The following is a 55,363-nucleotide window of genomic DNA, read 5'->3' as shown; positions in this document are numbered from 1 at the left end:
TGCTGCGCTGGAGTTTCGGCCTGCATCCGGTCTGGTGGCTGGCCTGGGTGGCGCCGGCGCCGCTGCTGGTGGCCGCGCTGCGCAGCTCCAAGCGCATGGCCCTGGGCTGGTCTTTGCTGGCTGGCCTGATCGGCGCCAGCGCCGACCTGCACTACCACACCCTGGTGATGCCGCTGGCGCCGGCGCTGTTCGTGACCCTGCTGCTGGCGCTGTTGTGGGTGCTGGTGGTGTCGCAGGCGCGGCGCGTGATGCTGGCGTCGACGTCGCCGTCGCCGTGGACGGTGCTGGCTTATCCGCTGATGTGGTGTGCGGCGGACACCCTGCTGGCCCACTTTCACCCGGACGGCAACTTCGACAGCATCGCCTATTCCCAGGCCGGCTTCCCGCCCGCGCTGCAGCTCGCCTCGCTGCTGGGCGTGTCCGGGCTGGTGTTCGTGCTGTCGCTGCTGCCGGCCGCGCTGGCGTGGGCGGCCGTGCACGGCTGGCGGGCGGCGCGCTGGCCGCTGGCCGCTTCGCTGCTGCTGGCTGCCGGCTGCCTGGGCTTCGGCTTTGCCCGCATCCCGGCGGCTGTGCCGGCGCAGGGAGAGCTGGTCGGCATGGCGGTGATCGACGATTTCATCGGCCCGCGCGTACCGGCCGCCCAGGTCGAGCGCATCTGGACGCACTACGAGCACCATGTCGACACCCTGGCGGGGCAGGGCGCGCGGCTGGTGCTGCTGCCCGAGAAGATCGCGGTGCTGCGGCCGGCGCAAGCGGAGCCGCTGCGATCGAGGATGGCGGCGCTGGCTGCCCGCGCCAAGGTCTGGCTGGCCCTGGGTGTCGGCATCGACGACGGCCACAGGACCAACCGCCTGTGGCTGTTCGCACCCGACGGCAGGCTCGCCGCCGACTACGTCAAGCACCACCTGGCGCCGCCCGAGCGCGACTTCGCCGCCGGCTCCGCCTTCGCGGTGCAGGCGATGGCGGGACACCGCTATGGCCTGGCGATCTGCAAGGACGTGCATTTCGCGGCGATGGGACGCGACTATGCGGAACTGGGCGCCCAGGCCCTGCTGGTGCCGGCCTGGGACTTCGGCGAGGACGGCGACTATGCGGCGCGCCTGTCCGCCGTACGCGGCGTGGAAACCGGCATGCCGATGCTGCGCGCGGCACGCGAAGGCCTGCTGACGATCAGCGATGCCTACGGCCGCGTGACGGCGTCGACGTCTTCGGCGGCGCTGCCCGGCGCGACCCTGCTGGGCCGGGTGCCGGCGGCGCTGCCGGGAACGACGCCCTACACGCGCAGCGGCGACCTGTTCGGCTGGCTGTGCACGACGGCGGCACTGCTGCTGGCCTGCTTCGGCGGCCGCCGCTGGACTGGCCTCGTCTACGCGAAATCGGCGTCGAGCACGATCCGGTAACTGGCCTTGCCGGCCCGCAGGTGGTCCATCGCCTCGTTCACCCGGCTCATCGGAAAGTGCTCGACCTTGGGCGCGACGTGGTGGTGGGTGGCGAAGCGCAGCATGGTGTCGATCTGGGCGCGGCTGCCGGTCGGCGAGGCCGAGATCGCCCGCTGCCCCATCACCAGGCTCATTACCTGCACCGGCACCGGTTCCAGCACGGCGCCCAGGAAGTGCAGGCGTCCGCCCGGCGCCAGCAAGCCGATCACGGCATCCCAGTCGAGCGGCGCGTTGGCGGTGATGAAGACGAAGTCGAAGCTGCCCGCCAGGCGCTGCATGTCGGCTTCGGAGCGGCTCGACGCCACATGGTGGGCGCCGAAGGACATCGCCTCCTGCACCTTGCTGGGCGAGGAGGTGAAGGCCGTGACCTCGCAGCCCCAGGCCTTCGTGAACATCAGGGCCATGTGCCCCAGGCCGCCGATGCCGAACACCGCCACCCGCGCGGTCGGCGGCACGTGCAGCTGCAGCAGCGGCGCGAACACGGTGATGCCGCCGCACAGCAGCGGCCCCGCATTGCCCGACGCCAGCGCATTCGGGATCGGCACGCTCCACACCCAATGGGCGCGCACGCGGTCGGCAAAGGCGCCGTGATGGCCGACGATGGTCGCCTGCACGGTCTCGCAGAGCTGGAAGTCGCCGCGCAGGCAGGCCGCGCAATGCTGGCAGCTGCGCACGTTCCAGCCGACGCCGACGCGCTGGCCGAGCGTCAGGCCCTTGGTCTGCGCGATGGCGCCGAGGCCGACCACGCGCCCGATCGCTTCGTGTCCCGGCACGAAGGGATAGGTGGTGATGCCCCATTCATTGTCGAGCATCGACAGGTCGGAGTGGCAGACGCCGCAATACTCGACCTTGATCTCGACGTCTTCCGGGTCCAGCGCCCCCGGATCGTAGTCAAAAGGAACAAGCTGGCCGCCCGCGGACTGTGCGGCCCAGGCCCGGATCTTTTCCATGCCGGTTCTCCCTGAAGTGAGGGAAAAAGTCTAGCACCGGCGGCGGTCAAGGCCTGTTTCGTTTCTTCCTGGATGCGCCAGCGCCGGCTAGGCCGGCTCAATCCTCCACGAACACCACCGCCGTGCGCGGCGGAATGTTGAACGCGCCGGTGGCCGGATCGAAGCTCGCCTGGGTCGCGCGCTTGTCGGCCGCGTTCGGGGCCAGGAACACCGGATGCAGGTGCAGCGCCTTGCCGGCCGCCCGGGGATCGGTCACGGTGTGGCCGACCTTGTCGACGTTGATGAAGTAGCTGATCCCCCTGTAGTTAGCTCCCGGATAGTTGGCGCCCGGGTAGCCCGCGCCGTCCAGGTGGGCGGCGACCACGGTCGGGTTCTGGTTCGAACCGGTGTTGAAGAAGCGCAGGCGGCGCTTGATCTCCGCGGCGCTCGGCAGGCGGAACAGCGTCGAGCTGGCGCGGATCGCCAGCAGGTCGCGGAAGGCGTCGCGCGCGAAGGCGATATCCGACGGCGCCGGCTTGAAGGCCGGGCTGGCCAGCAGGGGCTGCAGCAGCGCGTAGTCCTTGCCGTTATCTTCCGCCGGCGGCAGGCCGGTGCCGAAGTAATTGTCGCGGTAGGTCCAGTCAAGGCGGTTGAACCAGTCGCCCGAGTTGAAGCTGTTGCGGTCGAGGGACTTCGAGCGCAGCACGTCGATGCCGGCGTGGTAGTAGGCGATGCCCTGCGCGAAGGCGTCGACGGCCATGCCCAGCACCTGCACGCGGGCGCGTTCGAACGACGGGGTCGAAGCCGGCAGCTTGAATACGTTGTTGTCGAACAGGGTCTGGTTGTCGTGGTTCTCGACGTAGTTCACGACTTCCGACGGTTCGCTGGCATAGCCGGCCGGCTGGCCGCCATAGTCGATCGCTTCCAGCTGCACGGTCTTGTCGTCGAAGGTCTGCAGCGGATAGCTGCGGATCGAGCCGGCCAGGCCGGCGCGCACCATGTCGGCGGCGCGCAGCAGTTCGCGCGGATCGTGCCGGCCGTGGCCGTTCGGATCGTAGACCAGGCCGTTGATCCAGCCCTGGCGCGCGAACAGCGCCTCGCCGGAATCGCCGGCCGAGCCGCCGCGCACGGCGTCGCGGGTGCGGTCGTTGAAGGTGCCGATGCCGCTGCCGTTCAGCGAGAGCTGCGACGCCTGCACGAAGCGCGCGCCGTTGGCGACCTCGCCGAAGTTCCAGCCTTCGCCGAGCAGCTGCACGGGATGGCCGGCGGCGGCGTTCACGGTCCGCTGCAGCTGTTCCATGGTGGCGCGCGGCTGGTGGCCCATCAGGTCGAAGCGGAAGGAATCGATCTTGTACTGGGTCGCCCACAGGGCCACCGAATCGATCATCAGCTTGCCCATCATGAGGTTTTCGGTGGCCGTGTTGTCGCAGCAGGTCGAGCGTTCGATGCCTCCCGTCGCGTTCAGGCGGTGGTAGTAGCCGGGCACGATGCGGTCGAGCACCGATTTTTCAACCTGACCGGCGCTGAAGGTGTGGTTGAACACCACGTCCATGCCGACCCGCAGTCCCAGCTTGTGCAGGCCGTCGACCATCTCGCGGAACTCGACCACGCGGCGCGCACCGTCGCCCGGATCGGTGGCGTAGCTGCCTTCCGGCGCGTTGTAGTGGTAGGGATCGTAGCCCCAGTTGAAGCAGTCGGTTTCCGCGGTCTTCCTGACCAGCGCCTGCTGGGCCTCGCTGTCCGGCGCGCCGGAAGGCTTGGGCACCGCGCAGCCCGCTTCCGGCACGCTGCCGATGTCGTAGACGGGCAGCAGGTGGATGTCGGTCAGGCCGCTCTTCGCCAGCGCGGCCAGGTGGCGCATGCCGTTCGAGTCGGGGCGGGTGAAGGCGCCGTACTTGCCGCGCAGGCGTTCCGGCACGCTGGCGTCGTTGATCGAGAAGTCGCGCACGTGCAGCTCGTAGACCACCATGTCGGTCGGGGCCTTGACCGTCTGCGGCGCCGGCGTGGTATCCCAGCCGGCCGGCTTCAGGCGCGGCGAATCCAGGCGCGCGATGTAGCTGCGCTTCGAGTCCGTGGTCAGGCTGATCGAATACGGATCGGTGACCAGGTTGCGCACGATGCCACCGCCGTCGACCGGCACGTCGACCGCATACTTGTAGTACTTGCCGGTGAGGTCGCCCGGCACCGCGGCGTTCCAGGCGCCGGTGGCCGGATCGAAGGCCAGCTGGTAGACGGCGCGCGCGGTCGAGCTGCCCGTGTTGTAGACGCAGACGGCGGCCTGGCGGGCGGTCGGCGCCCACAGGCTGAAGCTCGTACGGTTGCCGGCGATGTCGACGCCGAGCTTGTCCAAGTTGCCGGCGGCCGCATACAGGTCGTCCAGCGCGCCCGCCACCTGCACGCGCGTGGCCGCGCGCACGATGCCTTGCGCATCTTCCTGTACCAGCACCAGCTGCTGGCGGTGCAGCTCGCCCATCTTCGACACGTCGGCATCGATCAGCTGCAGCACCGGGCCGGCGCCCACCCATTTGAAGCGCTCCGCCAGCGCCGGCGGCACGGCGCCCTTGTCGAGGGAAAGCGTCAGCGCACCCATGCTGCCGGCAACCTTGCCGCCGACCGGCGCGGCGATCGAACCGGTGGGCGAGTGGTAGAGCTTGAACACGCCGTCCGCGGGGGCGCCGGGGAAGGCGATCAGGCGCCGGTCGAGCCAGACGGCGCGCGCATCGAAGGATGCCGCCGCCGGGTGCAGCACGGTCTGGAAGGACTTGCTGTCGCAGGCTTCGGGAGAGATCGCGGCGTGGACGCCGCTGCTGGCCAGCAGGGACAGGAGGCCTGCAGCGGTAATGGTTTTGCTTGTCATCGGATAACTAATCTAAAAATCACGCGGCTGCCTCGGTGCGGTAGTTATCGACCACGCGGTAGCGGGTCGCGTACCAGCCGAACACCAGCGCCGCAAGGAAGGCGAAGGCCGCAAAGAAGTACATCTGGAAGGCCATCACGCCCAGGCCGGTATTGGCGATATGGCCGAGCACCGCTTCGTTCTTGACGCTGGCGTTCACGATCAACACCCACAGGCTGCCGACCGTGACGGCCAGCGACCAGAAGGCCATGATCACGCCCTTCATCGAGCTTGGCGCCTGGCTGTAGGCGAATTCGAGGCCGGTGGCCGAGACCAGCACCTCGCCCATGGTCAGCAGGGCATAGGGCAGGATCTGCCAGGCCATCGAGACCGGGGTGCCGCCATCCATCACGACCTGGATGGTGCCGATCGCCACCCAGGACAGGGCGGACAGGGCGATGCCGGCGGTCATGCGGCGCAGCGCGGTCGGCTCCCAGCCGAGTTTGCGCAGCAGCGGGAACACGGCGATATTGTTGAAGGGGATGAGCAGCATCACCAGCAGCGGATTCAGGGCCTGCATCTGCGCCGGCTCGAAGCGGAATTCGCTGCCGAACAGCGAGAGGGTGGGGCGCATCATCGCATTGGCCTGCACGATCCAGGTCGAGGCCTTCTGGTCGAACAGGGACCAGAACGGCGTCACCAGCGCGAACACGATCAGGATGCGCAGCACGCCGCGCACGCCGTCGACGGCGTCATCCGGATGCAGGCCGCGCGCCCGCTCCAGCTGCAGCGCCACGCCGATGCCGCCGAAGGCCAGCAGCAGCACCAGCGCCGTGCAGGCGGCGATCACGAAGCCCCAGCTCGGGGTCATGGCCAGCGAGACCACGGCGCCGACGGCGCCGACGCCGGCCACCGCCAGGCCCGGACGGCCTTCGCGCCCATCAACCGAGCGTTTGGCCAGCAGGGCGCTCTTGGCCACGTTGAGGAAGGAGTGCGGATTCGGGGGGCTCGGCGGCACGTGCACGTACTTCTTGCGGCCGCTCCAGAACACCAGGGTCGCGACCAGCATCAGGATGCCGGGGATGCCGAAGGCGACCGAGGCGCCGTAGTCGCGCAGGAAGATCGGCATCAGCAGCGAAGCGAAGAAGGAGCCGAAGTTGATGATCCAGTAGAAGGCATCGAAGACCAGCTTGGCCTTGTGCTTGTTGGTATGGTCGAACTGGTCGCCCACGAAGGACGACACCAGCGGCTTGATGCCGCCCGAGCCCAGCGCGATCAGGAACAGGCCCAGGTAGAAGCCCTGCAGGTGGTTCTCGAAGGCGGCCAGGCAGGCGTGACCCGCGCAGTAGACGAGGCTGAGCCAGAGCACGGTGTTGTACTTGCCGAAGAAGCGGTCGGCCAGCCAGCCGCCCAGCAACGGGAAGAAGTAGACGCCGATGACGAAGGTATGGAACACGTGCTTGGCCTCGCCGGCGCGCTCGGCCTCGGGCAGGAACAGCAGCAGCGAGGAGATCAGGAAGGGCGTCAGGATGTTGCGCATGCCGTAGAAGCTGAAGCGTTCGCAGCCTTCGTTGGCGATGATGAAGGGGATCTGGCGGGGCATGCGGCCGGTTTGGACCGGGGGCGGGTTCTGGGTCATTGAGGCGTCTCCTGTGCTCGGCTTGTTCAGTCACCGTTGGCGTTGAAACGTCGTCCCCGCGCAGGCGGGGATCCAAGTTGCATGCATCTCGGCAGCGCAACGAACTTGGGTTCCCGCCTTCGCGGGAACGACGGCATTGCCGCGATGCTATGCAAGCAAGCCCAGCTTGGCAACAAGAACTTCTTTGGCAAGTTCGCCACCCTAACATCGAATCTGTAGTTTGACTACTATAGGGCCGTATATTCTTCAGTTGGATTTTCGATAAGCCAATGATTTTCAAGGATATTTACGAAAATTCATCATTTTCCTCCCGATTGTCAGTCCAGTATTGATGCTGTATATTGCGTAAAAATTTACCAATCGGACACCATCATCATGAGCACTCCCGACGCCAACAATCCGTGGTGGAAAGAAGCCATCATTTACCAGGTCTATCCGCGCAGCTACCTCGACACCAATGGCGACGGCGTCGGCGACCTGCCCGGCATTACCGCCAAACTCGATTACATTGCCGGCCTGGGCGTGGACATCGTCTGGCTGTCGCCCTTCTTCAAGTCGCCGCAGAAGGACTTCGGCTACGACATCGCCGACTACTGCGACGTCGATCCGATGTTCGGCAGCCTGGCCGACTTCGACGCCCTGGTCGCCAAGGCGCATAGCCTGGGCCTGAAGATCATGATCGACCAGGTGATGTCGCACACCGCCGACAACCACCCGTGGTTCGTCGAGAGCCGCTCCAGCCGCGACAACCCGAAGTCCGACTGGTATGTGTGGGCCGACCCGCTCGCGGACGGCAACCCGCCGAACAACTGGCTGTCCGTGTTCGGCGGTTCGGCCTGGCAGTGGGATACCCGCCGCAAGCAGTACTACATGCACAACTTCCTGGTCAGCCAGCCGCAGCTCAACTTCCACAATCCGGACGTGCAGCAGGCCCACCTGGATGCCCAGCGTTTCTGGCTCGAGCGCGGCGTCGACGGCGTGCGCATGGATGCCTGCGTCTTCCACTTCCACGACCGCCAGCTGCGCAGCAATCCGCCGGCGCTGGTGCGCGACACCTCGACCGTGACGGACGTGAACCCCTACGGCATGCAGGCCCACATCTACGACAAGACCCAGCCGGAGAACATCGCCTTCCTGCAGCGCGTGCGCGCCCAGCTCAACGAGTTCGGCGCGGTGTCGATCGGCGAAGTCTCGTCCGACGATGCGCTGGCCCAGATGGCCGAGTACACCGAAGGCGGCGACAAGCTGCACATGGCCTACAGCTTCAACCTGCTGACGCCGGAATTCAGCGCGGCCCACATCCGCAAGCAGGTCGAGGAATTCAATACCCGCGTGAAGGATGGCTGGGCCTCCTGGTCGGTCGGCAACCACGATGCGATCCGCGTGGCGACGCGCTGGGCGCGTGGGGACTCGGTTGCGAAACCTTCGACGGCGCTGTCGAAGCTGGTGCTGGCGATCCAGCTGTCGCTGAAGGGCACCCCCTGCCTCTACCAGGGCGACGAGCTGGCGCTGCCGGAAGCGGACGTTCCCTTCGAACTGCTGCAGGACCCCTACGGCATCACCTTCTGGCCGGAGTTCAAGGGCCGCGACGGCTGCCGCACCCCGATGCCCTGGACCGCACATGACGCGAACGGCGGCTTCACCACCGGCAAGCCCTGGCTGCCGGTGCCGGCCGAGCACCTGGCTTTGGCGGAAGACCTGCAGGACAAGGATCCGCAGTCGATGCTGAACTTCCAGCGCACCATGATCCACTGGCGCCGCACCATGCCGCAGCTGACCCGCGGCGAGATCGCCTTCTACGACGTGCCGGAACAGGCGCTGGCCCTGCGCCGCGACCTGGACGGCTACCCGTCGGTGCTGGCCGTGTTCAACACGACCGACCAGCCGCTCAGCTTCGAGTGGCCGCAAGCGGCCGGCGCCAGCAGGCTCGAAGGCCACGGCATGCCGGGCGAGGTGGCGGGCAGCACCGTGAACCTGCCGCCGTATGGCGCCTGGTTCGGCAGCCTGGCAGCGAAAGCCTGATATGCAGGAGCTGCCGGATCATGTCCGCACCGCCTTCGCCGACGGCCCGCGCCTGCTGGCCGACATCGGGGCGACGCACGCACGCTTCGCCCTGCAGACGGCGCCCGGCACCTACCGCTCGGTACGCGTGCTGAGGTGCGACGAGTTCGACGGCATCGTTCCGCTGCTGCGCTTCTACCTGTCCGAACATGAGGACGTGCGCCTGAACCATGCGGCGCTGGCGCTGGCCAATCCGGTCGACGGCGACTACGTACGCATGACCAACCGGCCCTGGGCCTTTTCGACCGACGAGGTGCGGCGCGAGCTGGGCCTGTCCACGCTGCTGATCGTGAACGACTTCACGGCGCTGGCGATGGCGATTCCGGGCCTGAAGCCGGAGCACCTGATGCAGGTGGGACCGGGCAAGCCGGTGCCGCATGCGGTGCTGGGCGTGCTGGGGCCGGGCACCGGCCTGGGCGTGTCCGGCGGGATCCCGACCGTGGACGGTTTCGTCACCCTCGGCAGCGAGGGCGGCCACGTCAACTTCGCACCCAGCGACGAGCGCGAGTTCGCGATCCTGCAGGCCGCCTGGCGCGAGTGGACCCACGTGTCGAACGAGCGCCTGATCTCCGGCCCCGGCATGGAGATCATCCACCGCGCGCTGGCCGCGCGTAACGGCGTGGATGCGCCGGCGCGCGATTCGGCCGCCATCATCGCCGCCGCGCTCGACGACAAGGACCCGCTGTGCCTGGAAGTGCTGGAGTGCTTCTGCGGCATGCTGGGCGCCGCCGCGGCCAACCTGGCGGTGACCCTGGGCGCCTTCGGTGGCATCTTCATCGGCGGCGGCATCGTGCCGCGCCTGGGCGAGTGGTTCAGGACCTCGCCCTTCCGCGCCCGCTTCGAAGCCAAGGGCCGCTTCTCGGGTTATATCGCCGACATTCCGACCTATGTCATCAGCACGCCGCACGTCGCCTTCGACGGCGTGGCGAACATCCTGTCCGAGCACCTGCGCGGACGCAGCGGCGACAACACGCTGCTGGACCGCATCCGCCAACTGCAGCCGGAACTGACCCCGGCCGAGCAGCGCGTCGCCAGCCTGGTGCTGGAGCAGCCGCGCCTGGTGCTGAACGAGCCGATCGCCGGCATCGCGAAACTGGCCGACGTCAGCCAGCCGACCGTGATCCGCTTCTGCCGCTCGCTGGGCTTCCTCGGCCTGGCCGACTTCAAACTCAAGTTCGCGAGCTCGCTGACCGGCTCGATCCCGGTGCGCCACAGCCAGGTGCGTCACAGCGACAGCACCCACGACCTGTCGGCCAAGGTGATCGACAACACCGTCTCGGCGATCCTGAAATTCCGCGACCAGCTGGACGTGCGCGCGATCGACCGCGCGATCGAGCTGGTGAGCCGCGCCAAGCGCATCGAGTTCTACGCGATGGGCAATTCGCGCGTGGTGGCGCTGGACGGCCAGCACAAGTTCTTCCGCTTCCGCATCCCGACCGCGCTGTACGGCGACTCCCACCTGTTCTCGCTGGCGGCCGACCTGCTGGGACCGGGCGACGTGGTGGTGGCGATCTCGAACTCCGGCCGCCTGCCCGAGCTGCTGGGCGCCGTCGACAAGGCGCGCGCGGCCGGCGCCGACGTCATCGCGATCAGCAGCAGCGACTCGCCGCTGGCCAGGGGTGCCAGCGTGGTGCTGGCGGTCGACCACCCGGAAGACAACACCAGCTTCCTGTCGATGATCTCGCGGGTGCTGCAGCTGCTCCTCATCGACATCATGGCGGTGGGGGTGTCGGTGGACGTGCACCACGCGCGTTCATCGGCGACGCCGCCGGCCCTCATTTCCCATCTTGATAGCTGAGATTCAGCGGCGGCGCCAGCCATTTGCTTGAGTGATGACTGGCATCAGAACATGTCATTGGACGATATATCGGCATGTCTTTAACATGGTCACCAATCCCGAATCCTCTTCGAAAGGTGCATCATGTCCAACCAGTCCAGCGCAGTCGCCCAGATGGAATCGATGGCTTCCCCGGCTTTCCGCCAGCCGGGCGAAAGCTTCTGGCGCAGCCTGTTCAATGCGTGGGTGGCCTCGTATGGCAACCGCGTCGACCCGGAAGGCAACGTGATGATCGAGGGCTGAGTCAGCCCCAAAACCGTCATTTCCGCTTTCGCGGGGATGACGGTTATTCCACCAGCACCGCCCGAAAATCGTTCACGTTCGTGAGCGTCGGCCCGGTCACCACCGAATCCCCAAGCGCCCCGAAGAAGCCGTGCCCGTCGTTGTCCTGCAGCGCATCGGCCGGCCTGATTCCCAGCGCCCACGCCCGCGCCAGCGACTCCGGCGCCAGCACCGCGCCGGCGATCTCTTCCTGGCCATCGACGCCATCGGTATCCCCGGCCAGCGCGTGGATGCCCGCCTGACCCTCAAGCGCCAGTCCCAGCGACAGCAGGAATTCGACATTCCGTCCGCCGCGTCCCTGGCCGCGCACCGTCACCGTGGTCTCGCCGCCGGACAGCATTACGCAGGGTCTGGCGAAAGGCTGGTTGTAGTCCGCCACCTGGCGCGCCATGCCCGCCATCGCCTTGCCGACGTCGCGCGCTTCGCCCTCGATCGCATTGCCGAGAATGAAGGGCGTGATGCCGGCTTCGCGTGCGACCGCGGCCGCCGCTTCCAGCGCCATCTGCGGCGTCGCGATCATCCGCGTCTCGCAGCGTGCCAGGCGCGGGTCGCCCGGCTTGACCGATTCGCCGCGTCCGCTCTCCAGCACTTCGCGCACCGCCGCCGGCAACTCGATGCCGTAGCGGCGCACGATGGCCAGCGCGTCAAGGCAGGTGGTCGGGTCGCCGACGGTCGGGCCGGAGGCGATGTCGCAGGGACGGTCGCCCGGCACATCCGAGATCAGCAAGGTGACCACGCGCGCCGGATGGCAGGCCGCCGCCAGCCGTCCGCCCTTGATTGCCGACAGGTGGCGCCGCACGGTGTTCATTTCACCGATGGTGGCGCCGGAGGCCAGCAGGGCGCGGTTGACCGCCTGCTTGTCTTCCAGCGTGATGCCGTCGAGCGGCAAGGGCAGCAGCGAGGAGCCGCCGCCCGAGATCAGGCAGATCACGGTGTCATCAAGCGTCAGGCCGCCGACCAGTTCCATCATGCGCCCGGCCGCGCGCAGGCCGGCTTCGTCCGGCACCGGATGCGCGGCTTCGACGATCTCGATGCGCTGGCAGGGCACCGCATAGCCGTAGCGCGTGACTACCAGGCCGGAGATCGGCCCGCGCCAGTGCTGCTCCAGCGCCCGCGCCATCGCGGCCGAGGCTTTGCCGGCGCCGATCACGATGGTCCTGCCGGCGCCGGGCTCGGGCAGGTGCGGCGGCACGCAATGTCCGGGCTGCGCGGACTCGATCGCAGCGTCGAACATCTTCAGCAACAGCTGGCGCGGGCTCGAATGCGGCGCGTTCATTTTTGCTGCTGGCCGATTTCGAAATTCGCCATCATTTCCAGCGCGCGCACCATGCCCGAGTGGTCCCAGCCGGCGCCGCCGTGGGCCGCGCAGCTGTTGAACAGTTCCTGCGCGGTGGCGGTGTTCGGCAGCGAGACGCCGATCGCGCGCGCGCTCGACAGCGCCAGGTTCAGGTCCTTCTGGTGCAGTTCGATGCGGAAGCCCGGGTCGAAGGTGCGCTTGACCATGCGCTCGCCGTGCACTTCCAGGATGCGCGACGCCGCGAAGCCGCCCATCAGCGCCTGGCGCACCTTGGCCGGATCGGCGCCCATCTTCGATGCGAACAGCAGGGCTTCGCCCACCGCCTCGATGTTCAGGGCGACGATGATCTGGTTGGCCACCTTGCAGGTCTGGCCGGCGCCGTTCTCGCCCACCAGGGTGATGTTCTTGCCCATCAGTTCGAACAGCGGCTTGACGCGGTCGAAGGCCGCTTCCGAACCGCCCACCATGATGGTCAGGCTGGCCGCCTTGGCGCCGACTTCGCCGCCGGAGACCGGGGCGTCGACGTAGTCGCAGCCGAGGGCCTTGATGCGTTCCGCGAATGCCTTGGTCTCGACGGGGGAGATCGAGCTCATGTCGACCACCACCTTGCCCGGCGACAGACCTTCGGCCACGCCGTTCTCGCCGAACAGGGCCGATGCCACGTGCGGCGTATCCGGCACCATTGTGATGATGACGTCGGCGTTCTGTGCCACTTCGCGGCTGGAAGCGCAGGCCTTGCCGCCTGCCTCGACCAGCTCGCCCGGCACGCTGCCGTGGGTGTACAGGAAGACTTCGTGGCCGGCCTTGATCAGGTGGCCCGCCATCGGGGTGCCCATGATGCCCAGGCCGATGAATCCGATTTTGCTCATTTCCTTATCTCCGTATCTGTTCGTGTCTTTTACAGCGCGTACTTGTCGCGCAGGCCCTGGGTGGCGGCGCGGAACAGGCCCTGGTCGCTGCCGACGGCCACCATGGTCGCGCCCATCTCGATGTAGCGGCGGGCGTCGCTTTCCACCGGCGCCAGGATCCCGACCGGAATGCCGGCGGCCTTGGCGGCGGCGAACACGCGCTGCATCGCTTCCTGCACTTCCGGATGGCCGGCATTGCCCAGGTAGCCGTAGCCGGCCGCCAGGTCGGACGGGCCGATGAAGACGCAGTCGACGCCGTCCACCGCGCAGATGGCCTCGATGTTGGCGACCGACACCCGGCTTTCGATCTGCAGCGCCACCGTGATGTTGCGGTTGCTGACATTGTGGTAGTCGGGGATGGTGCCGAAGCGGTTGCCGCGCATCGACACCGACACGCCGCGCACGCCTTCCGGCGCGTAGCGGGTCGCGGCGATGGCCTGGGCCGCTTCCTCGGCGGTCTCGACGAAGGGGATCAGGAAGTTGTAGAAGCCGGCGTCGAGCAGGCGCTTGATCTGCACCGTGTCGTTCGACTGCGGGCGCACCACCGGCGCGCTCGGGCTGTCCTTCAGCGCCATCAGCTGCAGGATGAAGCTGTTCAGGTCATTCGGCGAGTGTTCGCCGTCGAGCAGCAGCCAGTCGAAGCCGGCCAAGCCGAGGATCTCGGTGGTGAAAGGGTTGGCCAGCGAAGACCAGCAGCCGATCAGCTGTTTGCCCTCGCGCAGGTCTTGCTTGAAGCGGTTCGGGATGCCGCTGTAGGGAGTGGTGGTGTTCATGATGGTCTCCGGTTAGCGGAAAAATGATCAGCGCACCAGGCAGGGGCGCTTGTTGTCGAAGGTCCAGTTGGGGACCAGGAATTGCATTGCGGCGGCGTCGTCGCGCGCGCCCAAACCCATGTTCTTGTAGGCCTGGTGCGCCTTTTCCAGCTCGGCCTCGTCGATCTCGATGCCCAGGCCCGGCTTCGACGGAATGCGGACCAGGCCACCCTCGATCTTGAGCGGTTCTTTGGTCAGGCGCTGGCCGTCCTGCCAGATCCAGTGGGTATCGATGGCGGTGACCTTGCCGGGGGCCGCGGCGCCGACGTGGGTGAACATGGCCAGCGAGATGTCGAAGTGGTTGTTCGAGTGCGAGCCCCAGGTCAGGCCGAACATCTCGCACAGCTGGGCCACGCGCACCGAACCCTGCATGGTCCAGAAGTGCGGGTCGGCCAGCGGAATGTCGACCGACTGCAGCTGGATCGAATGGGCCATCTGGCGCCAGTCGGTGGCGATCATGTTGGTCGCGGTCGGCAGGCCGGTGGCGCGGCGGAACTCGGCCATCACTTCGCGGCCCGAGAAGCCGCCCTCGGCGCCGCAGGGATCCTCGGCATAGGCCAGCACGCCGTGCTTGTCGCGGCACACGCGGATCGCTTCCTTGAGCGACCAGGCGCCGTTCGGGTCCAGCGTGATGCGGGCATCCGGGAAGCGCTCGTGCATGGCGACGACGGCTTCCATTTCCTCGTCGGCGGACAGCACGCCGCCCTTCAGCTTGAAGTCGTTGAAGCCGTAGCGTTCGCGCGCCGCTTCGCACAGGCGCACCACGGCTTCCGGCGTCAGCGCTTCTTCGTTCCGCAGGCGGAACCAGGCGCTGCCGGCGTCCGGCTCGCTGCGGTAGTCCAGGTTGGTCTTCTTGCGGTCGCCGACGTAGAACAGGTAGCCCAGCATCTCGACGGCGTCGCGCTGCTGGCCTTCGCCCAGCAGGCTTGCCACCGGCACGTTCATGAACTGGCCCAGCAGGTCGAGCAGGGCCGACTCCACCGCGGTGACGGCGTGGATCGTGGTGCGCAGGTCGAAGGTCTGGTTGCCGCGTCCACCGGCATCGCGGTCGGCGAAGGCCTTGCGCATCGCATTCAGGATGTTGTTGTACTCGCCCAGGGTCTTGCCGACGATGAGGGGTTTCGCATCCTCGATGGTCTGGCGGATCTTCTCGCCGCCCGGCACTTCGCCCAGGCCGGTATTGCCGGCGCTGTCGGTGAGCAGGACGATGTTGCGGGTGAACCAGGGGCCGTGGGCGCCGGAGAGGTTCAGCAGCATGCTGTCCCGGCCGGCCACGGGAACGACGCGCAGGTCGGTGACGACGGGGGCGCCGGATACGTAAGTAGTCATGGATGCGTCCTTTGAAACTTGTAGATTTACTTTGCGATCAGCGATTTGCTCAGGCTGACGCGCTTGATGTCGCCGACGATGAACAGGTAGCAGGCGATCGCCAGTGCCGCGTTGGCGCCGACGAAGACCAGCGCGCCGGAGAAGGAACCGGTGCCCTGCACGATGTAGCCGATGACGATCGGGGTGGTGATGCCGGCGGTGTTGCCGAAGGTGTTGAACAGTGCGCCGCTCAAGCCGCCGGCTTCCTTCGGCGAGGTGTCCGACACCACCGCCCAGCCCAGCGCGCCGACGCCCTTGCCGAAGAAGGCCAGCGACATCACGGCGACCACCAGCATGTCGGTCTCGATATAGTTACAGGCGATCATGCTCATCGACATCAGCATGCCGAGCACGATCGGCACCTTGCGCGACACCGACAGCGAATAGCCGCGCTTGGCCAGGCGGTCCGACAGCCAGCCGCCGCTCACGCCGCCGATGAAGCCCGCGATCGCCGGCAGCGAGGCCACGAAGCCGGCCTTCAGGATGGTCATGTGGCGCTCCTGCACCAGGTAGACCGGGAACCAGGTCAGGAAGAAGTAGGTGAGGGTGGTGATGCAGTACTGGCCGATGTACACGCCCAGCAGCATGCGGTTGCCCAGCAGTTCCTTGATGGCGGCGAAGGTGTTGACCTGGGCCGGGGCTTTCTGGGCGCCGTCGAGGTCGACCAGGGCGCCGCCTTCCTGGATGTATTTCAGTTCGCTCTGGCTGACCGAGGGATGGTCCTTCGGTGCGTAGATGACCTTGAGCCAGACGAAGGCCATCACGATGCCCAGGCCGCCCATCACGTAGAACACGCTGTGCCAGCCGTAGGAATGCACCAGCCAGCCCATGATCGGCGCGAACAGCACGGTGGCGAAGTACTGTGCCGAGTTGAAGATGGCGGCGGCCAGGCCGCGCTCGTTGGTCGGGAACCATGCCGAGGCGATCCGGCTGTTACCCGGGAAGGAAGGCGCTTCGGCGGCGCCGACCAGCAGGCGGAGGGTGAACAGCATGGCCACCGCGGCGCCGCCGGCGACGAAGCCGGTGGCGCCGGTCAGCATCGTGAAGACCGACCACAGGAAGATGCTGAAGAAGTAGGTGATCTTGGAACCGAAGCGGTCCAGCAGCCAGCCGCCCGGCAGCTGGGCGATCACATAGGACCAGGCGAAGGCGGAAAACACGAAGCCCATCTGGACCGCATCCAGGCCGAGTTCCTTCTTGATGCCCGGCGCGGCGATCGAGATCGTGGCGCGGTCGGCGTAGTTGATGGTGGTGATGACGAACAGCATGGCGAGAATCATCCAGCGCGTGCGGGTCTGGACTTTGGCGGCGCTGGCAGCCCTGATGGCTTGTGCTTGTTCCACAAGTGTCTCCTGATGTCGTTGTATCGCTCCGGCCGGCGGCAGGAGTCCGATCGATGTATGTTTTTATGACACCAATCTTAGTCCGCCAATCATGCTCAACCAAACCAATGACTGTCTGAATCGATTCAAGAATTGGATCGTTGGCCGCGTACGAATGCAGGCAGGATATCGCGCCGGAAGATGTCCAGGATCGGATTGTTATTGTCGCGGCGGTAGGCGCAGATGGTCTGCACGGGCTCCGGCGGCTCGGTGGCCATCGTGCGCAGTACGACCCCGCGCAGCTGCAGGCGGGCCGCCGCGGTGGGTATCAGCGCCACGCCCACGCCCGAGCTGACCAGGGCCAGCATGGTGTGGATCTGGCCGATGTGCTCGACCACGTCGGGCGTCACGCCGGCGGCGTCGAAGCAGTTGTTCAGCAGCTGGTAGAAATAACGCGCCTCGTAGGGCGAGTACATCAGGAAGGGCTTGCCGTGCACGCAGGCCAGGGTCGGCCGCTCCGGCCAGTCGGCCGCCTCGCGCTCGGGAATCGCCAGCATCAGTGGTTCCGTCGCCATCAGCACGGTCTCGAGTTCGCCGTGGCGCGCGTGGGGGCGCATCAGGCCGATGTCGAGCTGGCCGCTGTCCAGCCCTTCGAGCTGGGACGTGGTGACCAGTTCCTTGAGCGTGAGCGAGATGCCGGGCGCGCGCTCGCGCAGGCGCCGCACCAGGTCGGGCAGCGGGCCGTAGCCGAAGGCGGCGGTGAAGCCGATCGCCAGCGAGCCTTGTTCGCCCTTGGCGACCCGGCGCGCAGTCACCACGGCCTCGTCGGCCATGCGCAGGATGCGCGCGGCTTCGGGAAAGAAGGCCTTGCCGGCCGCCGTCAGGCGCACGCCGCGGCTGCTGCGGTCCAGCAGGCGGGTGCCGACGTGGTGTTCGAGCAGCTGGATCTGGCGGCTCAGCGGCGGCTGCGTCATGTTCAGGCGCTCGGCGGCGCGCCCGAAATGCAGTTCCTCCGCCACCGCGACGAAGCAGCGGATCTGGCTGATCTCGAACATCCAGTCTCCTTTTTAAAAACTATGGCGGATACCCAGGTTGTAGCCGGTGTTGCCGGTGCCGGTCTCGGTATTGTTTGCCACAGTGTAGCCTGCGCCGTTCTTGTTATCGATATGGGCGTAGGCCGCGTACAGGCCGGTGCGCTTGGACAGGCCATACAGGTAGCCGATGCCCCAGGAATTGGCGTCCTGGTTGAAGCTGGTGCGGTCGTCCTTGTGCATGACCGAAGCCATCAGCGTGCCCGGGCCGATCGCCGCGGAGATGCCCAGCAGGACCGAGCGTCCGTCTAGCGACGGGGTCGGCTTGACGCCACCGTAAGGATTGTTGGCATTGCCCAGCGTGGCGGCATTGAAGCCCTTGTCGATGCCGTAGGCGAAGCGCAGGGACACCATCTGCAATTGCCAGGCGGCGGTCAGGAGGGTATTGCGGCCCAGCGAGCGGCTGACGAAGGGCGCGCTCGCGGTGGCGGTGACGTCGGTGTTCTTGCTGTTGTAGGCCGCGCGCAGGACCAGCGGGCCGTTGGCGTAGCCGATCGCGCCGCCGAACTGGCGGCCGGTCGAGGCATCCGGCTGCTCGCCGAAGGCATAGGCCAGTTCGCCGTCGAAGCCGTTCAACTTTGGCGATTTATAGGTGATCGTGTTGCTGGTGCGGACGTTGGTGCCGTTGTCCGGGAACAGGTTTTTCGAGGTGCCCGCATAGCCGGTGCCGAAGGGGTCGACCGCGGCCAGCGCCGTGTGCCAGGGCGTGTACTGGCGGCCCAGGGCCACCTGGCCGGCACGCGTATTCAGGCCGACGAAGGCCTGGCGGTTGAAGATGGTGCCGGCAGCGTCGACCTCGCCGGTGTCGATCTTGACGCCGGTTTCCAGCGTGAAGAAGGCGGACAGGCCATTGCCGAGGTCCTCGGTGCCGCGGAAGCCGATGCGCGAGGCCGAGGCGGCGCCGCTGGTGAGCTTGGTGGACGGGCTGGCGACGCCGCCGTGCTCGCCGACGATGGCGGCGTCCACGATGCCGTAGATCTGCACCTGGGTCTGGGCCTGTGCTGCCGCGCCGGCGGCGAGGCTGACGATCAGTGCTGCTGCTTTCTTCATGCTGCTGTCTCCTGTCTGTTGTTATGGGTAGGGGCGTGCGCCGGCCGCGCCGGCTTTTGACAAGCCGGTCGCAGTCGCTGCTTGGGTGAAAACGGGGCTTACTGGTGCTTACGTCACAGGGGCCGGATTGAACAGCGCCAGCGCGTTATGCAGGCGCCAGTGCTCGGCCCAGGTTTTCTTGCGTCCGCTGGCGACGTCGAGGATGAAGTGGAACAGCTCCCAGCCGACATCCGGGATCGTCGCTTCGCCGGTGGCGATGCGGCCGGCGTTGATGTCCATGAGGTCGTGCCAGCGCCGCGCCAGGTCGTCGCGGGTGGCGACCTTCACCACCGGAACCGCCGCCAGGCCGTAGGGCGTGCCGCGGCCGGTGGTGAACACGTGGACGTTCATGCCGGCGGCCAGCTGCAGCGTGCCGCAGATGAAATCGCTGGCCGGGGTGGCGGCATAGATCAGGCCCTTCTGCTCCAGCTTCTGGCCCGGCGACAGCACGCCGGTGATGGGCGCCGTGCCGGACTTGATGATCGAGCCCATCGCCTTCTCGACGATGTTGGCGAGGCCGCCCTTTTTATTCCCCGGCGTGGTGTTGGCGCTGCGGTCGACGCCGCCGCGCTTCAGGTATTCGTCGTACCAGGCCATCTCGCGGATCATGGCCTGGGCCGTGGCTTCGTCGATGGCGCGCGCGGTCAGCTGGTCGATGCCGTCGCGGACTTCCGTCACTTCCGAGAACATCACGGCGGCGCCGGCGCGCACCAGCAGGTCGCTGGCGAAGCCCACCGCCGGATTCGCGGTCACCCCCGAGAAGGCGTCGCTGCCGCCGCACTGCACGCCGACCACCAGATCGGAAGCCGGACAGGTCTCGCGGCGGCGCGCATTCAGCTCCATCAGGTGGCGCTCGGCGGTGTCCATGATGTTTTCGATCATGGAGCCGAAGCCGACGTGGGCGTTGTCCTGCAGGCAGACGTGGTCGGGGCCGTTCACGTCCTTGATCGGCATGGAAGAGGAAAGTCCAGCGGCCGGGAACAGGCGCCCCGGCTGCAGCTTTTCGCAGCCCAGGCTGACCAGCATGGCGCGGCCGCCGAAGTTCGGGTTCTTCGCGATATTGCGCAGGGTGCGGATCGGGATCTCGGCGCCCGGCGCTTCGATGGCGACGCCGCATCCATAGGTGTGGTCGAGGCTGACGACGTCGTCGACGTTCGGGTACTTCGGCAGCAGTTCGTCCTTGATGCGCCTGACCGCGAACTCGACGACGCCGGACACGCACTGCACCGTGGTGCTGATGGCGAGGATGTTGCGGGTGCCGACCGAGCCGTCCGGGTTGCGGTAGCCTTCGAAGGTATAGCCTTCGAGCGGGGGCAGGGCTTCGGGGCGGATGGTGGCGATGGGCAGGTTGTCCAGCTCGCGCGCCGGCGGCATGCCGACCAGGGATTCCTCGATCCACTGGCCCGGCTCGATGTCGCGCAGCGCGTAGCCGATGGCAACGTTGTAGCGAAGGATGGCGTCGCCTTGCGGGATCGGGCGCAGCGCCACCTTGTGTCCTTGCGGGATCTTGTCCTTCAACACCAGTCCGTCGGGGAAGACGGTGCCGGCGGGCAGGCCGCCATCGTTCGCGACGATGGCGACGTTATCGTTGTCGTGCATCCGGATGCTGCGTGGCGTTCCGGTCGTGTGTGCGTCCATCTGAGTGCCTCCGTGCTGCCTGATTAGTGATGCGTCAGTTGTCTGACGTCTTACAAGTTAAGGGCCAGTATAATCAGGCATTCCTAAAATAGCAATCGACATGATGCTCTCCCCAGCACCTCGTAAACACCGCAATCTGGCCCAGCTCGTGGTGGCCCAGCTGACCGAGCACATCCGCAGCGGCGAGCTGAACCCCGGCGACAAGCTGCCGACCGAAACGGAAATCATGGCGGAACAGGGCGTGAGCCGCAGCGTGGTACGCGAGGCAATCTCTCGCATGCAGGCGGCCGGCCTGGTCGAGACGCGCCACGGCATCGGCACCTTCGTGCTGCCGCCGGCGCCGCCCATCATGGGTATCGATCCGGCCACCGTGGTGACGGTGCGCGACGTGATCGCGCTGCTGGAATTGCGGATCGGCCTGGAGACCGAGGCGGCCGGCCTGGCGGCGGCGCGCCGCACCGAGTCCCAGCTGGCGGAGGTGAGGACGGCGCTGGCGGCCCTGCAGCAGGCCGCGCGCCGCGGCGAGGACACCGTCGAGCTGGACCAGCGCTTCCACCTGGCGATCGCCCAGGCGTCCGGCAACGAATACTTCCGCGCCATCCTGCAGCACCTGGGCGCCAACATCATCCCGCGGGCGCGCATCAATTCGGCGCGCCTGACCCATGCCGATCCTGTGGCTTATATGGAACAGGTGGGGCGCGAGCACGAACAGATCGTCGACGCCATTGCGCGCGGCGATGCGGAGTCCGCCCGGGCGGCGATGCGCCTGCACATCGGCAACAGCAGGGAGCGCCTGCGCAAGGCCCAGGAGTCGCTGGAGGCGGCCCAAGGTAGGGAAACCCTGTCGATGTAAGATGTCTGACAAGTTCGCCGTACGGCTGAATCGTGCGGCAAGCGAGCTGTCATACAATCAAGCTTCTTACCATGGAGCTTGCCATGCCAATCTACCGCGTCTGGTACCGGGATAACCCTGAACCCTTGCAATTCGCTGCGCCGAACCGCTGCAGCGACATGGAAATCCTCGAGCACATTCTGGCTCAAGAAAAAATCGCCCCGGCCGGCACGGAGCCGACCTTGAGCGAGATCATCGAGAAGAATCGCCTGGCGCCGGTGCGCTATACCGAGGACGAGAGCGAGCTCAACGTTATCGAGTAGGGCGGGCCTTCTCCATATTCGGCAGCAGGGCCGCCAGGATCCCCAGCAGCGGCAGGAAGGACGCGATCCGGTACACCTGCTCGATGCCGGCGACGTCGGCGATCTGCCCCATCGCGGCGGCGCCGATGCCGCTGATGCCGAACATCAGGCCGAAGAAGATCCCGGCGATCATGCCGACCTTGCCCGGCACCAGCTCCTGGGCGAACACCACGATGGCCGAGAAGGCCGAGGACATCACCAGGCCGATCACCACCGACAGCACGGCGGTCCAGCCGAGGCTGGCGTAGGGCAGGGCCAGCGTAAATGGCGCCGCACCCAGGATCGAGACCCAGATCACGCGCTTGCGGCCGATGCGGTCGCCGATCGGGCCGCCGGCGAAGGTGCCGATCGCCACCGAGGCCAGGAACAGGAACAGGTACATCTGCGCGGTGTCGACCGGCACGTGGAACTTCTCGATCAGGAAGAACGTGTAGTAGCTCGACAGGCTGGCCATGTAGATGTACTTCGAGAACACCAGCATCGCCAGCACGGCCAGGGCCTGGATCACGCGCTTGCGCGGCAGCGCCGGACCCGCGTGGGCGGCCGCCTTCTTCGGCGCGCTCTTGAGGTGGCTGCCGTACCAGCGGCTCACGCCCACCAGCACCGCCACCGCCAGCACGATCAGGACCGCGCACCAGGCGAACTTGCCGTGGCCGCTGCCCATCAGGATCGCGGCTGCCAGCAGCGGGCCGAGGGCCGAGCCGAGGTTGCCGCCGACCTGGAACAGCGACTGGGCGAAGCCGAAGCGTCCGCCCGAGGCCAGGCGCGCTACCCGCGAGGCTTCCGGATGGAAAGTCGAGGAACCGACGCCGATCAGGCCGGCGCCCACCAGCAGCATGCCGAAGCTGCCCGCCACCGACAGCAGGCCCACGCCGATGAGGGTCATGCACATCCCCACCGGCAGCAGGAAGGGTATCGGGCGCTTGTCGGTGTACAGGCCGATCCAGGGCTGCAGCAGCGAGGCGGTGCACTGGAAGGTCAGGGTGATCAGACCCACCTGGGCGAAGCTGAGCGCGAATTCCTGCTTCAGCAGCGGATAGATGGCCGGCAGCGCGGCCTGCACGCAGTCGTTCAGCAGGTGGACGAAGGCGACCGAGAACAGGATCTGCAGCACGGTGCCCGAGGCCGCGGCTTTGGTGGGTGCAGGAGTGGAAGTCGTGGAGCTCATGGCGATGAATGATCTGGAAAGCCTAGGAGTGTAATATGGACAGTCCGAACGCATATTCCACTTTTCGTCGCCCAAGTGACACTCACACCCTCTCCCCGCTATCGCCCGCGTTTCATCGCGCTGCCGCGCAAGGTTACCGCGGTGCCGTCCGAGGCCCGCCACGGCGACATGATCGAAGCCCACAGCCACCCCTGGGTGCAGCTGCTGTACGCCAGCGACGGCCTGATGCGGGTGCGCACGGAACTGGGCGTCTGGATCATCCCGCCGCGCCGCGCCCTCCTGATCGCGCCGGGCGTGCTGCACGAGCTGACCATGCTCAGCAACGTCAATATGCGCACCCTGTACATCGATGCCGAGGCGGGCGGCAGCCTGGTCGAGGATTGCAAGGTGCTGGAAGTGAGCCCGCTGCTGCGCGAACTGATTCTGGCGCTGGCGCAGGAGCCGGTCGACTATCCGCCCGAGGGCCGCGGCGGCGACCTGGCGCGCCTGATCCTGTCCGAACTGGCGGCGATGGAGACGGTGCCGATCGCCGTCCCCTGGCCGCGCGACCGCCGCCTGCAGGCCTTGTGCACGGAGATCATGGCGCAGCCGGGCAGCCCGCGCCGCCTGGAAGACCTTGCTTTGGACGCCGGCGCCAGCGCGCGCACCTTGATCCGCCTGTTCCCGAAGGAAACGGGCCTGCATTACCGCCAATGGGTGCAGCAGGTCCACCTGGCCCATGCCTTCGAGATGCTGGCGCGCGGGGAAAGCGTGGGCGCGATCGCGCGGGCGCTGGGCTATGCCAGTCCGAGCGCGTTCACGAGCATGTTCAGGCGATTGCTGGGCAGGACGCCCCAGCATTACCTGGCGGAGTGGAAGGGAAGTTAGGAAGCGATTCAGGAGCCGCCGGCCGGGGGAGGAGTGGGCACTGCCACATTCGCATGCGACGGCACCGCGCGGCCAGCGGCGCTGATTACGATAAGCGCATCAACCTGCAGGCGGTTTGTGCTGAATCAATCTCAATCAAATTACGTCGCCCGCGTGGCTTAATCACCGCGCAGGCGGGGCCAAGCTTATTTAAGTTCAACGTGCCGGATATTCCGCCGCCATTCCGACAGCGACTGCAAGGTATCCGTTTCCCCATCCTCGACCAGGATCTCGTCGCCATTCTTCTCGACCAGGAAGCTGGCGCGGCGGTGAATGTCCTGCTTGCGGTTTTCCACGAAGCTGAGCTGGTAATAGGCCTTGCCCTCGATGACGCGCGGCGCCGGATCGTCCTCGATCACGGCGCCGTGCACCTTGCCTTTCGAGCTCTTCTCGATCTGCTCCGACCACGTCTTGATCTCAGGCAGCGCCATCAGTTCGGCGACGGCCTGGTCGCGCGTGCGGGTGGGGGCGGCGGGCGTCTCGGCGACGGCCGGCTTGGGCGGCGGCGTTTCTTCGCGCTTGCAGGCGGCAAGGGCGCACAGGGCGAGGAGGGCGGCGCCGATCAGGCGGACAGGACGTGTGGACATGGGTGAAAACATTGTGGACCAAGGACCAGTCTACACCCAGCATAGTCTTATGGGCAACTTATCGCAGGAACACATCCAGTGTCGGAAAGGCGGCCTCGGCGCGGATGCAATTCCACAAGCAGGAGGTCGCAATCGGCAGCATAGTCGCGCGACAGCTCTGCCGCTCCGCAGTCTCGCAGGTAATGCAGGGACCAGATCACGCCGGCTCATCCCTCCAGTTGCAGCCCATGCTGCCGGCACCACCCTTCCAGCGCAACCCGGGTCTCTTCTTCGCGGAAGCGATACCAGGAATCGAGCAGGCCGCGTTCCTCGACCAGGCGGGCGAACCTGTCGTAGCCGTCGCCGCGTTCGAACAGCTCGCGCACCCGGTCGCGGTCGCCGGCCAGGTGGGTGGCGGCGAAGCGGAACATCAGTTCGCGGCCCAGGCCCAGCGTGCTGGCGGCGGGTACGGACACATAGGCGTCGCCGGCGTCGAAGTCGCCCGGCACTGGCGCTTCCTCGTCCATGTAGTCGTCGTTCAGCAGGTGGATCATGCCGGTGTCGCGCGCCACCAGCGCCTTCGCACTGCCTTCGCCGTCGTCGACCAGGATGGCCGCGTTTTCCAGTTCGTCCAGTTTTACCGATGGCATCGCTCGTCTCCCGGAATGAAAAAAGCCCGCGGGGCGCAAACCCCGCGGGCCTTACTTTACTACTCGGTTGGCTGTGGAGCCGTCCGGCTTGATTACATCATGCCGTCCATGCCGCCCATGCCACCCATGCCACCCATACCGCCCATGCCACCGGCCGGCTTGTCTTCGGCGATGTCGGAGACCATGCAGTCGGTGGTCAGCATCAGGCCAGCGATCGACGCTGCGTTCTGCAGTGCCGAGCGGGTGACCTTGGCCGGGTCCAGCACGCCCATTTCGACCATGTCGCCGTAGGTGCCGTTGGCGGCGTTGTAGCCGTAGTTGCCGGTACCGGCCAGCACGGCCGACACGACCACCGACGGCTCTTCACCGGCGTTCTGGACGATCATGCGCAGCGGCTCTTCCATGGCGCGCAGGACGATCTTGATGCCGGCTTCCTGGTCCGGATTGTCACCTTGCACCTTGATTGCAGCGCGGGCGCGCAGCAGGGCCACGCCGCCGCCCGGGACGATGCCTTCTTCGACGGCAGCGCGGGTAGCGTGCAGCGCGTCTTCCACGCGTGCTTTCTTCTCTTTCATCTCGACTTCGGTAGCGGCACCGACGCGGATCACGGCAACGCCGCCGGCCAGCTTGGCAACGCGTTCCTGCAGTTTTTCGCGGTCGTAGTCCGAGGTCGCTTCTTCGATCTGGACGCGGACCATCTTGACGCGTGCTTCGATCGCTTCAGCGGCGCCAGCGCCATCGATGATGATGGTGTTTTCCTTGCCGACTTCGATGCGCTTTGCCTGGCCCAGTTCAGCCAGGGTGACCTTTTCCAGGGTCAGGCCGACTTCTTCGGCGATGACCTGGCCACCGGTCAGGATGGCGATGTCTTCCAGCATGGCCTTGCGGCGGTCGCCAAAGCCCGGGGCCTTGACGGCGACGGTCTTCAGGATGCCACGGATGTTGTTGACCACCAGGGTCGCCAGGGCTTCGCCTTCGATGTCTTCGGCGACGATGACCAGCGGACGGCCAGCTTTGGCAACTTGCTCCAGCACCGGCAGCAGGTCACGGATGTTCGAGATCTTCTTGTCGCACAGCAGGACGAACGGGTTCTCGTGAACGGCAACCTGCTTGTCCGGGTTGTTGATGAAGTACGGCGACAGGTAGCCGCGGTCGAATTGCATACCTTCGACGATGTCCAGCTCGTCGTTCAGCGACTTGCCGTCTTCGACGGTGATGACGCCTTCCTTGCCGACTTTTTCCATCGCTTCAGCGATGCGCTCGCCAACCGACGAATCCGAGTTGGCCGAGATGGTGCCGACTTGGGCGATCTCTTTCGAGGTGGTGGTCGGCTTGGCGATCTTCTTCAGTTCTTCGACGGTCGCTGCGACGGCCTTGTCGATGCCGCGCTTCAGGTCCATCGGGTTCATGCCGGCGGCAACGAACTTCATGCCTTCGCGCACGATGGCTTGCGCCAGCACGGTCGCGGTGGTGGTGCCGTCACCGGCGTTGTCGCTGGTCTTCGAAGCGACTTCCTTGACCATCTGCGCGCCCATGTTCATGAGCTTGTCTTTCAGCTCGATCTCTTTCGCGACCGAGACGCCGTCCTTGGTGACGGTCGGGGCGCCGAACGAACGGTCCAGCACCACGTTGCGGCCTTTCGGGCCCAGGGTGACTTTGACTGCGTTGGCCAGGATGTTCACACCCTCGACCATCTTGGCGCGTGCCACATCGCCGAAAATTACGTCTTTAGCTGCCATTTTATTAATTCTCCGTATTCAGGAAAGTGTTTGGACTGATTACTGGGCCACGACGGCCATGATGTCTTCTTCGCGCATGACCAGCAGTTCCTCGCCGTTGACCTTGACGGTCTGGCCCGAGTACTTGCCGAACAGCACGCGGTCGCCGACTTTCACTTCCAGCGGACGGACGTTGCCGTTTTCTTGCACTTTGCCGTTGCCCACGGCGAGAATCTCACCCTGGTCCGGTTTTTCGGCCGCTGCATCGGGGATGATCAGGCCGGACGCAGTTTTGGTTTCCTGGTCGAGACGCTTCACGATCACGCGATCGTGCAATGGGCGAAGGTTCATGCAAAACTCCTTTGATTGTTGATTGACTGTTCGTTTGATAACCGCCCCGGTATCGGCTGCGGTGCAAAGAGTTGTTAGCACTCTTCACTAACGAGTGCTAATTATAGGGACGATAATTTCCCATTTCAAGCGGTGATGTTGGGGATTTGCCAGTCTTTTTTGATGTTCCGCAAGCGGATCGACCCGCGCGGGGTAGGAAAGCGCAGAAGCCTACCATTCATTTCTTGAAACCCGCGCACGGCACGGCATCTGTTGACGAAAAATCGATCCCGATCCTATAGTTATGGATGATTTCCGAATTCCAAGAACTGTCCGATAAAATCGACCGCCTCGCCCAGCTGGCCCAATCGCTGCGCAGCGAGAACTATTTGCTGCGCCAGGCCAACGCCCTGCTGAGCGCGGAGAACGTCGATTTCAAGAACCGGCTGCTGCAGGCCCAGCAACGCGTCGAAGCGATGCTCGCCCAACTCGAACCCGCCGAGGTGTCCGTCGACGAGGACGCCTCCGCCAACTCTGACGACGAGGAGGCCGCGCAATGATCCAGCTCGATGTGCTCATCATGGGCCAATCCTACCGCCTGGCTTGCCGGGAAGGCGAACAGCAGACCCTGCGCGAAGCGGTCCACTACCTCGACAGCAAGATGTGCGCCCTGCGCGACTCGGGCAAGGTCAAGGGAACCGACCGCATCGCCGTCATGGCCGCGCTGTCGGTGGCTGCAGAATTCCTGTCCGTGAAATCGCCGCAAGGCCCGCTCGGCGACCAGTCCATGCTGGAGGTCAAGCAGAAACTGGAAGCGATGAACTCGGTGCTGGATCAGGCCCTGGCGCCGCAGGAAAACCTGTTCTGAGATCAAATTCGTTTGACATGCCGGTTCATCGTAGTAAACTGGCGGCTACCCTGCGGTGTTCGAGATTTGCCATATATTCCTTGAACCATTCAATCGCATAGGTTGCGGAACATTCTCGGTGGGCGTGATCGTCACTAGTTTGACGAACCCGAAATTGAGCTGACTGTGACCACCTTGAGCCGTCAGGTTCGGGATGCCGGCAAAAACGGCACAGGCGGGGCTACAATCGGAGCGGTTGCGACACTTTATGTGCGCAGCCGCTTTTTTATTGTCCACGTTCTTTTGGAGTGAACCGCATGCGCTACTGGTTGATGAAATCCGAACCCGATGAAGTCAGTTTCGACGACGTCCTGAATGCGCCAGACAAGACAGTCGCCTGGTTCGGGGTTCGCAACTACCAGGCCCGCAATTTCATGCGCGACCAGATGGAAGTCGGCGACGGCGTCCTGTTCTATCACTCCAGCTGCGCGGTGCCGGGCGTGGCGGGCATCGCGCGGGTTGCCAGTACCCCGTATCCGGATGCCTCGCAGTTCGACGCAAGCAGCCCTTACTTCGATCCGAAGGCCACGCGCGAGAATCCGCGCTGGATCTCGGTGGACGTGCAGGCGGCCGGCCAGGGCCGCTACCTGCCGCTGACGGCGCTGCGCGGCGTGCCGGAACTGGAGGACATGGTGCTGCTGCAGAAGGGCAGCCGGCTGTCGATTTCTCCGGTGACGCCGGGGCAGTGGAAGAAGATCCTCGACATGGCCGGCGTCAGCTGACGTCGCTCAGACCGACGTACCGATCAGCGTTTCGCGGCGCAGGCGCACCCGGGTATGCGGCGTGCGGATGCCGGCGCACATGCCCCAGACCGCGGCCCAGCGCAAGGCCTGGTCCGTGGCGGCGCCGAAGGGCCGCGCGGCGGCGGCGCGCCTCAATGCGGTCGACATGCGCTGCATCGCATACAGCTTTCTGGGTGAGATGGCGTGCTTCATGAGGCCACGATAGTTTCCCATGTGGCGACGAACGGTGCTCCATTTAACCGATAAACGCAGGCCGGGCTTCTCTCCTACGCGTCCAGCGGACGGCGCCTTGGCCGCGTGCAGGAGAAGGCCTATGCGCCTTGTAAGCGCGCCTCTTAGGCGTGCACGGCGCGCTTGTTACCGTCCGAGTAGGCCCAGCCCAGCATCAGCAGGCCGGCCACGATCATCGGCACCGACAGCACCTGGCCCGAGGTGATCGGCATGCCGAGGATGTGGGTTTCCCAGTCCGGCACGCGGAAGTACTCGGTGAAGAAACGCGCGCAGCCGTACAGCAGGGTGTACAGGGCGCCGACCGCCAGGCGCGGGCGCGGCTTGCGCGCGAAGATCCACATGATGACGAAGACCAGGATGCCGTCGACCAGCATCTGGTACAGCGGCGACGGATGCACCAGGTGGTCCTCGATGCCCGGCCATTTCATGGCCCAGGGCAGGGAAGGATCGGCCATGCGGCCCGGCAGTTCGTGGTTGATGAAGTTGCCCAGGCGTCCGCAGGCATAGCCGATCGGGACCATCGGCGCGATGAAGTCGTACACGTCGAGCAGGTTGCGCTTGCGCTTCCTGGCCCACAGCGCCATCGCCAGCAGCACGCCGATGAAGCCGCCGTGGTAGGACATGCCGCCCTGCCAGGTCTTGAAGATGTCGATCGGGTTCGCCAGGAAGTGGGCCGGCTGGTAGAACAGCACCTCGCCCAGGCGCCCGCCGATCACCACGCCCAGCATCCCGTAGAACAGCATGTCGTCCAGGTCTTCCTTGGTCCAGCCCTGGGCCTGGATGTGCGGCTGGGTCCTGATGCGCACGCGGCCGAGGATGATGAAGAGGGCGAAGGCGACCACGTACATGATCCCGTACCAGTGGATCGGCACGGGGCCGATGTGGAAGGCGACGGGGTCCGGGTTCGGATGGACGAGCATAATCAGTGATTCCTCAGTAGTTCCAGAAAGCCCTTCAGCACCGGCGACGGGTTGTCGCGGCGCCAGGCGATGCCGGTCTCGACGAGCGGGGTCGGATCCGCGAGGGCACGGTATTCTACGCCGGGCCGCATCAGGTTAGACACGGATTGTGGCACAAGTGCCAGCCCCATGCCGCCGGACACCAGGCTGACGATGGTCTGCATCTGGATCGCCAGCTGGCCGATCACGGGGGTGATGCCGGCCGCGCGGAAGCAGGACAGGATGGCGTCGTGCAGGGCCGGCGAGATCTCGCGCGGGAAGACGATCAGGGGCAGGCGCGGCAGGTCCTGCAGCTTGACCGGACCTTCGCGGCGCAGCGCGTCCAGGCCGGCGGGGGCGCACAGGATCAGGGGCTCGTCGAGCACCTTCATGTAATCGAGCTGGCCGAGGGCTTTATCCGGCAGCGGCGGGATCAGGAGGCCGGCGTCGACGCGTCCGCGCAGCAGCTCCTCGGCCTGCACGTCGGACGTCGCTTCGATCAGGTTCAGGTGGACGGCGGGATAGCGCTCGCTGTAGCGGCGCAGGAAGGCCGGCAGCACGTTGTAGTCGCAGGAGGTGACGAAGGCCAGGGCGAGGCGGCCAGCCTCGCCGGCGGCCGCGCGCCGCGCCAGCGCCGGCAAGCCATTCGCCTCGAGCAGCAGGCGCCGCGCTTCGGGAAGCAGGGCGCTGCCGGCCGGCGCCAGCTCCACCGTGCGGCGGTTACGCACGAACAGCGGCGCCCCCAGCAACTCTTCCAGCGCCGCGATCGCCTGCGACAGCGGCGGCTGTGTCATATGCAGGCGCGCCGCCGCCCGCCCGAAATGCAACTCCTCGGCGACGGTGACGAAGTAGCGCAGCTGACGCAGTTCCAGATTCATGTGATATGCATTTCCCGCGATTTCCAACTCGTCTATTCGCGAAATGTATCACAGCCGAGCAAACCAAATTCGGGGTCAGAGCACTTTTTCACCCCAGTTCGGGGTCAGAGCACTTTTTTGATCAATTTCCGTCAGGAAGAAATACGAGCTGGCGCTGGCTGGCGTGGACAGCGGAGCGGGAGGCTGCAAGCCAGCATTCCGATACCGGAAGCAATTTCCGCAAAATGTGCTCTGACCCCGAATTTGGGGCGAAATGTGCTCTGACCCCGAATTTTTATTTGCGTTTGTCGAAGGCTTGTTTGACTCTTTCCTTGCGGCGGGCTTCGTCGGTCTTGTGGGCTTTTTTCTTGTCGAGGCCGAGTATCTTTTCGATGAATTCGAACCAGATGAAGGCGATCGCGGCCAGGGCGACGATCCACCACCAGGAGAGTTGGGCGAAGCGCCAGACCTCGAAGAAGCGCAGGGCGACCAGGGCGGCGAGCAGGAGGATGAGCGGCATGAGAGTTCCTTTACTTTCTGCGGCCATCTTACAATAATAGTTCCTTCAAGCAACGAAATCCTGCCATTCCGTCAACCGAAATGTGTATCAGCCGTTACTGACTGTATCCACTGCACCTACGCAGAGGAAACAAGATAGAATCTTGCATAGGATTTCACTTTGGAGAGTACGGAATGAAACGGTCCCTGATGTTGTTGATGGCGGTCTCCGCCCTGGTGTCGACCAGCGCCTTCGCGCAGGCCGACCTGGCCAAAGCCAAGAACTGCATGGCGTGCCACGCGATCGGCACCAAGCTGGTGGGCCCGGCCTACAAGGATGTCGCCGCGAAGTACGCGGGCCAGAAAGGCGCCGAGGACAAGCTGGTGCAAAAGGTCATGAAGGGTGGCTCGGGCGTCTGGGGACCGGTGCCGATGCCGGCCAATCCGCAGGTGAGCGAGGCCGAAGCCCGCAGCCTGGTCAAGTGGGTGCTGGCGCAGAAATAAGCCGCACGCCGCTGCAACGAAGAAGCGCCCTCGAACCGGGGCGCTTTTTCATTTCAAGGCCACAAAAGATCAGCGCACCACGTCGATCTTGCTGCGCTTGCCACCCTTGTAGGTATACAGCGTCAGCGCCCCGTCCTTGATATCGCCGTTCGGATCGAACTGGATGGTGCCGGTCACGCCCTCGTACTTGATGTTCTTCAGTACCGGCAGATACTTGGCCGGATCGGCCGATTTCGCGTTCTGCATCGCGGTGGCCATCACCATCACCGAGTCGTACACATACGGCGCGTACAACTGCACGTCCTGGTTGAACTTCTGCTTGTAGCGCGCGCGGAAGTCGTCCATCGCCTTTTCCTGCGGCCCCTTCACGCCGCCGGCCTCGGCGCAGATCACCTTGCCGTCCACCAGGCCATCGCCGGCCAGGCGGCCCAGCGCTTCGGTGCACATGCCGTCGCCGCCCATGAAGACCGCCTGGATGCCCAGCGCCTTCATCTGCTTGAGCATCGGGCCGGCCACCGAGTCCATGCCGCCGAAGAAGACCAGGTCCGGCTTCTTCGCCTTGATCGAGGTGAGGATGGCGGTGTAGTCGGTTGCCTTGTCGTTGGTGAATTCGCGTCCCGAGACGCGGATGCCGGCGGCCTTCGCGCCCTTCACGAATTCGTCGGCCACGCCCTGGCCGTAGGTGGTGCGGTCGTCGATGACGGCGATGTTCTTCACCTTCAGCGTATTCGACGCATACTTCGCCAGCGTGCCGCCCAGCTTGGCGTCGCTCGCCACCACGCGGAAGGCGCCGGGGAAGCGCTGGCGGGTGTAGGCCGGGGCGGTGGTGGCAGGCGAGATCTGCACGATGCCGGCATCGTTGTAGATCTTCGAGGCCGGCACCGTGGTGCCCGAGTTCAGGTGGCCGATCACGCCGTTGACGTGGGCGTCGACCAGCTTCTGCGCGACCGCCGTGCCCTGCTTGGGATCGGCGCCGTCGTCTTCCGAGACCAGTTGCAGCGTGACCTTCTGGCCGTTGATCGTGAAGGGCTTGGCATTGAGTTCGTCGACCGCCATGCGCGCGGCGTTTTCGTTGTCCTTGCCGAGGTGGGCGCTGGGCCCGGAGATCGGCGCCACGTGGCCGATCTTGACGACCTGCTGGGCCGCGGCGGAGCCGGCGAAGGCCAGCGCGACGGCGGCCGGGATGAGGGTGAGTTTCAGTTTTGCCTGCATGCGTGTCTCCGAGTTCTCCAGTAATTTGCGCCATACGCCAGGAAAAGGTACATCAATTTTCCGGACTGGAAAAGCAAAAGCTGAAGACCGCACGAAGCCGGTGCGCACTTGCCCCGCGACGGGTCGGAAAAGCCGCGAAATGCTCAGGATTGGCGCGCGCTCAGGTGGGCCAGTTCCTGCTGTACGGCGCGGGCGACCACGTGTTCGATCGACTGCTGCAGCGCGCTGCGCAGTTCCAGGCCGAGACGTTCGGCCACGTGGTCCAGCACGATCGCCATCTGGTCGCGCAGCTGGTCTTCCAGCACCACGTCGATGCGCGGCTGCAGGCGGTCCAGCACGCGCGTGACCAGGCGTTCCTCGAGGGTGCGCCAGGCCTCGTCGTCGAGGGCGCCGGCGTCGGCCGGGGCCGGGGCCGCTGCGGCCGCTGAAGGTTCGGGCGGGGCGGCATCCTCGATCGGCGCGACGGCAGCTTCGGCAGCCGGTTGGGCAAGCGCCGCCGTTTCCGCCACCACATCCGGAGCAGGCGCAGAAGCAGGCGCCGGCTCGGCCACCACCTCGGTCAGGACCGGGATCTCGTCGAAGGAGGGGGTATCGGTCATGACTGGCCTGCCACGAAGTGGGTCAGCGGATACTGCTGCTTGCGGTAGGCGACGTAGCGGGCGCGCCCGGCGGCGGCGTCTTCCTCGTCGGTCGAGATGATCTCGAACACGCGCGCGAACTGGTCGATGCCTTCCGGCGTGCGGCGCGTCAGGTTGACCAGCATGTCGTGGTGGGGCAGGGCGGCGCGTTCGTCGACGGTGACGATGACCGGCGTCTCCGGCGCCAGCGGATCGCCCGCCATCACGTGCGGGACGAAGTCGGTGCCGGACAGGGTCCACAGCGCCTCGTTGAGCTGGTCGGCCTGGTCGCTGGTCTCGGCCAGCAGCACGACCTTGCCGCGCGCGGCATAGGCCTTGCGCGCCAGTCGGCAGGCGTAGCCGAGCTTGTCGGGGATATTCGTATGGAAGTCGATCCGGGTCATGGGCGTTCGATGCGTCAGAATTGAAAACCGGGCGGGGCATTGCCCGCCGGCGGCCTGGCGGGCGCCGTGGTGGGCGGCGCGGCGTCGCGCGCGGCCGGGCGGCGCGGCTGCTGTTCGGCGGCCTGGGCCGCGGCTTCATCCGGCGGCGCGGGGTTGCGCACGCCGTAGGGCTTGCCCGGCGCGGCCGGTTCCGGCGCCGCGTGACGGTAGCCGGACGGCAGCTGGGCCGAGCGCGGATAGGCCGCCGCCGTCAAAGCCGCCTGCCAGGCGGCCTCCTGGAAGCCGGCGACCTTGCGGCTGCCGACTACCAGCAGCGGCAGTTCCAGCCTGGCGTCGAGCTGGCGCAGCAGTTCCTTGTCCTCGTCGGTGTTGACGGTTTTTTCGGTATAGGGCACGCCGCGGGCGCGCAACAGGGCCCGGCCCTGGTCGCAGCCGGCGCAGGCGGACTGCGTCGTGGTGTACAGCGTGACCGGGCTGGCCTTGACGGCCCGCGCCAGTTCGTAGGGGAGGGCGGCGCCCTGGCCGGCCCCGTCCTGGGACGGCGTGGTGAGCTGGCTGGACGCCGCTTGCACCGGCGGCGTGTCGCCATAGTGGACCGTGCCTTGTGCGTCGGTCCATTTATAGACCTGGGCGGAGACAGCGCCGGAGACGCAGGCAAGCAGCACCAGCCCCGGCAGCATCCGCCGCCCGCGCCGCCCGCCGTCCTCGACCTGCCTATCCCTCATGCTCGTCTCCGTCCAGGCCCCGGGGCCATCAAGCCGCCTGCATGCCGCTATGGCGCAGCAGGGCATCGATCTGCGGTTCGCGGCCGCGGAAGGCCTTGAACGATTCGAGCGCAGGACGCGAACCGCCCACCGACAGGATCTCGCGGTGGAAGCGCTTGCCGGTTTCATCCAGCGCGGCGCCGCCCGCCTCGACCGCCTCTTCGAAGGCGGCATAGGCATCGGCCGACAGCACTTCCGCCCACTTGTAGCTATAGTAGCCTGCCGCATAGCCGCCGGCAAAGATATGGCCGAAGCTGTGCTGGAAGCGGTTGAACGCGGGCGGGATCAGCACCGAGAACTTGCTGCGCACCTCGTCCACCAGCGCCTGCACCGTCTTCTGGCTGTGCGGGTCGAAGTCGTAGTGCAGGTGCATGTCGATCAGCGAGAACTCGACCTGGCGCAGCGTCTGCATGCCGGACTGGAAGTTCTTCGCCGCCAGCATCTTGTCGTAGAGCTCGCGCGGCAGCGGCTCGCCCGTCTTCACGTGGGCGGTCATGCCCTGCAGGACGTCCCACTCCCAGCAGAAGTTTTCCATGAACTGCGACGGCAGTTCCACCGCATCCCATTCCACGCCCGAGATGCCGGACACGCTCAATTCGTCGACTTCGGTCAGCATGTGGTGCAGGCCGTGGCCGAACTCGTGGAACAGGGTCGTCACTTCGTCGTGGGTGAACAGCGAGGGCTGTTGCTGGCCGTCGACGATGGCCGGCGGGGTGAAGTTGCAGACCAGGTAGGCGATCGGCGTCTGCACGATGCCACCGGTCGCCATCCGGCGGCCGCGGGCATCGTCCATCCACGCGCCCTGGCCCTTGCCGGGACGCGCATACGGATCGAGATAGAACTGGCCGATCAGCTTGCCGTCACGCTCGATGCGATAGAAGCGCACGTCCGGATACCAGACCGGGCCCTGGTCCGGCGCGATGCTCACGCCGAACAGCCTGGAGATCACGCCGAACAGGCCGGCCACGACCTTGGACTCGGGGAAGTACTGCTTCACTTCCTGGGCCGAGAATGCGTAGCGCTTCTCGCGCAACTTTTCGGAGGCGTAGGCGACGTCCCAGGCCTGCATCTCTTCGATGCCCAGTTCGTCCCTGGCGAAGGCGCGCAGCTCCGCCAGGTCCTTCTCGGCGTAGGGACGGGCGCGGCGCGCCAGGTCTTCCAGGAACTCGATCACGCGTTCCGGGCTCTCGGCCATCTTCGGCTCCAGCGAGACGTCGGCGAAGCTGCGGAAGTCGAGCAGCTTGGCTTCCTCGTCGCGCAGCTTCAGCAGCTGGGCGATGTTGCTGGTGTTGTCCCACTTCTCGACTTCGGAGAACACGACGCCCATCTCGGACGCCTTGGTGGCATTGGCGCGGTAGATTTTTTCACGCAGCTCGCGCTTGTCTGCGAACTGCAGCACCGGGAAGTAGGAGGGGAAGTGCAGCGAGAACTGCCAGCCCTGCTTTCCGTCGCGTTCGGCGGCGGCGCGGGCCGCGGCCCTGGCGTCGTCGGGCAGGCCGGACAGATCGGCTTCGTTCTCGACCAGCAGTTTGAAATCGTTGGTCGCGTCCAGCACGTTTTCCGAGAAGCGCGTGGAGAGCGCAGCCTGCTGCTCCTGGATCTCGGCGAAGCGTTCCTTCTGCTTCTCGGGCAGTTCGGCGCCGCCCAGGCGGAAGTCGCGCAGGGCGTTCTCGACGATGCGCTTGCGCGCCGGCGTCAGGTTCACGAATTCCGTGCTGGCGTGCAGCTGCTTGTACTTGGCGAACAGCGCCTCGTTCTGGCCCAGCTCGGTCCAGAACTCCGTCACCTTCGGCTGGTTCTCGTTGTAGGTGGCGCGCAGCTCGGGCGTGTCCATCACGTGGTTCAGGTGGTTGACCACGCCCCAGGCGCGTCCCAGGCGCTCGGTGGCTTCCTCGAGCGGGACCACGAAGCTGTCCCAGCCCACCTTGTCGCCGGGCGCTTCCAGCTGCTGGACCACGTTGCGAGCATCGGCGATCAGCTGCTCGATCGCCGGGGTGACGTGCTCGGGCTTGATCGCATCGAAGCGCGGCAGGCCCGAGAAATCGAGAAGTGGATTCGCGAGAAGAGGATTGCTGGCATCGATGCTCATGGTATTCCTTTCAGTGTTCAGGCGAGGCCGGGTTTCGGGTCCATCCCCGAGGCCTGGCCAGGCTTTGCTTGATTCTTGGCAAGCCCGCGTTCCGCGGACTCGAGCGTGTTCATCAACAGCATGGTAATCGTCATCGGGCCGACGCCGCCCGGGACCGGCGTAATGTGCGAGGCCACTTCGCTGACGCTGGCGAAATCGACGTCGCCGCACAGCTTGCCTTCGTCGTCGCGGTTGATGCCGACGTCGATCACGATGGCGCCCGGCTTGACCATGTCCCCTCGGAGGGTATTGCGGCGGCCGACCGCGGCAACCACGATGTCGGCCTGGCGGGTGTGGTAGCCCAGGTCCGGCGTCGCGCTATGGCAGATGGTGACGGTGGCATTCTGTTGCAAGAGCAGCAGGGCCATCGGCTTGCCGACCGTGTTCGAACGGCCGATCACGACCGCGTGCTTGCCGCGCAGGTCGACGCCGGTGGTCTCGATCAGCTTCATGCAGCCGTACGGGGTGCAGGGACGGAAGCCCGGCAGGTTGGCGACCAGTTCGCCGGCCGACAGCACCGAGTAGCCGTCCACGTCCTTGGTGGTGGCGATCGCTTCGATCACCTTCGACGGATCGATGTGCCTGGGCAGCGGCATCTGCACGAGGATGCCGTGGATGGCCGGGTCGGCGTTCAGGGCCGCGATGCGGTCCAGCAGGGCCTGCTCCGAGAAGTCCGCCTCGTATTTTTCCAGCACCGAGTGGAAGCCGGCTTCGTTGCAGGCCTTGACCTTGTTGCGCACGTAGACGTGGCTGGCCGGATCGTCGCCGACGATGATCACGGCCAGGCCGGGCTGGCGGCCTTCGGCGGTGAGTTCGGCGGCGCGGCGGGCGATGTCGGCGCGCAGTTGTTGGGAAAGTTTGACTCCGTCGATCAGTTGGGCAGGCATGGCGGGACTCGGCTTCTGGACAAAAACGAAATTATACGTGCCCGTCCGGTATCGCGCGCCGCGAAGAGGCGTTCGACGTCATATTTATGGATGTTGCTGCCGAGTTGGGCGGCGAAGATTATTGTTAGTAAAAAAACCGGCCTTGCCGCGTTTAATTCCGGCCTTGCCGCGTATTTCTCCGTCGTCCCCGCGCAGGCGGGGATCCAGGTTTGCTGGCGTTTCGATAGCGCGAACAGAACGTGGATCCTCGCCTGCGCGGGGACGACGATGTATATATGCGCGGCGCCGGCGTATGTAGGGCGCATGCCATTTTTCATATTATGAAATCGTATATCGTATTTTGAAAAACAGGTGCTCCACTGGTAGAATCGACAGGCTTTAATTTAGGGATAGTCTTTTCGCCACCAAACGTCCGCAGTCAGGCTCAAGGTCGGGTGGGGCACCAACTCAAGGAGACGTAGCAATGTCAGCTCAACTCGACCAGTTGACGGCCCAGGCCGCCAATGATCCGGATTCGATCGAGACCAAGGAATGGCTCGACGCGCTCGAAGCAGTCATCGAATTCGAAGGCACCGACCGCGCCCACTACCTGCTGGAGCGCCTGGTCGATCTGGCCCGCCGCCGCGGCGCCCAGATGCCGTTCTCCAGCAATACCGCATACGTCAACACCATCCCGGCGCACCTCGAAGAGCACTGCCCGGGCAACCTCGAATATGAAGAGCGCCTGCGCTCGTGGATGCGCTGGAACGCCATGGCGATGGTCGTCAAGGCCAACCGCGCCGACGGCGACCTGGGCGGCCACCTGTCGTCCTTCGCCTCGCTGGCCAACGTGCTGGGCATCGGCTTCAACCATTTCTGGAAGGCCCCGAGCGAGAATCACGGCGGCGACCTGCTGTACATCCAGGGCCACTCCTCGCCGGGCGTCTATGCGCGCGCCTTCCTGGAAGGCCGCATCAGCGAAGAACAGATGCTGAACTTCCGGCGCGAAGTCGACGGCAAGGGCCTGTCTTCCTACCCGCACCCGAAACTGATGCCGGGTTTCTGGCAGTTCCCGACCGTCTCGATGGGCCTGGGCCCGCTGATGGCGATCTACCAGGCGCGTTTCCTGAAATACCTGCAGGCCCGCAGCATCGCCGACACCGACAACCGCAAGGTCTGGGTCTTCTGCGGCGACGGCGAGATGGACGAGCCGGAATCGATGGGCGCGATCGGCATGGCCGCGCGCGAGAAGCTCGACAACCTGGTCATGGTCGTCAACTGCAACCTGCAGCGCCTGGACGGTCCGGTACGCGGCAACGGCAAGATCATCCAGGAACTGGAAGCGGACTTCCGCGGCGCCGGCTGGAACGTCGTCAAGGTCATCTGGGGCCCGGGCTGGGACGCCCTGCTGGCCAAGGACAAGGACGGCATCCTGCAGCGCGTGATGATGGAAACCGTCGACGGCGAATACCAGAACTACAAGGCGAAAGACGGCGCCTACGTGCGCAAGCACTTCTTCGGCAAGCACCCCGAGCTGCTGAAGATGGTTGCCAACATGACCGATGACGACATCTGGCGCCTGACCCGCGGCGGCCACGATCCGCACAAGATCTACGCCGCCTTCAAGAACGCCCAGGAAAACAAGGGCTCGCCGACCGTCCTGCTGGTCAAGACCGTCAAGGGCTTCGGCATGGGCAAGTCGGGCGAGGCGCGCAACACCGCGCACCAGACCAAGAAGCTGGACGACGAAGCCATCCGCGAAATGCGCGACCGCTTCGCCATTCCGATCCCGGACGACAAGCTGGCCGAGATCCCCTTCTTCAAGCCGTCCGACGACGCGCCTGAAATCAAGTACCTGCACGAGCGCCGCGCGGCCCTCGGCGGCTACCTGCCGTCGCGCCGCGAACAGGCCGACGAGAAGCTGCCGGTGCCGGCCCTGGAAACCTTCAAGGCCGTGCTCGATCCGACCGCCCCGGGCCGCGAGATCTCGACCACCCAGGCCTATGTCCGCGTGATCACCTCGCTGCTGAAGGACAAGGAAATCGGCCAGCGCATCGTGCCGATCCTGGTCGACGAATCGCGTACCTTCGGTATGGAAGGCCTGTTCCGCCAGATCGGTATCTTCAACCAGCAGGGCCAGCTGTACGAACCGGTCGACAAGGACCAGGTGATGTACTACCGCGAAGACAAGGCCGGCCAGATCCTGCAGGAAGGCATCAACGAAGCGGGCGGCATGTGCTCGTGGATCGCCGCGGCGACGTCGTACTCGACGAACAACCGCGTGATGATCCCGTTCTACACCTTCTACTCGATGTTCGGCATGCAGCGCGTCGGCGACCTGGTCTGGCTGGCAGGCGACATCCGCGCCCGCGGCTTCCTGATGGGCGGCACCGCCGGCCGTACCACGCTGAACGGCGAAGGCCTGCAGCACGAAGATGGCCACAGCCACATCATCGCGGCGACCATCCCGACCTGCATTCCGTACGACCCGACCTACGCCCACGAAGTGGCGGTGATCATCCAGAACGGCCTGCATCGCATGGTGGAGAAGCAGGAAGATGTGTTCTACTACATCACCATCATGAACGAGAGCTACGAGCAGCCGGGCATCAAGCCGGGCCAGGAAGAGGGCATCCTGAAGGGCATGTACCTGTTCCAGGAAGGCGACAAGTCGGCCGCCAACCGCGTCCAGCTGATGGGTTCGGGCACGATCCTGCGCGAGTCGGTCTTCGCCGCCGAGCTGCTGAAGAACGACTGGGGCGTCGCCGCCGACATCTGGTCCTGCCCGTCGTTCACGCTGCTCGCCCGTGACGGCCAGGACGCCGATCACTGGAACCTGCACAACCCGACCCAGTCGCCGCGTCTGCCGTACGTGACCCAGCTGCTGAAGGATTCGCAGGGCCCGATCGTCGCGACCACCGACTACATGCGCATGTTCGCCGAGCAGATCCGCGCCTACATCCCGAACGGCCGCACCTACAAGGTGCTGGGCACCGACGGCTACGGCCGCTCGGACACCCGCGCCGCGCTGCGCGACTTCTTCGAGGTGAACCGTTACTACATCACGGTCGCCGCGCTGAAGTCCCTGGCCGAGGAAGGCAAGATCCCGGCCCAGACCGTGGCGGACGCGATCGCCAAGTACGGCATCGATGCCAACAAGCCTTATCCGCCGACCCTGTAATGCTCGAGTAGCCGTCATCCCCGCGAAGGCGGGGATCCAAGTTGGTGGCAGACCGCACGAACTTGGGTATCCGCCTGCGCGGGTACGACGGGCCTTGGCTAACTAAAAATACGGAGCTAACAAACATGAGCATTGTGGAAGTCAAAGTCCCCGACATCGGCGACTTCAAGGAAGTGGAAGTCATCGAGCTGATGGTCAAGCCGGGCGACACCATCAAGGTCGACCAGTCGCTGATCACGGTGGAATCGGACAAGGCCAGCATGGAGATCCCCTCCAGCCATGCGGGCGTCGTCAAGGAAATCAAGGTCAAGGTCGGCGACAAGGTCGCCGAAGGTTCGCTGGTGCTGACCGTTGAAGAAGCCGCGGGCGCCGCCGAAGCTGCGCCGGCCGCTGCTGCTCCGGCACCGGCTGCTGCTCCGGCACCGGCCGCCGCCGCGCCCGCACCGGCAGCCCCGGCCCCGGCTCCGGCCGCCGCACCGGCACCGGCCGCCGCACCGGCAGCATCGGAAGGCCCGGCCCCGAGCTTCGCCAGCGCCCACGCATCGCCGTCCGTGCGCAAGTTCGCGCGTGAACTCGGCGTCGACCTGGGCAAGGTCAAGGGCAGCGGTCCGAAAGGCCGCATCACCCAGCAGGACGTGCAGGGCTTCGTGAAGGGCGTGATGGCCGCGGGCCCGACCGCCGCACCGGCAGCAGCCGGCGGTGGCGCAGGCATGAACCTGCTGCCGTGGCCGTCGCTGGACTTCAGCAAGTTCGGCCCGACCGAAACCCAGCCGCTGTCGCGCATCAAGAAGATCTCCGGCCCGAACCTGCACCGCAACTGGGTCATGATCCCGCACGTCACGCACTTCGAAGAAGCCGACGTGACCGACCTGGAACAGTTCCGCGTCGACTCCAACGCCGCGTACGCGAAAGCCAAGTCGCCGGTCAAGCTGACCATGCTGGCCTTCGTGATCAAGGCGTCGGTCGCCGCGCTGAAGAAGTTCCCGGCATTTAACGCCTCGCTGGACGAGCCGAACGGCGCGCTGATCCTCAAGCAGTACTACAACATCGGCTTCGCGGCGGACACGCCGAACGGGCTGGTGGTCCCGGTGATCAAGGACGCCGACAAGAAATCGGTCTCGCAGATCGCCACCGAGATGGGCGAGCTGTCCGCGCAGGCGCGCGAAGGCAAGCTGTCGCCGGCCAACATGCAGGGCGCGACCTTCACCATCTCGTCGCTGGGCGGCATCGGCGGCACCAACTTCACGCCGATCATCAACGCACCGGAAGTGGCCATCCTGGGCCTGTCCAAGTCGGCCATGAAGCCGGTCTGGGACGGTTCGGCCTTCCAGCCGCGCCTGATGCAGCCGATCGCGCTGTCCTACGATCACCGCGTGATCGACGGCGCCGGTGCGGCCCGCTTCGCCGCCTACCTGGCCGACGTCCTGGCCGACCTGCGCAAGACGCTGCTGTAAGGAGCCGACAAGATGAGCACCGTTGAAGTCAAAGTCCCGAATATCGGCGATTTCAAGGACGTCGAGATCATCGAACTGATGGTCAAGCCGGGCGATACCATCAAGGTCGACCAGTCGCTGGTGACCGTGGAGTCCGACAAGGCCAGCATGGAGATCCCGTCGACCCACGCCGGCGTCGTGCAGGAACTGAAGGTCAAGGTCGGCGACAAGGTGAACGAAGGTTCGCTGCTGCTGACCGTGTCGGAAGAAGCCGGGGCAGGCGCTGCACCGGCCGCGGCCCCGGCCCCGGCTGCCGCCGCCGCACCTGCGGCCCCGGCCGCGCCGGCTGCCGAGCAGAAGCCGGCCGCGCCCGCCGCGCCGATCCCGAACGCGGCCAGCTACAGCGGCCAGGTCGACGTCGAATGCGAAATGATGGTGCTGGGCGCGGGCCCCGGCGGCTACTCGGCCGCCTTCCGCTCCGCCGACCTCGGCATGAACACCGTGCTGGTCGAGAAGTACGCGACCCTGGGCGGCGTCTGCCTGAACGTGGGCTGCATCCCGTCCAAGGCGCTGCTGCACGTGGCCCACATCATGGACGAGACCGCGCACATGGCCGACATCGGCGTCAGCTTCGCCGCGCCCAGCGTCGACATCGACAAGCTGCGCGCCTACAAGGACAAGGTCATCAAGACCATGACCGGCGGCCTGGCCGGCATGGCCAAGGCGCGCAAGGTCAACGTGGTGCAGGGCGTCGGCAAGTTCCTGAGCCCGAACCACATCGAAGTGACCGGTCCTGACGGCGCCAAGAAGGTGGTCCAGTTCCAGAAGGCGATCATCGCGGCCGGTTCCGCGGTCGTGAAGCTGCCCTTCGTGCCGGAAGATCCGCGCATCGTCGATTCGACCGGCGCGCTGGAGCTGCGCCAGGTACCGAAGCGCATGCTGGTGATCGGCGGCGGCATCATCGGCCTCGAGATGGCAACCGTGTACTCGACCCTGGGTGCGCGCATCGACGTGGTCGAGATGATGGACGGCCTGATGCAGGGCGCGGACCGCGAGGCCGTCAAGGTCTGGCAGAAGTTCAACGCCCACCGCTTCGACAACATCATGTTGAAGACCAAGACCGTCGGCGTGGAAGCGCTGCCGGAGGGTATCAAGGTGAGCTTCGAAGCAGCGGAAGCGGGCCAGCCGGCGCCGGAAGCCCAGGTCTACGACCTGGTGCTGGTGGCCGTGGGCCGCAGCCCGAACGGCAAGAAGATCGGCGCCGAAGCTGCCGGCGTGGCAGTCACCGACCGCGGCTTCATCCCGGTCGACGGCCAGATGCGCACCAACGTGCCGCACATCTTCGCGATCGGCGACCTGGTGGGCCAGCCCATGCTGGCGCACAAGGCCGTGCATGAAGCGCATGTGGCCGCCGAAGCCGCGCACGGCGAGAAGGCCTTCTTCGACGCCAAGGTGATCCCGTCGGTGGCCTACACCGATCCGGAGGTGGCATGGGTCGGCCTGACCGAAGACGAAGCCAAGGCCAAGGGCATCAAGGTCGAGAAGGGCCACTTCCCGTGGGCCGCCTCGGGCCGCGCCGTGGCCAACGGCCGTTCGGAAGGCTTCACCAAGCTGCTGTTCGACGCCGAGACCCACCGCATCGTCGGCGGCACAATCGTCGGCACCAACGCCGGCGACATGATCGGCGAGATCGCCCTGGCGATCGAGATGGGCGCGGACGGCGTGGACATCGGCAAGACCATCCACCCGCACCCGACCCTGGGCGAGTCGATCGGCATGGCGGCGGAAGCCTACGAAGGCGTCTGCACCGACCTGCCGCCACCGCGCAAGCGTTGATCTGCCAACTGGCTGCTGTACCGAAAACCGGAACCGTGTTCCGGTTTTTTTATGGGCGCTTACATCCCGAGGAGCTTGATCAGCTCGAAGGTGACGAGTCCCAGGCCCAGCAGCGACACCAGGAAGATGGCGGCCACCTTGACGCCTGCGCGCAGCACTGCGCGTGCCTCCTTCTTCTTGTCCTTATCCTTCTTCCCCTGATCGTAATGCCACTTGATGGCGAAGAACATGCCCGTGGCGAGCACGAGAAACTTGAATATGACGAAGACGATTGGAATCCAGTCCATGATTTGCCGATGCAGATGAGAGATGAGAGATGAGAGATGAGAAAACGCCAGCGACCGCCGTGCAAGGATGGTATTACTGCAGGTTCTGAGGCATTCTACTTAAAAGCAATTTCCATACATTGAGACAAAATGTCCCAGTTGAGAACCATACAAGATGAGGATCTGCCAATCTGGTTGCCGCGACTGGCCGGGAACAAGGGGCCACGTTTCCTGCAGATTGCGGATGCCTTGCAGGCGGCGGTGGCGGACGGATCGCTGAAACCGGGCGACCGTCTGCCTCCGCAGCGCCAGTTGGCGGCACAGCTGGACGTCGACCTGACGACGATCACGCGCGCCTACGACGAAGCCAGGCGCCGCAACTTGCTGGAGGGTCGCGGCGCCCGAGGCACTTATGTCGCGGCGCCGAAAGTCGAATTGACCTCGATTCTCGACCTGAGCATGAATACCCCGCCACCGCCGGATGGCGTGGACTTCGACGACATGTTGAAACAGGGTTTGTCTCAAGTATTGATGAGGGCAGATAATGAATTGTTGATGACCTACCACCTGGGCGGGGGAAGCGATGCCGACCGCAAGGCTGGCGCCAAATGGCTCGAACCGATGTTTGGACATCTGGATTCTCGCCAGCTCGTTGTCTGTCCGGGTGCGCAAGCGGCGATCGCCGCATTGATCCTTGCGCTGACGGAGCCTGGCGGTGTCATCCTGGCAGAGCCAACGACTTATCCCGGCTTGCGCGCCGCAGCGACCCAGTTCGGCCGGCACCTCATCGCGGTGGAAGCGGACCAGCACGGGATGGTGCCCGAGATGCTGGAGGAAGCGTGCCGCCAGCACAAGCCCGGGCTGGTCTATCTCAATCCGACCCTACAGAACCCGACCGCCATCACCATGCCGGAACGCCGGCGCAAGGAACTCGCCGGCATCGCGAAGCGCTGCAATGTACGCGTCGTCGAGGACGATCCCTACTGGCTCCTTGCCGATGCCCCGCCACCACCTGTTGCCGCGTTTGCCCCGGAACAGGTGGTCTACATTTCGACCCTGTCGAAATGCCTGACGCCGGGCTTGCGGGTTGCCTTCGTGCTCGTACGCGACCCGTACGAACGCGAACGCTTCCTGGCCGCGCTACGATCATTCGCGCTGATGGTCGCTCCCCTGACGGCCGCACTGGCCACTCAGTGGATCGTCGACGGTTCGGCCAACGGATTGATGGAAGGCGTACGGAGGGAGGCGCGCCTGCGCCACCGGATGGCTCGGGATATCCTGGCGGGACGGTACAGCGGCTTTGGTGACGGCCTCCATGTATGGCTCGAGCTGCCGGCGTATTGGAACTCCTCGCAGCTTGCGCGTGCGGCCGACAGAGAGGGCATCGCAGTCACGCCGGCGGAGGCATTCGCGACCGGCAGCGGATCCGTGAATGCAATCCGGATCTCCTTGGGCAGCATCAAGGACCGTGGACGCTTGCAGGAGGGTCTTCAACGGCTGTCCCATCTGCTTGCGCGGCGGCCCGAGTCGTTCAGCGCCGCTGTGGTCTGACGGTAGAATATTCAGGAACCAGTATGGATGAGAATAAGCGAAACGAACTCGCTCGAATGGGCTGGGAAATACATGGGGCTGTTGAAGACGCTTACCTGTGCAATCCAGCCACAAGGAAGGCTCCCGCCGAATGGATGGAAAAACAGCGTCTGCTCCTGGCCGACATGGCTGTTCACTTGTTGCAAACCGCGATCATGCCGGGAACGATCGAGCTGGACAAACTGAAAAACAACCTGCATGCCATCCTGACTCTTGCGGACCAGTTCCTGCCTCATGCCGAGTTAAAAAAGGCGACCGAGAAGCTGTACGTCGAACGCTAATTCGATCAATGCGTGAGCTGCCGTACCTCGGCTCACGCATTTGAACGCCGAATCACTGCTCCTTCAAGGACCCTTCCTGCCGCCCCGACATCGAGGGCGGCGCCTGCCGCGGGTCGGCGCCCCAGGCCTTGTTCGGCTCCGGTCCCATGGTGAACACGAGTGTGCCGCCGCTCGCGATGTCGGCCTGGCTGAACCACGGCCTGGTCCAGGGCTTGCCGTTGAAGGTCGCGGACTGGATGTAGATGTTGCGGGCCGAGTTGTTGCGCGCAAGGATCTCGAACACCTTGCCATTGCCCAGGTGCAGGCGAACCTGGTCGAAGAGCGGGCTGCCCAGGATGTAGTCGCCGGTCGAAGGATCGACCGGGTAGAAGCCCATCGCGCTCATGACATACCAGGACGAGGTCGAGCCCTGGTCGTCCATGCCGGGGTAGGCGTAGCCGCTGGCATCGCTGCCGTACAGCTGGTCGAGAATGCGGCGGACCAGCGCCTGCGTCTTCCAGGGCTGGCCGCTCCACGCATACAGGTAGGCCGCCTGCTGGTCCGGCTGGTTGCCCTGCACGTATTGCCCGATCATGCCGGTGCAGTCGCGGCAGATGCCCTTGGGCGTGTAGGGCGTGGAGAAGAAGGCGTCGAGCTTGGCGTTGAAGGCGTCGCGTCCGCCGAGCAGGTCGAGCAAGCCGTGCACGTCCTGCGGCACCAGCCACAGCGTGGACCAGCCCGAGGCTTCCTTCATCATGAAGTTGTAGTAGGGCTCGCCCGGGTCGAAGGGCGATATCCACTTGCCGTCCTCGGTGCGGCCGCGCATGAATCCCACCGAGGCATCGAACACGTTCCGGTAGTTGGCGGCGCGGCGCAGGAACATCTGCGCATCGTCAAGCTTGCCGAGCCGGCGCGCCATGTCGGACAGCGCGTAGTCATCCCAGGCATATTCCAGCGTCTTGGCGACGCCGGCCTTGCCACCCGCGTAGGGTGGGCTGGGATTGCCCGGCGGGATGATGTCCGAGATCCAGCCGTTCTGCATGTACTCGGCCAGGTAGCCGCGCGGGCCCTTGGGATCAAGCGCATTCTTGCGCAGGTAGGCATACGCCGCGGCGTAGTCGAAGGGAATGCCGCGCCGCATTGCGCCGTCGTAGAGCAGCACTGCATGGTCGCCGTGGAAGGAGGTGTTCATGTAGCCGCGTTCACGGGCCATGTCGAGTTCGGAACGCATGATGTCCTGCACGACCTGCGGTTCGAGCAGCATCAGCAGCGCGATCTGGTTGCGACCCGTATCCCAGAACGGTACCGGCCCGTAGTGGTCGTAGGCGGCCGCTTCGGTATGGCCGGCGGCATCGGTGAAAGGCTCGCCCTTGCGCGCAACCAGCCACGGGCTGGCAAACGAGTGGTACAGCGTCGAATAGAACAGCATGCGCTGCTTCGGCGTGCCGCCGCTGACTTCGACGCGGTCGAACAGCTGTGCCCAGGCGGCACGCGCCTGTGTATGCACGCGCTCGAAATTCCAGTCCGAGACCTCGTCGCGCAGGCGCTGCTCGGCTTCGGCGGCGCTGTAGCCGTGGGCGATCCGCATCAGCACCTGCTCGCCCGCCCGCGTCGCGAACGTGAGGTAGGCGCCCGCATTGCCGCCGGATACGGTGCGCCGGCCGGCCTCGACGTCCTTGTCGCCGAGCACGCCCCACTGGCCCTCGTGGACCGCGCGGAAAGTGCCGAAGCCGGTAAATGGGCGCGAGAACTCCGCGACGAACCACGGGCCATCCGCGGCCGGGCCGCTGTCCTTGCGGGTGGCAAGGCCGACGATCTTGCGGTCGCCGACCACCTCCACCTTGCCGCCGGCGCGGCGCAGGTCGATGACGACGTTGGCGCGCTGGCTCGCCGGGAAAGTGAAGCGCATCAGGCTGGTCGATCGCGTCACCGTCAGTTCCACCTTCGTATGGAAGGTGGCCAGGTCGACCGCGTAATAGCCGGGCGAGGCTTTCTCGCTCGCCTTGTCGTAGTAAGCCTGCGTATAGCTCGGCGGCACGGTCCAGTCGCCCACCACCGGCATGACGATCGGCGCGGCCTGGGCGCCATAGGCCGAGCCCCCGCCGGTAAAGCCGATCATGGTCGGATTGGCATAGGCGTAGGAAGCGTCGACGCCCATGGGATAGCTGAGGTCGACGTTGACATTGACCGGTGCCGCCTCGGTCTTGCTTTGCGGGAGCCGCGCACCCGGCGACGTCAGCCCCGAATACAGCAGTTCGCCGGCTGGCGGCGCGTTGCCGATCAAGGCCGGCTGGTCGAGGGGGGCGGTGCCGACCAGGGGATTGGCCACATCGACGGCCGGCTTCGCGTGCGAAGGCACGCGGCCGCTTTGCGCGTGGGCGGCGCCGAAGCTGGCCAATGCCGCAATTGCGGCGGCCTGAATGACATGACGGCGGAGGTATCCGAGAGCTGCGTTCATGGCCTCTTCCAGTGCGGGGAAATCGATATTTATACAGAGGAAGCCGATGAGCTCAATAAAGTTTCAAATTTCCGGGCCAGTTTATTTTTGCTGACTAAACGAGCGCACTGGAAAGTGCCTGCTCACGCATCCCGGCCCCAGAAGCGCTCCATCGACAGATAGGTGTACGACGCCGTCCACCCGATCAGCAGCATGCCGTTCAGGGCCTCCAGCCCCGCCAGCAGGCGCAGGTCGCCATGCGGCAGCACGTCGCCGTAACCCAGGGTGGTATAGGTCTCGGCCGAAAAGTACAGGCAGCGCGTGAAGGGCAGGTGGCCCGGTTCGCCCATGCTGCCGACGCCGAAGGCGGTGGCGAGCAGGTAGTAGGCGCCGCCATACAGCAGGATCTCGGTGAAGTGCGCAGCGAAGGCGCCGAAGATGACGAAGACCAGCTGCAGGCGCGGCTGCACGCGCAGGGCCGGCAGCAAGGCGGTCAGCAGGCGCAGCACCTCGTAGTGGATGAAGGTCGTGGCGACCAGCAGGAACAGGCAAGTGACAGCAGCAATTTCCATGGAGTTCGTGCGGGAGCTGAGGAGCCGCCAGCTTAGCGTGCGGCGGTGGCAGGCGGCGCAGCGCATGGGATGCGCATTCCGTCCTGCGGACATTCATGATTGCTGCTCTAATATCGCTTTCGTTCGCTGTCGGATAAAGGAGCATTCACATGACCATCGGATTCATCGGCCTCGGTGCCATGGGCCAGCACATGGCCGCCAACCTGTTGCGTTCTGGCCAGCCGGTCCACGTCTGGAACCGCAATCCGGAGCCGGTGCGGCTGCTTGCGGCCAAGGGCGCCAAGCCGGCCGTCACGGCCGCCGAGTGCGGCATCGCCGACGTCGTCTTCAGCATGCTGGCCGACGACAATGCGACCCGCGCCGTGATGATCGACGGCGGCGTGCTGGATGCGATGGCGCCGGGCAGCATTCACGTCAACATGGCCACGGTCTCCGTCGCCTTCGCGCGCGAGATGGCGGCCCTGCACATGGAGAAGGGCATCGGCTACGTCGCGGCGCCCGTGCTGGGCCGCGTGGACGTGGCCGAAGCCGGCAAGCTGAATATCCTCGCCGGCGGCGCCGACGAACTGGTCGACCGCGTGCAGCCGCTGCTCGCGCTGATGGGCCAGAAGACCTGGCGCTTCGGCGACGCGCCGGAACAGGCAAACGCGGTCAAGCTGGCCTGCAACCTGACCCTGGCCTGCGCGATCGAAGCGATGGGCGAAGGGGCGGCGCTGGCCGGCGCGCACGGCATCCCGGCCGCCGGCTTCATCGACCTGATCACGACCACCTTGTTCGCCGGTTCGCCCGTGTACAAGGGCTATGGCGGCATGATCGCCGAGCAGCGCTACAGCCCCGCCGGGTTCAAGCTCTCGCTGGGCCAGAAGGACGTGCGGCTGGCGGTGGAAGCAGGGCAGGGCAAGGGCTTGCCGCTGGCCTTCGGCGACAGCCTGCTCGGCGTGCTGAAGGAAGCCATCGACCATGGCGACGCCGATCTCGACCTGGCCGCCCTCGGCAAGAACGCCGCCCGCCGCGGCAAGCTGGCCTGACTACGGGACGCACGGAACATATATGGAAAAACTGATCGCAGAGCTGGCGCGCCTCTACCTGGCGCCCGAGTCCGTGACCCGCGAGGTCCTGGCGTCCCACATCCTCGGCAGGACCACCCTCGCCATCAAGCTGACGACGGCGGATGGCCTGGTGCGCGCGCTGGCCATTCCCTTCCGTAAGATCTTCGGCGATGGCGAGGCCGGCCACTGGGACCGCCTGTGCGTGGTGGCGAATGCCCTGCAGGCCGAACTCGGGCTGCCGGCGCCGGCGGTGAGCATCGACGGCGCCAGCGCCTACCGCCTGTGGCTGTCGCTGGAGACGCCGGTGCCGGCCGGGGAGGCCCAGGACTTCCTCGAACTGCTGCGCAAGACCTATTTTCCTGGTGTGGAGCTGGCGCCGGACGCCGCCACCGCGCCGGTCTACCTGCCGCCCTGCCTGAATCCGCGCAGCGGCAAGTGGGCCGCCTTCATCCATCCCGGCATGGGCGCGTCCTTTGCCGAGGAATCGGGGCTGGAGGTGACGCCGCCGCTGGCGGGGCAGGCCGGCTTCCTGGAGAGCGTGGAGAGCATTGCCGAGGACCAGTTCCGCAACGCCTTGCGCGCGCTTGAACGGCGTCAGGCGCCTGCAGCCGTCCCCGCAGCGGCACTGGCCGAGCCGGTATCGACGGCCGCGAGCGATGCGCTGGCAGCCGAAGCCTTCGTGCTGCAAGCCCAGGCAGGCGCGCCGGCGCCGGCCCCGGCCCGGCCCAAGGCCGCACCGGACGGCCTGCTGCTGAAGGACGCCACGCTCGAAGACATCGTGCGCCGCCTGCACGCGATGAATATCGAGCCGACCTTCCGCTTCCTGGCGCCGCGCTAATGGTGGGCCGGCCGCCATCCGCCTTCCGGACGCCCCGCCACGTCCGGTTCCGGCACCTCGCGTTCCAGTACGCCGCGGTACAGCACGCCGGCCAGGATCCCGCCCAGCAGTGGCGCCAGCCAGAACAGCCATAGCTGCGACAGCGCCCAGACGCCCGCGAACAGGGCCGGCCCGGTGCTGCGCGCCGGATTGACCGAGGTGTTGGTGACCGGGATGCTGATCAGGTGGACCAGGGTCAGCGCCAGGCCGATCGCCAGGCCGGCAAAGCCGACCGGTGCGCGGGTATGGGTGGCGCCGAGGATGACCAGCACGAACATGAAGGTCATCACGACTTCGGTGATCAGGGCCGAACCGAGCGAGTAGTTGCCGGGCGAGTGCTCGCCATAGCCGTTGGCGGCAAAGCCGGCCGTGGCATCGAAGCCGGGCTTGCCGCTGGCGATCGCGTACAGCACCGCGGCGGCCACGATGCCGCCCGCAACCTGGACCACGATGTAGGGCGCGATCTGGCGCGCAGGGAAGCGGCCGCCGGCCCACAACCCGACCGTCACCGCCGGATTGAAGTGGCCGCCCGAGATCGGTCCGAGCGCATAGGCGCCCGTCAGTACGGTCAGTCCGAAGGCCAGCGCGACCCCGGCCAGGCCGATGCCGACCTCGGGAAATTTTGCGGACAGCACGGCGCTGCCACAGCCGCCGAGCACCAGCCAGAAGGTGCCGATGAATTCGGCCAAATATTTTTGAAGCATGGCATTCTCCTCGTCACCGCAGGCGTGACGTGAATTCATTCTAGATGCCTGAAAGCGGGGCGCCAGCCGAATCTCTCGGCGGTATGCTCGAACCCTTGCGTGCGAAACCAGCTAAACTATTTTCACCATAACGAGGAGAAATGATGGCCCTGTCCCTGTCCAAAGCATCCGTGCCCGCCTTCGTGCGCGGCTTGAAAGTCCTGTCCGACCTGCTGAAGAAAGGCGAGGAACACGCCGCCCAGGCCGGCATCGCGCCCGAGGCGCTGCTGGGCGCGCGCCTGGCCGACGACATGCTGCCGCTGTCCGCCCAGGTCCAGCGCGCCAGCGATGCCTCCAAGTTCGCGGTACAGCGTCTCAGCGGCGGCGACGCCCCGAAGTTCGCCGACGACGAGACCAGCTTTGCGCAGCTGCAGCAGCGCATCGCGAATACGATCGATTATCTGGAGGGCGTGGATGGCGCCGAGGTCGATGCCGGAGAAGAGCGCGAAGTGAGCCTGAAGTTCGGCAGTTTCGGCGCCAGCTTCAGCGGCGAGAGCTACCTGCTGAGCTTCGCGCTGCCGAATTTCTACTTCCATGTCGTGACCGCCTACGACATCCTGCGCAACCAGGGCGTCAAGATCGGCAAGCTGGATTACCTGGGGCCGTTCGAGGCCCGGTAAAGGCTGCGCCGGCCGGGCGTTACATCTGCCTGAACAGCTCGGCGTAATTGCGGCTCACCACCAGCTCTTCCGGCCGGCCCTTGAGCTTGACCAGCAGCCGCCCGCGAAAGTCGGTGCGGGTGCCGGCCACATGATGGGCGGCGACGATGACGCCGCGGTGGATCTGCCAGAACTTCTGCTCGTCGAGCTGTTCGCGCAGCTGGCGCAGCGGGGTGCGGATCAGGTGTTCGCCGTCGGCGATGAAGACGCTGGTGTATTTGTCGTTGCTCTGGAAGTAGATGACTTCGTCGACCGCGATCAGGCGTGTCTCCTGGCCTTGCGCGGCGCGGATCCATTGCAGCGGTGCCGGCGCCGCCGCTGCCGGTGCGTTGGGGACGGGCACGCCGAGCTGGCGCAGCATAGCGGCCAGCTGGGCGGCCGTCTCCGGCGCGGGTGCCGATGCGGGGGACTGCGGCTGCTGCGCCAGCGTCTCCTTCAGGCGGTCTACGGCGCGCTGCAGGCGCTCCAGGCGGATCGGCTTGAGCAGGTAGTCGAAGGCTTCGCTGTCGAAGGCCTGCAGCGCGTACTGTTCGTGGGCGGTGGTGAAGACCACGCGTGGGGACGCGCCGCCGGCGCTCAGGCGGCTGGCCAGCTGCAGCCCGTTCAGGCCGGGCATCTGGATGTCGAGGAAGACGATGTCGGGCGCCAGCTCGTCGATCAGGCGCAGGGCCTCCACGCCGTTGGGCGCACGGCCGACCACCTTCAGGTCGGGCCAGGCCAGGGCGAGCTGCTCCTCGAGATAGGACAGCAGGTGGGGTTCGTCGTCGGCGAGCAGGGCGGTGGTCACGCTTGGTCCAGTGGTCGTGGCGGTGGCAGTGGCAGCAGCAGGCGCGAGGTCACGCCGCTGGGTTGATTTTCCAATAATTGTAGCTGAGCCTTGGGGCCGTGCAGGCTGCGCAGCCGCTCGCGCAGGTTCGACAGGCCGACGCCACTGCCGGACCGTGGCGGCGCGGCGCCCAGTCCCATGCCGTCGTCGCTGACCTCGACGGACAGGATGCCGGCGGCGCAGGCGGCGCGCACCAGAATCTCTCCGCCTTCCATCTTCGGCTCGATGCCGTGCATGACCGCGTTCTCGACCAGCGGCTGGATCAGCATCGGCGCGATTTTCATGTCGCGGCAGCCTTCGTCGGCCTCGATGCGCCAGCGCAGGCGCGGACCCATGCGCACCGCCAGCAGGTCGAGGTAGGCGGCGGCCAGGTCGAGCTCGGCGCCCAGAGTCGCCTGTTCGGCGCGGCTGGCGGCCAGGCTGGCGCGCAGGAAGTCGATCAGGCGTTCCAGCATGTGCCTGGCGCGATCGGGCTCGCTGCCGATCAGGCTGACCACGTTGGCCAGGGTGTTGTACAGGAAGTGCGGCTCGATCTGGGCCTGCAAGGTGCGCAGGCGGGCTTCGGCCAGCAGTTGTGCTGCCTCGGCGATCTGCTGCTGGTGCTGGACGGCGGCGGTCTCGCGCGCCAGCCGGCGCTCGTTGGTGGCCAGGATCGCCATCGTGATGGCGGTGACCACCAGTCCCATCGGCAGGATGGGCGCCAGCGCGCCCTCGATCAGCAAGGCGCGGAATGGGTTGACGCCGCGCAGCAAGGCATCCGGCACGGTAAAGCCGAGCACGGCGCAGGATTCGATCAGCAGCACCTGGCAGGCGCGCATCGCCCACGAGCGTCGCGCGGCGGCGGCGGGGAAGGCGCGTCGCAGCAGCGCCAGCCCGCCATGGATCAGGAAGCCGATCGTATTCGAGGTCAGCAAGGTCATGCCCAGCAGTTTCGGGATGGGGACGGCGCTGCGCGCCCCCGTGAGCGCGAACAGGACCGTCAATGCGATGCCGATCAGGCTGCTCCACAGGGCCGTATAGACCAGGTTGCGCCGCGTCGACGCGGGCCAGCGCCGGAACAGGGCGAACATGTCCAGCGGGTGATTGGCACGGACGGGGTGGGTCGGCATCGTTTCTCCTTGTTGAGCAACCGGGAAGTTACCACAAGCCTTGGAACCTCAACGCAGGCTGGCGCTGACGGCGGCGCCATCGGCCGGCACCGTGAACCTGGCGGCCTCGAAGGAAGGCGGACCCATGAAGCCCTGGGCGTCCTTGCTGAAGGCCACCGCTTCGGTCGGCCGGCCCATGCGGTTGGTGTCCATGCGGCCGTTGCCGTTCGCATCGTGCAGGACCGAGAAGGCGTAGTCGCCCGGCGCCAGGTCCTTGAATACCACCGTGGTGCTGCCGGCGACGGCATCCACCGAGGTTTTGCGGACCGGCTGCTTCAGGTAGCCGGCGGCGCTGTCGTACAGCGCAACCATCAGCTGGCCGTCGTTGTTCTCGACGTTGTCGATGCGGATCGTGAGGTCGGCGGCCTGGGCGCCGGTGGCGCCGAGGATGAGGGCGAGGATGGCGCCGCGGATGGCGATGTGCATGCTGTGCTCCCTTGTTGTCGTTGTCGATGGGGGCACTCTAGGCAATCCGGCGCCCGGCCGCGGCGGCTTGCGACGAAGTGCGGCGGTATGGCGCGAAATGCAGGCAGGCGGCGCGAAATGAGAGGCAAACGCGGCAGGATAAAAAAAAGGCGCTGTTTGCATTAAGTGTTGAATCTGCCGAGCGCCGCTCTCAAAAAGGCGTCTGGACTGGCAATGCGCTGGCCATCCAGCGCCCAGCGCCAGCCGAAGTAGTGGCCCAGGTATCGGCTGGCGATGCCGCGGAACGGCAGCAGCCAGGTGCGCATCCGGCT

General features: G+C 66.0%; 52 protein-coding genes and 1 other RNA gene (1 of these 53 cut by a window edge). 20 read left to right on the top strand and 33 right to left on the bottom strand.

The window, feature by feature from the left end:
* Window positions 1-1,400, top strand: the 3' portion of a protein-coding gene (locus tag AC1DOP_RS21240) for a nitrilase-related carbon-nitrogen hydrolase (RefSeq protein WP_477253170.1). It extends 58 nt beyond the left edge of the window; only the last 1,400 of its 1,458 coding nucleotides appear in the window; its start codon lies off the left edge, out of view; it ends in the stop codon at window positions 1,398-1,400.
* Here AC1DOP_RS21240 and ahr read toward each other — a convergent pair.
* The 3 genes from ahr to AC1DOP_RS21225 all read right to left on the bottom strand — a co-directional run bounded on the left by ahr (window position 1,367) and on the right by AC1DOP_RS21225 (window position 6,807).
* The gene (ahr, locus tag AC1DOP_RS21235) at window positions 1,367-2,389 is read right to left on the bottom strand and encodes an NADPH-dependent aldehyde reductase Ahr (protein WP_442123572.1); all 1,023 of its coding nucleotides are present in this window, start codon (window positions 2,387-2,389) and stop codon (window positions 1,367-1,369) included. The genes AC1DOP_RS21240 and ahr overlap by 34 nt on opposite strands.
* Before the next feature lie 97 nt (window positions 2,390-2,486).
* Window positions 2,487-5,225 carry an alpha-1,6-glucosidase domain-containing protein gene (locus tag AC1DOP_RS21230; RefSeq protein WP_477253168.1) on the bottom strand — a complete coding sequence of 913 codons (2,739 nt, stop codon included), beginning with the start codon at window positions 5,223-5,225 and terminating at the stop codon, window positions 2,487-2,489.
* A gap of 19 nt (window positions 5,226-5,244) precedes the next feature.
* On the bottom strand, window positions 5,245-6,807 hold the full coding sequence (locus AC1DOP_RS21225) for a POT-type proton-dependent oligopeptide transporter (RefSeq protein ID WP_477253235.1): 1,563 nt from the start codon (window positions 6,805-6,807) through the stop codon (window positions 5,245-5,247).
* Between the two features lie 411 nt (window positions 6,808-7,218).
* Here AC1DOP_RS21225 and AC1DOP_RS21220 point away from each other — a divergent pair, with 411 nt between their 5' ends.
* From AC1DOP_RS21220 to AC1DOP_RS21210, 3 genes are all read left to right on the top strand, one after another.
* Window positions 7,219-8,865, top strand: coding sequence for an alpha-amylase family glycosyl hydrolase (locus tag AC1DOP_RS21220; RefSeq protein WP_477253166.1), 1,647 nt, complete (start codon window positions 7,219-7,221; stop codon window positions 8,863-8,865).
* Between the two features lies 1 nt (window position 8,866).
* Entirely contained in the window at window positions 8,867-10,702 is a 1,836-nt protein-coding gene (gene glk, locus AC1DOP_RS21215; RefSeq protein WP_442123568.1) for a glucokinase, read from the top strand.
* A 123-nt stretch (window positions 10,703-10,825) separates the two neighbouring features.
* Window positions 10,826-10,984 (top strand): hypothetical protein, encoded by a 159-nt coding sequence (locus tag AC1DOP_RS21210; RefSeq protein WP_442123567.1) that lies wholly within the window; start codon window positions 10,826-10,828, stop codon window positions 10,982-10,984.
* A gap of 43 nt (window positions 10,985-11,027) precedes the next feature.
* On the opposite strand, the gene AC1DOP_RS21205 is transcribed toward AC1DOP_RS21210, so the two are convergent.
* The 8 genes from AC1DOP_RS21205 to garD all read right to left on the bottom strand — a co-directional run bounded on the left by AC1DOP_RS21205 (window position 11,028) and on the right by garD (window position 20,548).
* Complete coding sequence (locus AC1DOP_RS21205; protein ID WP_477253163.1) at window positions 11,028-12,299, bottom strand: glycerate kinase type-2 family protein; 1,272 nt, start codon at window positions 12,297-12,299, stop codon at window positions 11,028-11,030.
* A complete protein-coding gene (gene glxR / locus AC1DOP_RS21200; protein ID WP_477253161.1) occupies window positions 12,296-13,189 on the bottom strand; it encodes a 2-hydroxy-3-oxopropionate reductase in 894 nt (297 codons plus the stop codon). Before glxR ends, AC1DOP_RS21205 begins: the two co-directional genes overlap by 4 nt.
* 29 nt (window positions 13,190-13,218) lie before the next feature.
* A complete protein-coding gene (garL, locus tag AC1DOP_RS21195) occupies window positions 13,219-14,001 on the bottom strand; it encodes a 2-dehydro-3-deoxyglucarate aldolase (RefSeq protein ID WP_477253159.1) in 783 nt (260 codons plus the stop codon).
* 27 nt (window positions 14,002-14,028) lie between these two features.
* Window positions 14,029-15,369 carry a glucarate dehydratase gene (gudD, locus tag AC1DOP_RS21190; RefSeq protein ID WP_442123563.1) on the bottom strand — a complete coding sequence of 447 codons (1,341 nt, stop codon included), beginning with the start codon at window positions 15,367-15,369 and terminating at the stop codon, window positions 14,029-14,031.
* A gap of 26 nt (window positions 15,370-15,395) precedes the next feature.
* Window positions 15,396-16,688 (bottom strand): MFS transporter, encoded by a 1,293-nt coding sequence (locus AC1DOP_RS21185; protein WP_442123623.1) that lies wholly within the window; start codon window positions 16,686-16,688, stop codon window positions 15,396-15,398.
* Window positions 16,689-16,876: 188 nt separating this feature from the next.
* Window positions 16,877-17,785 carry a LysR family transcriptional regulator gene (locus AC1DOP_RS21180; RefSeq protein ID WP_442123562.1) on the bottom strand — a complete coding sequence of 303 codons (909 nt, stop codon included), beginning with the start codon at window positions 17,783-17,785 and terminating at the stop codon, window positions 16,877-16,879.
* 12 nt (window positions 17,786-17,797) lie between these two features.
* Complete coding sequence (locus AC1DOP_RS21175) at window positions 17,798-18,871, bottom strand: porin (protein WP_477253156.1); 1,074 nt, start codon at window positions 18,869-18,871, stop codon at window positions 17,798-17,800.
* Between the two features lie 108 nt (window positions 18,872-18,979).
* A complete protein-coding gene (garD, locus tag AC1DOP_RS21170) occupies window positions 18,980-20,548 on the bottom strand; it encodes a galactarate dehydratase (protein WP_442123560.1) in 1,569 nt (522 codons plus the stop codon).
* Window positions 20,549-20,648: 100 nt separating this feature from the next.
* Here garD and AC1DOP_RS21165 point away from each other — a divergent pair, with 100 nt between their 5' ends.
* Both AC1DOP_RS21165 and AC1DOP_RS21160 read left to right on the top strand, forming a co-directional pair.
* Window positions 20,649-21,401 (top strand): FadR/GntR family transcriptional regulator, encoded by a 753-nt coding sequence (locus AC1DOP_RS21165; protein ID WP_477253154.1) that lies wholly within the window; start codon window positions 20,649-20,651, stop codon window positions 21,399-21,401.
* Between the two features lie 83 nt (window positions 21,402-21,484).
* Window positions 21,485-21,703, top strand: a complete 219-nt coding sequence (locus AC1DOP_RS21160; RefSeq protein WP_442123558.1) for a hypothetical protein — start codon at window positions 21,485-21,487, stop codon at window positions 21,701-21,703.
* On the opposite strand, the gene AC1DOP_RS21155 is transcribed toward AC1DOP_RS21160, so the two are convergent.
* Window positions 21,693-22,910 (bottom strand): MFS transporter, encoded by a 1,218-nt coding sequence (locus AC1DOP_RS21155; RefSeq protein ID WP_477253152.1) that lies wholly within the window; start codon window positions 22,908-22,910, stop codon window positions 21,693-21,695. The genes AC1DOP_RS21160 and AC1DOP_RS21155 overlap by 11 nt on opposite strands.
* 75 nt (window positions 22,911-22,985) lie before the next feature.
* Here AC1DOP_RS21155 and AC1DOP_RS21150 point away from each other — a divergent pair, with 75 nt between their 5' ends.
* Window positions 22,986-23,777 carry an AraC family transcriptional regulator gene (locus tag AC1DOP_RS21150; RefSeq protein WP_442123556.1) on the top strand — a complete coding sequence of 264 codons (792 nt, stop codon included), beginning with the start codon at window positions 22,986-22,988 and terminating at the stop codon, window positions 23,775-23,777.
* A 185-nt stretch (window positions 23,778-23,962) separates the two neighbouring features.
* Here the strand turns inward: AC1DOP_RS21150 and AC1DOP_RS21145 are convergent, their stop codons facing one another.
* The 4 genes from AC1DOP_RS21145 to groES form a co-directional block, all read right to left on the bottom strand.
* Complete coding sequence (locus AC1DOP_RS21145; RefSeq protein ID WP_477253149.1) at window positions 23,963-24,403, bottom strand: hypothetical protein; 441 nt, start codon at window positions 24,401-24,403, stop codon at window positions 23,963-23,965.
* 206 nt (window positions 24,404-24,609) lie between these two features.
* A complete protein-coding gene (locus tag AC1DOP_RS21140; protein ID WP_477253147.1) occupies window positions 24,610-25,032 on the bottom strand; it encodes a hypothetical protein in 423 nt (140 codons plus the stop codon).
* A 92-nt stretch (window positions 25,033-25,124) separates the two neighbouring features.
* A complete protein-coding gene (gene groL / locus AC1DOP_RS21135; RefSeq protein WP_442123553.1) occupies window positions 25,125-26,771 on the bottom strand; it encodes a chaperonin GroEL in 1,647 nt (548 codons plus the stop codon).
* Window positions 26,772-26,810: 39 nt separating this feature from the next.
* Window positions 26,811-27,101, bottom strand: coding sequence for a co-chaperone GroES (groES, locus tag AC1DOP_RS21130; RefSeq protein WP_052233260.1), 291 nt, complete (start codon window positions 27,099-27,101; stop codon window positions 26,811-26,813).
* A gap of 287 nt (window positions 27,102-27,388) precedes the next feature.
* On the opposite strand from groES, the gene AC1DOP_RS21125 reads away from it, so the two are divergent.
* The 4 genes from AC1DOP_RS21125 to AC1DOP_RS21110 all read left to right on the top strand — a co-directional run bounded on the left by AC1DOP_RS21125 (window position 27,389) and on the right by AC1DOP_RS21110 (window position 28,709).
* A complete protein-coding gene (locus tag AC1DOP_RS21125) occupies window positions 27,389-27,640 on the top strand; it encodes a hypothetical protein (protein WP_442123552.1) in 252 nt (83 codons plus the stop codon).
* Window positions 27,637-27,948, top strand: a complete 312-nt coding sequence (locus AC1DOP_RS21120; RefSeq protein ID WP_442123551.1) for a cell division protein ZapA — start codon at window positions 27,637-27,639, stop codon at window positions 27,946-27,948. Before AC1DOP_RS21125 ends, AC1DOP_RS21120 begins: the two co-directional genes overlap by 4 nt.
* A gap of 44 nt (window positions 27,949-27,992) precedes the next feature.
* Window positions 27,993-28,173: non-coding RNA, 6S RNA (gene ssrS, locus AC1DOP_RS21115), on the top strand.
* A 71-nt stretch (window positions 28,174-28,244) separates the two neighbouring features.
* Window positions 28,245-28,709 carry an EVE domain-containing protein gene (locus AC1DOP_RS21110; protein ID WP_477253144.1) on the top strand — a complete coding sequence of 155 codons (465 nt, stop codon included), beginning with the start codon at window positions 28,245-28,247 and terminating at the stop codon, window positions 28,707-28,709.
* A gap of 6 nt (window positions 28,710-28,715) precedes the next feature.
* On the opposite strand, the gene AC1DOP_RS21105 is transcribed toward AC1DOP_RS21110, so the two are convergent.
* The 4 genes from AC1DOP_RS21105 to AC1DOP_RS21090 form a co-directional block, all read right to left on the bottom strand.
* Window positions 28,716-28,922, bottom strand: a complete 207-nt coding sequence (locus AC1DOP_RS21105; RefSeq protein WP_442123549.1) for a hypothetical protein — start codon at window positions 28,920-28,922, stop codon at window positions 28,716-28,718.
* Window positions 28,923-29,065: 143 nt separating this feature from the next.
* On the bottom strand, window positions 29,066-29,881 hold the full coding sequence (lgt, locus tag AC1DOP_RS21100) for a prolipoprotein diacylglyceryl transferase (RefSeq protein ID WP_477253142.1): 816 nt from the start codon (window positions 29,879-29,881) through the stop codon (window positions 29,066-29,068).
* A 2-nt stretch (window positions 29,882-29,883) separates the two neighbouring features.
* The gene (locus tag AC1DOP_RS21095; RefSeq protein ID WP_442123547.1) at window positions 29,884-30,777 is read right to left on the bottom strand and encodes a LysR family transcriptional regulator; all 894 of its coding nucleotides are present in this window, start codon (window positions 30,775-30,777) and stop codon (window positions 29,884-29,886) included.
* A 274-nt stretch (window positions 30,778-31,051) separates the two neighbouring features.
* Window positions 31,052-31,276: a TIGR04438 family Trp-rich protein gene (locus AC1DOP_RS21090; protein ID WP_477253140.1), complete on the bottom strand. Its 225-nt coding sequence runs from the start codon at window positions 31,274-31,276 to the stop codon at window positions 31,052-31,054.
* Window positions 31,277-31,449: 173 nt separating this feature from the next.
* On the opposite strand from AC1DOP_RS21090, the gene AC1DOP_RS21085 reads away from it, so the two are divergent.
* On the top strand, window positions 31,450-31,758 hold the full coding sequence (locus tag AC1DOP_RS21085; protein WP_442123545.1) for a c-type cytochrome: 309 nt from the start codon (window positions 31,450-31,452) through the stop codon (window positions 31,756-31,758).
* Window positions 31,759-31,827: 69 nt separating this feature from the next.
* Here the strand turns inward: AC1DOP_RS21085 and AC1DOP_RS21080 are convergent, their stop codons facing one another.
* From AC1DOP_RS21080 to folD, 6 genes are all read right to left on the bottom strand, one after another.
* Entirely contained in the window at window positions 31,828-32,970 is a 1,143-nt protein-coding gene (locus AC1DOP_RS21080; RefSeq protein WP_477253138.1) for a branched-chain amino acid ABC transporter substrate-binding protein, read from the bottom strand.
* A gap of 143 nt (window positions 32,971-33,113) precedes the next feature.
* Entirely contained in the window at window positions 33,114-33,569 is a 456-nt protein-coding gene (locus AC1DOP_RS21075; protein ID WP_477253136.1) for a hypothetical protein, read from the bottom strand.
* Window positions 33,566-33,991: a DNA polymerase III subunit chi gene (locus tag AC1DOP_RS21070; RefSeq protein ID WP_477253134.1), complete on the bottom strand. Its 426-nt coding sequence runs from the start codon at window positions 33,989-33,991 to the stop codon at window positions 33,566-33,568. The genes AC1DOP_RS21075 and AC1DOP_RS21070 overlap by 4 nt, the downstream gene beginning before the upstream one ends.
* 14 nt (window positions 33,992-34,005) lie before the next feature.
* Complete coding sequence (locus tag AC1DOP_RS21065) at window positions 34,006-34,716, bottom strand: glutaredoxin family protein (RefSeq protein WP_477253132.1); 711 nt, start codon at window positions 34,714-34,716, stop codon at window positions 34,006-34,008.
* Between the two features lie 28 nt (window positions 34,717-34,744).
* A complete protein-coding gene (locus tag AC1DOP_RS21060; RefSeq protein ID WP_477253130.1) occupies window positions 34,745-36,844 on the bottom strand; it encodes a M3 family metallopeptidase in 2,100 nt (699 codons plus the stop codon).
* A 17-nt stretch (window positions 36,845-36,861) separates the two neighbouring features.
* Window positions 36,862-37,770, bottom strand: a complete 909-nt coding sequence (gene folD, locus AC1DOP_RS21055; RefSeq protein ID WP_477253128.1) for a bifunctional methylenetetrahydrofolate dehydrogenase/methenyltetrahydrofolate cyclohydrolase FolD — start codon at window positions 37,768-37,770, stop codon at window positions 36,862-36,864.
* Window positions 37,771-38,233: 463 nt separating this feature from the next.
* Between folD and aceE the strand changes: the two genes are divergently transcribed.
* From aceE to lpdA, 3 genes are all read left to right on the top strand, one after another.
* On the top strand, window positions 38,234-40,930 hold the full coding sequence (gene aceE / locus AC1DOP_RS21050) for a pyruvate dehydrogenase (acetyl-transferring), homodimeric type (RefSeq protein WP_442124937.1): 2,697 nt from the start codon (window positions 38,234-38,236) through the stop codon (window positions 40,928-40,930).
* A gap of 125 nt (window positions 40,931-41,055) precedes the next feature.
* Window positions 41,056-42,384 (top strand): dihydrolipoyllysine-residue acetyltransferase, encoded by a 1,329-nt coding sequence (aceF, locus tag AC1DOP_RS21045; RefSeq protein WP_477253126.1) that lies wholly within the window; start codon window positions 41,056-41,058, stop codon window positions 42,382-42,384.
* Window positions 42,385-42,396: 12 nt separating this feature from the next.
* Window positions 42,397-44,199, top strand: a complete 1,803-nt coding sequence (lpdA, locus tag AC1DOP_RS21040) for a dihydrolipoyl dehydrogenase (protein WP_442124854.1) — start codon at window positions 42,397-42,399, stop codon at window positions 44,197-44,199.
* Window positions 44,200-44,258: 59 nt separating this feature from the next.
* Here the strand turns inward: lpdA and AC1DOP_RS21035 are convergent, their stop codons facing one another.
* Window positions 44,259-44,486: a hypothetical protein gene (locus AC1DOP_RS21035; protein WP_442124853.1), complete on the bottom strand. Its 228-nt coding sequence runs from the start codon at window positions 44,484-44,486 to the stop codon at window positions 44,259-44,261.
* A 129-nt stretch (window positions 44,487-44,615) separates the two neighbouring features.
* On the opposite strand from AC1DOP_RS21035, the gene AC1DOP_RS21030 reads away from it, so the two are divergent.
* Complete coding sequence (locus AC1DOP_RS21030; RefSeq protein ID WP_442124852.1) at window positions 44,616-46,016, top strand: aminotransferase-like domain-containing protein; 1,401 nt, start codon at window positions 44,616-44,618, stop codon at window positions 46,014-46,016.
* A gap of 23 nt (window positions 46,017-46,039) precedes the next feature.
* A complete protein-coding gene (locus AC1DOP_RS21025) occupies window positions 46,040-46,336 on the top strand; it encodes a hypothetical protein (RefSeq protein WP_442124851.1) in 297 nt (98 codons plus the stop codon).
* A gap of 52 nt (window positions 46,337-46,388) precedes the next feature.
* Here the strand turns inward: AC1DOP_RS21025 and AC1DOP_RS21020 are convergent, their stop codons facing one another.
* A complete protein-coding gene (locus tag AC1DOP_RS21020) occupies window positions 46,389-48,773 on the bottom strand; it encodes a GH92 family glycosyl hydrolase (RefSeq protein WP_477253123.1) in 2,385 nt (794 codons plus the stop codon).
* Window positions 48,774-48,895: 122 nt separating this feature from the next.
* Window positions 48,896-49,324: a potassium channel family protein gene (locus AC1DOP_RS21015; RefSeq protein WP_477253121.1), complete on the bottom strand. Its 429-nt coding sequence runs from the start codon at window positions 49,322-49,324 to the stop codon at window positions 48,896-48,898.
* Window positions 49,325-49,473: 149 nt separating this feature from the next.
* On the opposite strand from AC1DOP_RS21015, the gene AC1DOP_RS21010 reads away from it, so the two are divergent.
* Complete coding sequence (locus AC1DOP_RS21010) at window positions 49,474-50,352, top strand: NAD(P)-dependent oxidoreductase (RefSeq protein WP_477253119.1); 879 nt, start codon at window positions 49,474-49,476, stop codon at window positions 50,350-50,352.
* A 22-nt stretch (window positions 50,353-50,374) separates the two neighbouring features.
* The gene (locus tag AC1DOP_RS21005; protein WP_442124847.1) at window positions 50,375-51,211 is read left to right on the top strand and encodes a hypothetical protein; all 837 of its coding nucleotides are present in this window, start codon (window positions 50,375-50,377) and stop codon (window positions 51,209-51,211) included.
* Here the strand turns inward: AC1DOP_RS21005 and aqpZ are convergent.
* Window positions 51,208-51,954, bottom strand: a complete 747-nt coding sequence (gene aqpZ, locus AC1DOP_RS21000) for an aquaporin Z (RefSeq protein WP_442124846.1) — start codon at window positions 51,952-51,954, stop codon at window positions 51,208-51,210. The genes AC1DOP_RS21005 and aqpZ overlap by 4 nt on opposite strands.
* Window positions 51,955-52,097: 143 nt before the next feature.
* Here aqpZ and AC1DOP_RS20995 point away from each other — a divergent pair, with 143 nt between their 5' ends.
* Window positions 52,098-52,613: a DUF1993 domain-containing protein gene (locus AC1DOP_RS20995; protein WP_442124857.1), complete on the top strand. Its 516-nt coding sequence runs from the start codon at window positions 52,098-52,100 to the stop codon at window positions 52,611-52,613.
* Window positions 52,614-52,632: 19 nt separating this feature from the next.
* On the opposite strand, the gene AC1DOP_RS20990 is transcribed toward AC1DOP_RS20995, so the two are convergent.
* Genes AC1DOP_RS20990 through AC1DOP_RS20980 form a run of 3 tightly spaced genes read right to left on the bottom strand, consistent with a single transcriptional unit; the run spans window position 52,633 to window position 55,052 of the window.
* Entirely contained in the window at window positions 52,633-53,439 is an 807-nt protein-coding gene (locus AC1DOP_RS20990) for a LytR/AlgR family response regulator transcription factor (protein ID WP_442124845.1), read from the bottom strand.
* A complete protein-coding gene (locus AC1DOP_RS20985) occupies window positions 53,436-54,587 on the bottom strand; it encodes a sensor histidine kinase (protein ID WP_477253115.1) in 1,152 nt (383 codons plus the stop codon). The genes AC1DOP_RS20990 and AC1DOP_RS20985 overlap by 4 nt, the downstream gene beginning before the upstream one ends.
* Window positions 54,588-54,635: 48 nt before the next feature.
* A complete protein-coding gene (locus AC1DOP_RS20980; RefSeq protein ID WP_442124843.1) occupies window positions 54,636-55,052 on the bottom strand; it encodes a DUF2141 domain-containing protein in 417 nt (138 codons plus the stop codon).
* Window positions 55,053-55,363 lie beyond the last annotated feature (311 nt).

Source organism: Massilia sp. 01N410, assembly GCF_056399665.1.
The sequence above is the reverse complement of the archived record's forward strand: the minus strand, read 5'-3'. Positions and strand labels throughout refer to the sequence as shown.

Excerpts from the sequence above, each read along its gene's own strand:
- ahr (WP_442123572.1), bottom strand. The coding sequence starts at position 2,389 with ATGGAAAAGATCCGGGCCTGGGCCGCACAGTCCGCGGGCGGCCAGCTT.
- AC1DOP_RS21230 (WP_477253168.1), bottom strand. The coding sequence starts at position 5,225 with ATGACAAGCAAAACCATTACCGCTGCAGGCCTCCTGTCCCTGCTGGCC.
- AC1DOP_RS21225 (WP_477253235.1), bottom strand. The coding sequence starts at position 6,807 with ATGCCCCGCCAGATCCCCTTCATCATCGCCAACGAAGGCTGCGAACGC.
- AC1DOP_RS21220 (WP_477253166.1), top strand. The coding sequence starts at position 7,219 with ATGAGCACTCCCGACGCCAACAATCCGTGGTGGAAAGAAGCCATCATT.
- glk (WP_442123568.1), top strand. The coding sequence starts at position 8,867 with ATGCAGGAGCTGCCGGATCATGTCCGCACCGCCTTCGCCGACGGCCCG.
- AC1DOP_RS21210 (WP_442123567.1), top strand. The coding sequence starts at position 10,826 with ATGTCCAACCAGTCCAGCGCAGTCGCCCAGATGGAATCGATGGCTTCC.
- AC1DOP_RS21205 (WP_477253163.1), bottom strand. The coding sequence starts at position 12,299 with ATGAACGCGCCGCATTCGAGCCCGCGCCAGCTGTTGCTGAAGATGTTC.
- glxR (WP_477253161.1), bottom strand. The coding sequence starts at position 13,189 with ATGAGCAAAATCGGATTCATCGGCCTGGGCATCATGGGCACCCCGATG.
- garL (WP_477253159.1), bottom strand. The coding sequence starts at position 14,001 with ATGAACACCACCACTCCCTACAGCGGCATCCCGAACCGCTTCAAGCAA.
- gudD (WP_442123563.1), bottom strand. The coding sequence starts at position 15,369 with ATGACTACTTACGTATCCGGCGCCCCCGTCGTCACCGACCTGCGCGTC.
- AC1DOP_RS21185 (WP_442123623.1), bottom strand. The coding sequence starts at position 16,688 with ATGATTCTCGCCATGCTGTTCGTCATCACCACCATCAACTACGCCGAC.
- AC1DOP_RS21180 (WP_442123562.1), bottom strand. The coding sequence starts at position 17,785 with ATGTTCGAGATCAGCCAGATCCGCTGCTTCGTCGCGGTGGCGGAGGAA.
- AC1DOP_RS21175 (WP_477253156.1), bottom strand. The coding sequence starts at position 18,871 with ATGAAGAAAGCAGCAGCACTGATCGTCAGCCTCGCCGCCGGCGCGGCA.
- garD (WP_442123560.1), bottom strand. The coding sequence starts at position 20,548 with ATGGACGCACACACGACCGGAACGCCACGCAGCATCCGGATGCACGAC.
- AC1DOP_RS21165 (WP_477253154.1), top strand. The coding sequence starts at position 20,649 with ATGATGCTCTCCCCAGCACCTCGTAAACACCGCAATCTGGCCCAGCTC.
- AC1DOP_RS21160 (WP_442123558.1), top strand. The coding sequence starts at position 21,485 with ATGCCAATCTACCGCGTCTGGTACCGGGATAACCCTGAACCCTTGCAA.
- AC1DOP_RS21155 (WP_477253152.1), bottom strand. The coding sequence starts at position 22,910 with ATGAGCTCCACGACTTCCACTCCTGCACCCACCAAAGCCGCGGCCTCG.
- AC1DOP_RS21145 (WP_477253149.1), bottom strand. The coding sequence starts at position 24,403 with ATGTCCACACGTCCTGTCCGCCTGATCGGCGCCGCCCTCCTCGCCCTG.
- AC1DOP_RS21140 (WP_477253147.1), bottom strand. The coding sequence starts at position 25,032 with ATGCCATCGGTAAAACTGGACGAACTGGAAAACGCGGCCATCCTGGTC.
- groL (WP_442123553.1), bottom strand. The coding sequence starts at position 26,771 with ATGGCAGCTAAAGACGTAATTTTCGGCGATGTGGCACGCGCCAAGATG.
- groES (WP_052233260.1), bottom strand. The coding sequence starts at position 27,101 with ATGAACCTTCGCCCATTGCACGATCGCGTGATCGTGAAGCGTCTCGAC.
- AC1DOP_RS21125 (WP_442123552.1), top strand. The coding sequence starts at position 27,389 with ATGATTTCCGAATTCCAAGAACTGTCCGATAAAATCGACCGCCTCGCC.
- AC1DOP_RS21120 (WP_442123551.1), top strand. The coding sequence starts at position 27,637 with ATGATCCAGCTCGATGTGCTCATCATGGGCCAATCCTACCGCCTGGCT.
- AC1DOP_RS21110 (WP_477253144.1), top strand. The coding sequence starts at position 28,245 with ATGCGCTACTGGTTGATGAAATCCGAACCCGATGAAGTCAGTTTCGAC.
- AC1DOP_RS21105 (WP_442123549.1), bottom strand. The coding sequence starts at position 28,922 with ATGAAGCACGCCATCTCACCCAGAAAGCTGTATGCGATGCAGCGCATG.
- lgt (WP_477253142.1), bottom strand. The coding sequence starts at position 29,881 with ATGCTCGTCCATCCGAACCCGGACCCCGTCGCCTTCCACATCGGCCCC.
- AC1DOP_RS21095 (WP_442123547.1), bottom strand. The coding sequence starts at position 30,777 with ATGAATCTGGAACTGCGTCAGCTGCGCTACTTCGTCACCGTCGCCGAG.
- AC1DOP_RS21090 (WP_477253140.1), bottom strand. The coding sequence starts at position 31,276 with ATGCCGCTCATCCTCCTGCTCGCCGCCCTGGTCGCCCTGCGCTTCTTC.
- AC1DOP_RS21085 (WP_442123545.1), top strand. The coding sequence starts at position 31,450 with ATGAAACGGTCCCTGATGTTGTTGATGGCGGTCTCCGCCCTGGTGTCG.
- AC1DOP_RS21080 (WP_477253138.1), bottom strand. The coding sequence starts at position 32,970 with ATGCAGGCAAAACTGAAACTCACCCTCATCCCGGCCGCCGTCGCGCTG.
- AC1DOP_RS21075 (WP_477253136.1), bottom strand. The coding sequence starts at position 33,569 with ATGACCGATACCCCCTCCTTCGACGAGATCCCGGTCCTGACCGAGGTG.
- AC1DOP_RS21070 (WP_477253134.1), bottom strand. The coding sequence starts at position 33,991 with ATGACCCGGATCGACTTCCATACGAATATCCCCGACAAGCTCGGCTAC.
- AC1DOP_RS21065 (WP_477253132.1), bottom strand. The coding sequence starts at position 34,716 with ATGAGGGATAGGCAGGTCGAGGACGGCGGGCGGCGCGGGCGGCGGATG.
- AC1DOP_RS21060 (WP_477253130.1), bottom strand. The coding sequence starts at position 36,844 with ATGAGCATCGATGCCAGCAATCCTCTTCTCGCGAATCCACTTCTCGAT.
- folD (WP_477253128.1), bottom strand. The coding sequence starts at position 37,770 with ATGCCTGCCCAACTGATCGACGGAGTCAAACTTTCCCAACAACTGCGC.
- aceE (WP_442124937.1), top strand. The coding sequence starts at position 38,234 with ATGTCAGCTCAACTCGACCAGTTGACGGCCCAGGCCGCCAATGATCCG.
- aceF (WP_477253126.1), top strand. The coding sequence starts at position 41,056 with ATGAGCATTGTGGAAGTCAAAGTCCCCGACATCGGCGACTTCAAGGAA.
- lpdA (WP_442124854.1), top strand. The coding sequence starts at position 42,397 with ATGAGCACCGTTGAAGTCAAAGTCCCGAATATCGGCGATTTCAAGGAC.
- AC1DOP_RS21035 (WP_442124853.1), bottom strand. The coding sequence starts at position 44,486 with ATGGACTGGATTCCAATCGTCTTCGTCATATTCAAGTTTCTCGTGCTC.
- AC1DOP_RS21030 (WP_442124852.1), top strand. The coding sequence starts at position 44,616 with ATGTCCCAGTTGAGAACCATACAAGATGAGGATCTGCCAATCTGGTTG.
- AC1DOP_RS21025 (WP_442124851.1), top strand. The coding sequence starts at position 46,040 with ATGGATGAGAATAAGCGAAACGAACTCGCTCGAATGGGCTGGGAAATA.
- AC1DOP_RS21020 (WP_477253123.1), bottom strand. The coding sequence starts at position 48,773 with ATGAACGCAGCTCTCGGATACCTCCGCCGTCATGTCATTCAGGCCGCC.
- AC1DOP_RS21015 (WP_477253121.1), bottom strand. The coding sequence starts at position 49,324 with ATGGAAATTGCTGCTGTCACTTGCCTGTTCCTGCTGGTCGCCACGACC.
- AC1DOP_RS21010 (WP_477253119.1), top strand. The coding sequence starts at position 49,474 with ATGACCATCGGATTCATCGGCCTCGGTGCCATGGGCCAGCACATGGCC.
- AC1DOP_RS21005 (WP_442124847.1), top strand. The coding sequence starts at position 50,375 with ATGGAAAAACTGATCGCAGAGCTGGCGCGCCTCTACCTGGCGCCCGAG.
- aqpZ (WP_442124846.1), bottom strand. The coding sequence starts at position 51,954 with ATGCTTCAAAAATATTTGGCCGAATTCATCGGCACCTTCTGGCTGGTG.
- AC1DOP_RS20995 (WP_442124857.1), top strand. The coding sequence starts at position 52,098 with ATGGCCCTGTCCCTGTCCAAAGCATCCGTGCCCGCCTTCGTGCGCGGC.
- AC1DOP_RS20985 (WP_477253115.1), bottom strand. The coding sequence starts at position 54,587 with ATGCCGACCCACCCCGTCCGTGCCAATCACCCGCTGGACATGTTCGCC.
- AC1DOP_RS20980 (WP_442124843.1), bottom strand. The coding sequence starts at position 55,052 with ATGCACATCGCCATCCGCGGCGCCATCCTCGCCCTCATCCTCGGCGCC.